Source organism: Flagellimonas pelagia (assembly GCF_003584135.1).
Classification (GTDB): Bacteria; Bacteroidota; Bacteroidia; order Flavobacteriales; family Flavobacteriaceae; genus Flagellimonas; species Flagellimonas pelagia.
This window is the reverse complement of record NZ_QXFI01000018.1, coordinates 230,687-288,357: the sequence shown is the minus strand read 5'-3', so window position 1 is coordinate 288,357 and position 57,671 is coordinate 230,687. Positions and strand designations below refer to the sequence as shown.

General features: G+C 42.7%; 52 protein-coding genes, 1 tRNA gene and 1 pseudogene (2 of these 54 running past the window's edge). 38 read left to right on the top strand and 16 right to left on the bottom strand.

Translation table 11 applies throughout. The features are described from left to right. The 4 genes from D2V05_RS07780 to D2V05_RS07765 all read left to right on the top strand — a co-directional run. Positions 1-1,083 carry the 3' portion of a RagB/SusD family nutrient uptake outer membrane protein gene (locus D2V05_RS07780; protein ID WP_036379417.1) on the top strand. The gene continues 345 nt to the left of window position 1, outside the view, so the window shows 1,083 of its 1,428 coding nt (coding positions 346-1,428); its start codon lies off the left edge, out of view; the stop codon is at positions 1,081-1,083. A 184-nt stretch (positions 1,084-1,267) separates the two neighbouring features. Next, a complete protein-coding gene (locus tag D2V05_RS07775) occupies positions 1,268-2,722 on the top strand; it encodes a sulfatase family protein (RefSeq protein WP_036379415.1) in 1,455 nt (484 codons plus the stop codon). A 59-nt stretch (positions 2,723-2,781) separates the two neighbouring features. After that, complete coding sequence (locus tag D2V05_RS07770; RefSeq protein ID WP_051947140.1) at positions 2,782-3,888, top strand: alpha/beta hydrolase; 1,107 nt, start codon at positions 2,782-2,784, stop codon at positions 3,886-3,888. Between the two features lie 123 nt (positions 3,889-4,011). Then, a complete protein-coding gene (locus tag D2V05_RS07765) occupies positions 4,012-5,013 on the top strand; it encodes an aldose epimerase family protein (protein WP_147378248.1) in 1,002 nt (333 codons plus the stop codon). Between the two features lie 357 nt (positions 5,014-5,370). Here D2V05_RS07765 and D2V05_RS07760 read toward each other — a convergent pair. The 5 genes and pseudogenes from D2V05_RS07760 to D2V05_RS07740 form a co-directional block, all read right to left on the bottom strand. After that, positions 5,371-6,472, bottom strand: a pseudogene (locus tag D2V05_RS07760) (IS3 family transposase). A 389-nt stretch (positions 6,473-6,861) separates the two neighbouring features. Next, a complete protein-coding gene (locus D2V05_RS07755; RefSeq protein ID WP_036379408.1) occupies positions 6,862-7,458 on the bottom strand; it encodes a TetR/AcrR family transcriptional regulator in 597 nt (198 codons plus the stop codon). 137 nt (positions 7,459-7,595) lie between these two features. Next, positions 7,596-7,808: a lysophospholipid acyltransferase family protein gene (locus D2V05_RS07750; protein WP_036379405.1), complete on the bottom strand. Its 213-nt coding sequence runs from the start codon at positions 7,806-7,808 to the stop codon at positions 7,596-7,598. Between the two features lie 161 nt (positions 7,809-7,969). Beyond that, the gene (locus D2V05_RS07745) at positions 7,970-8,527 is read right to left on the bottom strand and encodes a lysophospholipid acyltransferase family protein (RefSeq protein ID WP_036379403.1); all 558 of its coding nucleotides are present in this window, start codon (positions 8,525-8,527) and stop codon (positions 7,970-7,972) included. A gap of 69 nt (positions 8,528-8,596) precedes the next feature. Continuing rightward, a complete protein-coding gene (locus D2V05_RS07740) occupies positions 8,597-9,205 on the bottom strand; it encodes a TetR/AcrR family transcriptional regulator (RefSeq protein WP_051947139.1) in 609 nt (202 codons plus the stop codon). A 79-nt stretch (positions 9,206-9,284) separates the two neighbouring features. On the opposite strand from D2V05_RS07740, the gene D2V05_RS07735 reads away from it, so the two are divergent. From D2V05_RS07735 to D2V05_RS07650, 18 genes are all read left to right on the top strand, one after another. Then, the gene (locus D2V05_RS07735; protein WP_036379402.1) at positions 9,285-9,725 is read left to right on the top strand and encodes a PaaI family thioesterase; all 441 of its coding nucleotides are present in this window, start codon (positions 9,285-9,287) and stop codon (positions 9,723-9,725) included. 100 nt (positions 9,726-9,825) lie between these two features. Next, entirely contained in the window at positions 9,826-11,163 is a 1,338-nt protein-coding gene (locus tag D2V05_RS07730; protein WP_036386003.1) for a TolC family protein, read from the top strand. 8 nt (positions 11,164-11,171) lie between these two features. Beyond that, on the top strand, positions 11,172-12,236 hold the full coding sequence (locus D2V05_RS07725) for an efflux RND transporter periplasmic adaptor subunit (protein ID WP_036379401.1): 1,065 nt from the start codon (positions 11,172-11,174) through the stop codon (positions 12,234-12,236). 36 nt (positions 12,237-12,272) lie between these two features. Continuing rightward, entirely contained in the window at positions 12,273-15,443 is a 3,171-nt protein-coding gene (locus D2V05_RS07720; RefSeq protein ID WP_036379400.1) for an efflux RND transporter permease subunit, read from the top strand. Between the two features lie 392 nt (positions 15,444-15,835). Next, a complete protein-coding gene (locus D2V05_RS07715; RefSeq protein ID WP_036379398.1) occupies positions 15,836-17,680 on the top strand; it encodes an ABC transporter permease in 1,845 nt (614 codons plus the stop codon). Between the two features lie 66 nt (positions 17,681-17,746). Next, the gene (locus D2V05_RS07710) at positions 17,747-18,844 is read left to right on the top strand and encodes a hypothetical protein (RefSeq protein WP_141673284.1); all 1,098 of its coding nucleotides are present in this window, start codon (positions 17,747-17,749) and stop codon (positions 18,842-18,844) included. Next, positions 18,816-19,127, top strand: coding sequence for a hypothetical protein (locus D2V05_RS07705; protein WP_036379395.1), 312 nt, complete (start codon positions 18,816-18,818; stop codon positions 19,125-19,127). The genes D2V05_RS07710 and D2V05_RS07705 overlap by 29 nt, the downstream gene beginning before the upstream one ends. Before the next feature lie 569 nt (positions 19,128-19,696). After that, complete coding sequence (locus D2V05_RS07700; protein WP_051947138.1) at positions 19,697-20,137, top strand: helix-turn-helix domain-containing protein; 441 nt, start codon at positions 19,697-19,699, stop codon at positions 20,135-20,137. After that, positions 20,061-21,014, top strand: coding sequence for an IS3 family transposase (locus tag D2V05_RS07695; protein ID WP_067032276.1), 954 nt, complete (start codon positions 20,061-20,063; stop codon positions 21,012-21,014). Before D2V05_RS07700 ends, D2V05_RS07695 begins: the two co-directional genes overlap by 77 nt. A 691-nt stretch (positions 21,015-21,705) precedes the next feature. Further along, complete coding sequence (locus D2V05_RS07690; protein ID WP_072878816.1) at positions 21,706-22,053, top strand: plasmid mobilization protein; 348 nt, start codon at positions 21,706-21,708, stop codon at positions 22,051-22,053. After that, entirely contained in the window at positions 22,043-23,092 is a 1,050-nt protein-coding gene (locus D2V05_RS07685; RefSeq protein WP_119647124.1) for a relaxase/mobilization nuclease domain-containing protein, read from the top strand. Before D2V05_RS07690 ends, D2V05_RS07685 begins: the two co-directional genes overlap by 11 nt. 11 nt (positions 23,093-23,103) lie before the next feature. After that, on the top strand, positions 23,104-23,394 hold the full coding sequence (locus tag D2V05_RS07680) for a hypothetical protein (RefSeq protein WP_072878821.1): 291 nt from the start codon (positions 23,104-23,106) through the stop codon (positions 23,392-23,394). 134 nt (positions 23,395-23,528) lie between these two features. Continuing rightward, the gene (locus D2V05_RS07675) at positions 23,529-23,744 is read left to right on the top strand and encodes a hypothetical protein (RefSeq protein WP_072878823.1); all 216 of its coding nucleotides are present in this window, start codon (positions 23,529-23,531) and stop codon (positions 23,742-23,744) included. A gap of 23 nt (positions 23,745-23,767) precedes the next feature. Next, complete coding sequence (locus tag D2V05_RS07670; protein WP_072878825.1) at positions 23,768-24,025, top strand: type II toxin-antitoxin system HicA family toxin; 258 nt, start codon at positions 23,768-23,770, stop codon at positions 24,023-24,025. Beyond that, a complete protein-coding gene (locus D2V05_RS07665) occupies positions 24,010-24,363 on the top strand; it encodes a type II toxin-antitoxin system HicB family antitoxin (protein WP_072878827.1) in 354 nt (117 codons plus the stop codon). The genes D2V05_RS07670 and D2V05_RS07665 overlap by 16 nt, the downstream gene beginning before the upstream one ends. A 132-nt stretch (positions 24,364-24,495) precedes the next feature. Beyond that, the gene (locus tag D2V05_RS07660) at positions 24,496-24,768 is read left to right on the top strand and encodes a hypothetical protein (RefSeq protein WP_072878829.1); all 273 of its coding nucleotides are present in this window, start codon (positions 24,496-24,498) and stop codon (positions 24,766-24,768) included. Positions 24,769-24,795: 27 nt separating this feature from the next. After that, on the top strand, positions 24,796-25,626 hold the full coding sequence (locus tag D2V05_RS07655; RefSeq protein WP_119647137.1) for a Fic family protein: 831 nt from the start codon (positions 24,796-24,798) through the stop codon (positions 25,624-25,626). A 109-nt stretch (positions 25,627-25,735) separates the two neighbouring features. Then, positions 25,736-27,340 carry a recombinase family protein gene (locus D2V05_RS07650; protein ID WP_119647123.1) on the top strand — a complete coding sequence of 535 codons (1,605 nt, stop codon included), beginning with the start codon at positions 25,736-25,738 and terminating at the stop codon, positions 27,338-27,340. On the opposite strand, the gene D2V05_RS07645 is transcribed toward D2V05_RS07650, so the two are convergent. Then, positions 27,306-27,379 (bottom strand) — tRNA-Arg (locus tag D2V05_RS07645). The two genes, D2V05_RS07650 and D2V05_RS07645, sit on opposite strands and share 35 nt — an antisense overlap. A 64-nt stretch (positions 27,380-27,443) precedes the next feature. On the opposite strand from D2V05_RS07645, the gene D2V05_RS07640 reads away from it, so the two are divergent. Continuing rightward, positions 27,444-27,956 (top strand): adenine phosphoribosyltransferase, encoded by a 513-nt coding sequence (locus tag D2V05_RS07640; RefSeq protein WP_119647122.1) that lies wholly within the window; start codon positions 27,444-27,446, stop codon positions 27,954-27,956. Here D2V05_RS07640 and D2V05_RS07635 read toward each other — a convergent pair. The 3 genes from D2V05_RS07635 to D2V05_RS07625 all read right to left on the bottom strand — a co-directional run bounded on the left by D2V05_RS07635 (position 27,953) and on the right by D2V05_RS07625 (position 30,707). Beyond that, positions 27,953-28,102 carry an SsrA-binding protein gene (locus D2V05_RS07635; protein WP_119640900.1) on the bottom strand — a complete coding sequence of 50 codons (150 nt, stop codon included), beginning with the start codon at positions 28,100-28,102 and terminating at the stop codon, positions 27,953-27,955. The genes D2V05_RS07640 and D2V05_RS07635 overlap by 4 nt on opposite strands. A 557-nt stretch (positions 28,103-28,659) precedes the next feature. Next, positions 28,660-30,348: a M56 family metallopeptidase gene (locus D2V05_RS07630; protein ID WP_119647121.1), complete on the bottom strand. Its 1,689-nt coding sequence runs from the start codon at positions 30,346-30,348 to the stop codon at positions 28,660-28,662. Further along, a complete protein-coding gene (locus D2V05_RS07625; protein ID WP_119640898.1) occupies positions 30,348-30,707 on the bottom strand; it encodes a BlaI/MecI/CopY family transcriptional regulator in 360 nt (119 codons plus the stop codon). Before D2V05_RS07625 ends, D2V05_RS07630 begins: the two co-directional genes overlap by 1 nt. A 152-nt stretch (positions 30,708-30,859) precedes the next feature. Between D2V05_RS07625 and D2V05_RS07620 the strand changes: the two genes are divergently transcribed. Then, on the top strand, positions 30,860-31,798 hold the full coding sequence (locus D2V05_RS07620; RefSeq protein ID WP_119647120.1) for a calcium/sodium antiporter: 939 nt from the start codon (positions 30,860-30,862) through the stop codon (positions 31,796-31,798). A 60-nt stretch (positions 31,799-31,858) separates the two neighbouring features. Here D2V05_RS07620 and D2V05_RS07615 read toward each other — a convergent pair whose 3' ends face one another. Then, entirely contained in the window at positions 31,859-32,869 is a 1,011-nt protein-coding gene (locus D2V05_RS07615) for a glutamine synthetase beta-grasp domain-containing protein (RefSeq protein WP_119647119.1), read from the bottom strand. A 210-nt stretch (positions 32,870-33,079) separates the two neighbouring features. On the opposite strand from D2V05_RS07615, the gene D2V05_RS07610 reads away from it, so the two are divergent. From D2V05_RS07610 to D2V05_RS07580, 7 genes are all read left to right on the top strand, one after another. Continuing rightward, a complete protein-coding gene (locus tag D2V05_RS07610) occupies positions 33,080-35,266 on the top strand; it encodes a glutamine synthetase III family protein (protein WP_119647118.1) in 2,187 nt (728 codons plus the stop codon). A gap of 76 nt (positions 35,267-35,342) precedes the next feature. Then, the gene (locus tag D2V05_RS07605) at positions 35,343-36,521 is read left to right on the top strand and encodes an AIR synthase related protein (protein ID WP_119647117.1); all 1,179 of its coding nucleotides are present in this window, start codon (positions 35,343-35,345) and stop codon (positions 36,519-36,521) included. A 47-nt stretch (positions 36,522-36,568) separates the two neighbouring features. After that, positions 36,569-37,009, top strand: a complete 441-nt coding sequence (locus D2V05_RS07600) for a QcrA and Rieske domain-containing protein (protein WP_119647116.1) — start codon at positions 36,569-36,571, stop codon at positions 37,007-37,009. A 19-nt stretch (positions 37,010-37,028) separates the two neighbouring features. Beyond that, on the top strand, positions 37,029-37,466 hold the full coding sequence (locus tag D2V05_RS07595) for a thioredoxin family protein (RefSeq protein ID WP_119647136.1): 438 nt from the start codon (positions 37,029-37,031) through the stop codon (positions 37,464-37,466). Continuing rightward, entirely contained in the window at positions 37,463-38,461 is a 999-nt protein-coding gene (locus D2V05_RS07590) for an FAD:protein FMN transferase (protein WP_119647115.1), read from the top strand. The genes D2V05_RS07595 and D2V05_RS07590 overlap by 4 nt, the downstream gene beginning before the upstream one ends. A gap of 9 nt (positions 38,462-38,470) precedes the next feature. Continuing rightward, entirely contained in the window at positions 38,471-38,680 is a 210-nt protein-coding gene (locus D2V05_RS07585) for a DUF4266 domain-containing protein (RefSeq protein ID WP_119647114.1), read from the top strand. A 79-nt stretch (positions 38,681-38,759) separates the two neighbouring features. Then, positions 38,760-40,004 (top strand): DUF3570 domain-containing protein, encoded by a 1,245-nt coding sequence (locus tag D2V05_RS07580; RefSeq protein ID WP_119647113.1) that lies wholly within the window; start codon positions 38,760-38,762, stop codon positions 40,002-40,004. Here the strand turns inward: D2V05_RS07580 and D2V05_RS07575 are convergent. After that, positions 39,973-40,650, bottom strand: a complete 678-nt coding sequence (locus D2V05_RS07575) for an ATP-binding cassette domain-containing protein (protein WP_119647112.1) — start codon at positions 40,648-40,650, stop codon at positions 39,973-39,975. The genes D2V05_RS07580 and D2V05_RS07575 overlap by 32 nt on opposite strands. A gap of 354 nt (positions 40,651-41,004) precedes the next feature. Between D2V05_RS07575 and prfA the strand changes: the two genes are divergently transcribed. Then, positions 41,005-42,081, top strand: a complete 1,077-nt coding sequence (prfA, locus tag D2V05_RS07565) for a peptide chain release factor 1 (protein WP_119647110.1) — start codon at positions 41,005-41,007, stop codon at positions 42,079-42,081. Positions 42,082-42,132: 51 nt separating this feature from the next. Next, on the top strand, positions 42,133-42,960 hold the full coding sequence (pyrF, locus tag D2V05_RS07560; RefSeq protein WP_119647109.1) for an orotidine-5'-phosphate decarboxylase: 828 nt from the start codon (positions 42,133-42,135) through the stop codon (positions 42,958-42,960). Here the strand turns inward: pyrF and D2V05_RS07555 are convergent. Then, on the bottom strand, positions 42,957-43,151 hold the full coding sequence (locus D2V05_RS07555; RefSeq protein WP_119647108.1) for a hypothetical protein: 195 nt from the start codon (positions 43,149-43,151) through the stop codon (positions 42,957-42,959). The genes pyrF and D2V05_RS07555 overlap by 4 nt on opposite strands. A gap of 199 nt (positions 43,152-43,350) precedes the next feature. Between D2V05_RS07555 and D2V05_RS07550 the strand changes: the two genes are divergently transcribed. Next, positions 43,351-43,857, top strand: coding sequence for a hypothetical protein (locus D2V05_RS07550; protein ID WP_119647107.1), 507 nt, complete (start codon positions 43,351-43,353; stop codon positions 43,855-43,857). 202 nt (positions 43,858-44,059) lie between these two features. Here the strand turns inward: D2V05_RS07550 and D2V05_RS07545 are convergent, their stop codons facing one another. From D2V05_RS07545 to D2V05_RS07530, 4 genes are all read right to left on the bottom strand, one after another. Continuing rightward, positions 44,060-44,764 (bottom strand): DUF4197 domain-containing protein, encoded by a 705-nt coding sequence (locus D2V05_RS07545; RefSeq protein WP_119647106.1) that lies wholly within the window; start codon positions 44,762-44,764, stop codon positions 44,060-44,062. Positions 44,765-44,890: 126 nt separating this feature from the next. Continuing rightward, complete coding sequence (locus D2V05_RS07540) at positions 44,891-46,750, bottom strand: glycoside hydrolase family 13 protein (protein WP_119647105.1); 1,860 nt, start codon at positions 46,748-46,750, stop codon at positions 44,891-44,893. Positions 46,751-46,841: 91 nt separating this feature from the next. Continuing rightward, a complete protein-coding gene (locus D2V05_RS07535; protein ID WP_119647104.1) occupies positions 46,842-48,194 on the bottom strand; it encodes an MFS transporter in 1,353 nt (450 codons plus the stop codon). A gap of 165 nt (positions 48,195-48,359) precedes the next feature. Further along, the gene (locus D2V05_RS07530; RefSeq protein WP_119647103.1) at positions 48,360-49,418 is read right to left on the bottom strand and encodes a LacI family DNA-binding transcriptional regulator; all 1,059 of its coding nucleotides are present in this window, start codon (positions 49,416-49,418) and stop codon (positions 48,360-48,362) included. A gap of 218 nt (positions 49,419-49,636) precedes the next feature. Between D2V05_RS07530 and D2V05_RS07525 the strand changes: the two genes are divergently transcribed. The 4 genes from D2V05_RS07525 to D2V05_RS07510 all read left to right on the top strand — a co-directional run. Continuing rightward, the gene (locus D2V05_RS07525; RefSeq protein ID WP_119647102.1) at positions 49,637-52,717 is read left to right on the top strand and encodes a SusC/RagA family TonB-linked outer membrane protein; all 3,081 of its coding nucleotides are present in this window, start codon (positions 49,637-49,639) and stop codon (positions 52,715-52,717) included. Between the two features lie 10 nt (positions 52,718-52,727). Beyond that, positions 52,728-54,278, top strand: coding sequence for a RagB/SusD family nutrient uptake outer membrane protein (locus D2V05_RS07520; protein ID WP_119647135.1), 1,551 nt, complete (start codon positions 52,728-52,730; stop codon positions 54,276-54,278). Positions 54,279-54,292: 14 nt separating this feature from the next. Then, a complete protein-coding gene (locus D2V05_RS07515) occupies positions 54,293-55,693 on the top strand; it encodes a SusF/SusE family carbohydrate-binding protein (protein ID WP_119647101.1) in 1,401 nt (466 codons plus the stop codon). A gap of 75 nt (positions 55,694-55,768) precedes the next feature. After that, positions 55,769-57,671 carry the 5' portion of an alpha-amylase family glycosyl hydrolase gene (locus D2V05_RS07510; RefSeq protein WP_119647100.1) on the top strand. The gene runs 1,460 nt beyond the window's last position, so 1,903 of the gene's 3,363 nt are visible here — the first part of the coding sequence; its start codon is at positions 55,769-55,771; its stop codon lies off the right edge, out of view.

Here is a 57,671-nt window from a genome sequence, read left to right as displayed (position 1 = left end):
GATGCGAATCTGGTCCTGGACAACCTGGACAATGATTCTTTTTCGAATGATTTTAAGCAGAGAACGGAAGCCGAGGCCCATTTTATAAGGGGATGGGCCTATTCGGAGCTTTACAAGCTTTTTGGTAGGGTGCCGATTTATCGGTCTTCTACTGATGATCCTTTGCTGCCCCGATCAACTGACGAAGAGACTCAGGCCTTTATAGAGCAGGAACTGTTGGGGGCAATAGCCACTTTACCCAACCAACCTCCGGCCTTTGGAAAAGCATCCAAAGGCGTGGCCATGTCGGTCTTGGCAAAGTTTTACCTGAACACCAAGCAATGGCAAAAAGCGGCCGACATGTCCTCGGGCGTTATCGATTTGGGACTGTACAGTCTTTTACCCAATTACTCAGACGTGTTTGAAATATCGAACGAGGGCAATGCCGAGGTCATTTGGGCACTTCCCAAAGATGCTGCTGGGGCGGGCCAGTTTATGAATGCGCTGATTTTCCCACCGGATTATCCAAGACCTTTCCCGAACAATTCTGTATTTGCTGCACGCACTTACTTATTTGATGATTTTGTAAACTCCTTTGAGGCGACAGATACTAGAACCAGCCGTATAATAACCGAATGGCAGAGTACGGCAACCGGTGAACTGGTAATGGGGTTGGGCAACGATCAATCACACCCCTATAAATTACCTTTTGACCCAAATGCCGTGGGAGCGTCAGCTGGCAATGATATTATTGTCATCAGGTATGCGGACATATTGTTGACAAGGGCAGAAGCACTCAATGAACTCAATGGTCCCACCCAAGAGGCCATCGACCTGATCAACGAGGTCAGGAACCGGGCCGGTGCCACCCCCTTGAATCTGGGAAGTTTTGGCAAAGATTCCTTAAGAGATGCCATATTGAGTGAAAGGGAGTGGGAATTTTACTTTGAAGGAAATGCGAGGGAAGACCAAATAAGACACGGGGTCATGATTTCTAGGGCCCAAGCAAGGGGGAAAAATGCCCAGGATTTTCATGTGCTCTATCCGATTCCCCAAAGAGAACTGGATGCCAATTCAAATTTGGAACAAAATCCTGGATATTAAAAACATCAGTGTTCTTTTTGGGAGTCGAGAATATAATATATAATGAAAAGAAAAGTATTCCAGATTAATTTAATGGTCGGCCTACCTCAAGGTTTCTTCCAACCTTTTCGCTTTACTGAAGTCTATCTTGGTAGACTTCTGTGGATTTACCAGGCCTTGCTTGAATATTAAAAATTAAATTTAGATGAAAGTAAATACGATTAGATTCATGAACATAAAGCTGTTTTTGACACTTGCCTTCTTGTCATGGGTTGGCACCTGCACGGGACAACAAGCCAATGTCGACCAAGTTACACAGAGAGAAGACGTACCTCCGAACTTTGTTGTCATTTTTGCCGATGACCTTGGGTATGGTGATTTAAGCTCATATGGGCACCCTACAATACACACCAAAAACCTGGACCAAATGGCGGTCGAAGGCCAAAAATGGACGAACTTCTATGTTGGGTCGAGCGTATGCACACCCAGCAGGGCAGCATTGATGACCGGGAGATTGCCCATCAGAAATGGAATGACCAGTAAGGTGAACCGTGTTCTTTTTCCCGATTCCCATAAAGGATTGCCGCAAAGTGAGATAACCTTGGCCGAACAATTAAAAAAAGTCGATTATGTGACGGCTTGCATTGGCAAATGGCATTTGGGACATAAAGAGGAGTATTTGCCAACGAGCCAAGGGTTCGACTATTATTTTGGTATTCCTTACAGCAATGACATGGACAACATTATTCCATTCAGGTCAACTCAAGGGTATATTGATTTTTGGAAATCGGAAGAGAGGAAAGATATAAATACTTTCAATGTTCCACTGATGCGCAATACGGAGATAGTGGAGCGCCCAGCTGATCAGAACACATTGACAAAACGTTATAATGAAGAGGCGGTACAGTTCATAAGGAAGAACAAGGAAAAACCTTTTTTCCTTTATTTGGCCCATAATCTTCCACATGTGCCCCTTTTCGCATCAAAGGACTTTCTGGGCACCAGCGATAGGGGGCTCTATGGCGATGTTGTTGAAGAAATTGACCATGGGGTGGGACAAATATTGGCCGAATTAAAAAATAGTGGCCTAGATAAGAATACAATTGTAGTCTTCACCTCAGACAACGGACCATGGCTCATCATGAACCAAGAAGGTGGAAGTGCAGGGTTATTGAGGGAAGGAAAAGGATCTACATGGGAAGGGGGTATGCGTGAGCCATGTATTTTTTGGGGACCAGGCCGAATCCAACCTGGTTTGGTCACCCAAATTGGCACCACCATGGATTTGTTTACCACTTTCAGCAAATTGGCAAACGTGCCATTGCCCGAAGATCGACAGATGGATGGAAATGACCTTGGGCCAACACTCTTTGAAAAAAAACCAAGTGAGAGAAAAGAAGTGTTTTATTACAGGGGAGATGAGCTTTATGCGGTTAGGCTGGGAGCCTTCAAAGCCCATTTCATAACGGAAGGTGCCTATGGCCCACCGATGCGTGAAGAACATGACCCCCCACTCCTATACAATCTTGAAGTGGACCCATCTGAAAAATATAATGTTGCCGAAAGTAACCCTGATGTCATTGAGCAAATCAAAGCCTTGGTCAAAATCCATAATTTAAATTTGGTCAAAGGGGAAGATCAGTTGAAAGACAGGGGTTGACCTTTGAATTATCAATTAAATTTCAAACTAGTTTTAATTTATCAATATACAATATATATATGAAAAAACGAGGTCAAATTCAATGTGTGGTTATTTTATTGCTTCTATTAGGCGGGGGCATAGTAGCACAGGACCAAAAAAGCAACTATTCGCTGGTGGAGATTCCGGCTCCATCACTTAAGGATAATTTAATAGGCACGAAAGATGTGCAAAAGATTGGGGTTTATTTACCACCGTCTTACTTAGACTCAGATCAATTGTTTCCAGTTGTCTATTTTTTGAACGGTTATACCGTTGAGGCTGGCGAATATCCCAAAACGGAGGCTTTTGACAGTTATATGAAGAATAGTAAAGAACACGAGTTCATCTTAATAGAACTCAACGGCCATAATCTGTTTGAAGGGTCGATGTATGCCAATTCACCTGTTTCGGGAAATTGGGAAGATTTTATTGTAAGAGATGTCATTACTTATGTTGACAGCCATTACAAAACTTTGGCGAAACGGGAATCTCGTGGAATAAGTGGACATTCAATGGGCGGAGGTGGAACAATCAATATCAGCTTAAGGCATCCCGAGGTATTTTCTGTGGCCTATGCCATGAGTCCTGCCGTTTTGGCAAATGATAATTTATTGAATGGTATGTTTAAGAACGATTCGACCTTGGTGCAGGTTCAGAATTTATCCGAAAAAATGGTAAATGTGAGGGATGAGGATTTTTCTGAAACCTTGCAACAAGAATTAAAATCGTATGACCGAAAGATAACGAGCATATTTGGTATTCTTGCCTTTGGATCTGCATTCTCTCCCGATCTTTCACAACCCTTAAAGATTGCATTCCCGTTTACGATGAATGCCGATGGCACCTTTTCCAAGAAAGAAGAAGTCCTAGAGAAATGGGTAGCTGGTTTTGGGAATTTGGAAGAAAAAGTGAAAAATTACAAGAACAATTTAACCCAGTACAAAAAAATTGCATTGAGTTGTGGCTATCAGGACGAAACTCCCGGATTGCTCGAAGGTTCAGTTTATTTCTCTACATTGTTGAAAGAGGAAAAAATACCACATAGCACCTGCTGGTACACCGGCAAACATAGTGACAAGGTCAGTGAGCAACTCATCGGTGAGGTATTTCCGACTATGTCCGCTTACCTACATGGTGAAAAGTAATATGATAGGTTGATTTTGAGTTAGTTTTTTTAAGGGAGCGCAGCTTGTCTGCGCTTTTTTACTTTTGCTTCCAGTTCCTGTCCTTATGCTGATTTTCTTATTATGAACTAATACATTCACACCGTGAAACCAACAGATTCGAAAAAGACTTTTAAGTGGGATTGTAAAATGCCACACCTGAAAGTATTGGCTTTTTTATTTATTTTTTTGACATTTTTCTTTACAGTCCATGGCCAAGGTTCTGAGTTACTTTGGCTCGAAAATGATTCCATTAGGGTATCAATAAGCAAAAAAGGGGCTGAACTTCAAAGCATAAAAGGCAAAATCAGTGAGTTTGAGTACCTATGGCAGGGCAATGGTGAATATTGGGCGGACAGGGCTCCCATAATGTTTCCAGTAAATGTCAGATTCAGGGACAACGAATTTTATTTTCGGAACGTCAAATACGATATGCCGAAAATGGGAATTTTAAAAGAGCGCTTTATGACAGTAAAACATAAATCAAATGATGAGGTTACATTAAGTTTTGTTCCCAACAAAGAAATATTGCATGAAAACTATCCCTTTTTGTTCAAAATTTCAGTTCGATATAAATTGACCGATAATACCATCTTGAACGAATACGTCATCAGAAATGACGATACCCATAGCATGTATTTTGCACTTGGGGGGCATCCTGGGTTTAATCTGTCACTTGGTCAACCAAATGATAGAAAAAAGCATGAGTTGTTTTTTTATAAATCCCTTTCTGCCCAAAGAGAACTAATTAAAAATAGTCTTCTGAAAGATTCGGTAGCCCCCTTTTTACAAAATGAGACAACTCTTGGATTTGATGATGACAGGATACCTAATACTGGGATTTTCATCAAAGATTCAGTTATCACTAAAATTGGTCTGGCCAAATCTGGCCAAAAACCATACATAAGTTTGATTCTGGGTAATTTTCCGAATGTCAATATTTGGAGCCCTCCAGGATATCCGTTTGTGTGCATTGAGCCTATGGCCTCACATCATGATTTTGAGGATTCTCCAAAAGATATTGAAAAAAAGTCACACCTCGTCACATTGAAACCGGGCGAAACCGTTAAGTATTATTTTTTAATACAAATAGACCAAAGCCTTTAAACAACAATCTACATATTATCAAAACATGGTTTTGCATTTGCTTCTAATGCCTAATTATGTAACGAATTTATGGTGTTTTGTGTTTCGTTTCTGCTTTTCTAAAGAAGGTAATTACTGGCAGTGCCTGTTGTCTTTGGCGTTACTTTAAAACATGAAATATTACATTTGAGGTTTATTGAGAAAATTTGATAAGTTTTGGAATAACCATTTTTCAATATAAGTCATAAACACGACCTTGCTTCAGTAGGTTATTTTGCATATGAAGTGATTTAAACTTTTTTTGGACGAGAGATAGTGTAAGGTTCCCCTAAAGCAAAGCGTCCATAAATATACTTTCTTTTGTGAAATGGCTGTCCATTAGCAATTAGGGAAAGCTGGATTTCCCTCGGCTTTCCAAAATTTTTTCGGTGGCCTGTTGCCCAATGATTCATGTGGTCGGACATTGTTGTATTCCCGGAACCATCTCTGGGTCTGGTCCCTGACCAGATCAAGCTCCGTGAACAGATAAGCATCCAAAACCTCTTTACGGTAGATGCCGTTGAACCTCTCGACCAAAGTGTTCTGGGTCGGTTTTCCCGGTTGGAAATACCGGATCTCGACACCGTTCTTTGTGGCCCATGTATTGAAAATGGCCGAAGTGAACTCAGGGCCATTGTCCACGCGGATGGTCTCCGGTGAACCCCTCCATTCGATGAGCCTGTCCAGTTCTCTTGTTATCCTCCTCGCACTGAGCGAAGTGTCGACGGTGGACACCAGGGGTTCCCTGTTTAGGTCGTCGATTACGTTGAAGACCCTGAACGATTTTCCGTTGGTCAAGGTATCCTGCATGAAATCGGCACTCCATGTGATGTTACAGTCCACGGGGTGTATATGTGGGCTCTTTACCCTTTCGGGCAACCTTCTCTTTCGCTTTCTTCGAATGTTCAGCCCCATCAACACATAGACCCTGTAGACTTTTTTGTGGTTCCAGCCGTGGCCCATTGCCCTGAGCATATGGAACATCTTTCTGAACCCGTAGGTCGGGTGACCTTCGGCCAGCTTTTCCAAAGAATCCATAATCACTTCGTCTTCGGGCTTCCTCTTGAAACGGTAATAATAGACCGACAGACTAAGGCTCACCGCCCCACAGGCCGCCTGATACTCAACCCTACCTCTTTGGCCAGGTATCCGACAGCTTCTCGCTTCTCGGCGGGCTTAGCTTTTTTCGATAAGGTTCTTCAGGGCGTTGTTCTCAAAGGCAAGATCGGCTTACATGCGCTTGAACTCGGCAAGTTCCGACTCCATCTCCTTCATCTTCTTGAGTTGGTCTACTCCCATGCCCCCCTTATTTTGCCTTCCAGTTGTAAAAGGTCGGTTGGCTGATACCGTGCTCGCGGCATATCTCGGCAACGGTCTTTCCCTTTTCTTGTGCCGTTAGGACCTTGATGATCTGTGTCTCGGTGAATCTGCTTTTTTTCATTGCCTCAAATTTAAACGTTGAACTCTAATTTCCAACGCTTCGTTTTTCAGGGAACCTTACAGACTTCTGAGATCAGTGTTACCATACTTAAATTCCATAGTCCATGCACAAAGTACACGATAAAGATACTATTGAAATGGAGATAGTTCCGCAGATTTTTCTTTCCCAAAGTGGTTTTCCACCGACAGCCCCGATTTCTGAAATTATCAATGCCATCCTAGTCTAGTTGAAGAGCGGTGCGTAAGGAAAGGAAGAGGCGCAAAAATGACCAATGCACTTTATCTGATCGCTAGGCGAGTTTATGGGCTAGCTCGTCAAGTTTTTGTTTGTAATTGTCCCTGTCCCTGTCCTAAGGATGGGGGCAATTATAATACATGACGGTTGTCAGTCTATTTTTGGATAAACCTGTTGGTGTAATCTTCGGTTACAATACCTTTTATGGTGTTGATTATGAGATGTTGTAGAATCTCGTGCTGGGTATATTTATCAAACAGACTGGTTTTACCAAAAGCGATAGTGTTCAAATTCAAAAAGTACAGTTCACAAACCAATCTCAAGTTCACCTCATTTTGAATAAAGCCCAATTTTTGTGCATCGACAAAGAGTTCGTAAATAGTTTTATTTACCAAATCATTTCGAAAGCTATAATAGAGATCATAGGCCTTAGGGTAATATTTCTTTAGTCCGAAAAGGAACGTGGGACTGAAAAATTTTAAATGTTCGAAACCCTTTTTGTATATCAGTATTATCTTTTCCAGAGGATCTTTACAGAAAGCAATCTCCGATTCTTGGATCTCCCTTGAATATCTTTGCAGTAGATAGACCGTACTCTCTTGAACCAATTCTTCTTTTTTCCTAAAATAATTGTAGATGGTCTTCTTTGATATGCCAAGCTGATTTGCCAACTCATCGAGTGTGAACCGTTTACTCCCAAATTGAGCGAAGTTTAAGGCGGAGCATGCAACAAGTTCGGATTTACAGATCATTGGGTTAAATTATTAAGGCAACATAAAGTTACGTATTTATAACGATAGCGAAATATGATAAAGATCACCAAAATGATAAATAATATTAGGTCGTTAAACCTTTTGTTTCGGTTCTTTCTAGTCAAATATAACTGGTCTTAAATTTCAATAGCATTTTGGATAGACCAAATAATGCCGGGTACTTTAAAATCCCAAATTGAGGCACTTAACTTCCATCTTCTTTGGCTCCATAGCCAAAGTTCCGGCGATTTAAAGATCACGTTTTCCAATGCCTCTGCATAGTCTTCTATAATCCCATTGATTCTCACGGAAACGGGACTTTCCGTTATCAAACTAAAAATGTAGTCCATAGTACCCTCTTTTTATTTTTTTGTAAGAAGGGAACAAAACAACTTCACTGGTTTTTTTGGCAAGCTTTTCGGCCCCTAGAAAAAAGCTGTTTCCCTGTTCAAAAAATGGCAGCAATGTTTGGTACTGATTCTGACAGGGCTTTGATCGCCGATGATGCAGTTCAACATAATGACATTCTTTCGTTCAAGGTCGATAATGGTCCTATATCCCTTGGTGGATTCAATGCAATGGACACCAAATCGTTCTCTGATAATTTTAAATAGGCTATTGAAATAGTGGTTTTTAATTGGTTTGTATAAAGTGTCTGATCGGTAAGGAAAAAAAGTGGTAGGAATATCAACCATTCCCAATTTCCCTGATGGGCAGTGTAAAGCAAAATATTTTTATTCTCGCTTAAATAATGTTCTACCAAATCCGGATTCTCTATACGCAAACGTTTCATTGCCGACCTTTTACTGATGGTCAATGTCTTAATCGATTCGACAAGTATATCACAGAAATGCCGATAGAAGTTCTTTTCAATTTTTCTCAGTGTAATTTGTGGTTTTTGAGGAAAGGATTTTTTGATATTGTCCGAGACTAAGTTCCTTCTATACTTCATGAGGTAATAGACCACTACAAACAATATGTCCGATAACAGGTACAGAACAGGCATCGGCAGGGTCGAGATGGCATAAAAAGGCAAATATCTAATCTTGGGCAGCATCTTGTTTTTCATTACAAAAAAATTATAATGGCACAGGCAACAAATAATTAGTTTCCTTTTTTCTAAAGGCCGGCCTACGATTTATTTTTTGATTCCTTTCACGAACATTTTTAATGCGCTTTCATATTGTCTCTGCAATAGAGAATACTCAATTTCCGTGATATTTATTGTGTCTTTTTTAATAAGTACATTGTGCCGCAACCCTTGGAAAATGGCAATGAACAATTGCGAATAATAAGCAATATCAAGATTTTCAAAATCTTGGGCGGCAATACCTTTTTCCAATATTTTACTCACAAGTCGTATTTCTTCTTTGCGAAGGTTTTCGAATAGGCGGGCGTAAACGGGTTTTAAACTGTTTATAGATTCCAGGCTCAAAGAACTGAGGTGTGCAAAATCGCGAAAGTAGATCAGTCGCCTTTCTAGGTAAATATGGAATAACTCTTCTGCAGGGACAACCGAAGAAAGAAGACCTTCAATCTCGTTTAAAAATGTTTTATGTTCTTGCTTTACTACTTCCTTGAAAAGTTCTTCTTTAGTGGAGAAGTAGTAGTATAGGGATGCTTTTGATAGACCTATATCCCCGGCAATCTCCGTCATTGTTGTTTTTTTAAGGCCATAACGGCAAAATCTTTTTTTGGCGGAATCAAGTATTAACGAAAAATTATCGGTACTTTCAATATTGAACATTTGACTTTTTTAGTTAGAAAGTCTAAAATAATATTTATTTTAGCAAAAAAAAAATCTTTTAATTTTTAAAATCTGACCAATGCAGGAAATAGGGCAAGACGACTATTTGTTTTTAAAGCATGCTATTGAAAACATGATGCCGGCCAATAAAATATTCGGGTTAGAAATTATGGAAATCAGACTTGGGTACGTGTGCATCAAAGTCCCTTTTAAGAAAGAATTCATAGGCGACTATCTGCAAAAACGATGGCATGGAGGAATTTTGGCCGCTATGGCCGATACGGCTGGAGGAGCTGCCGGAGCGACGACCCTCGATTCCTTACAGGACAGGATAAATACCTTGGATATGCGGATCGATTATCTCCATCCTACCGTTGAAGGGGATATTTTGGCCAAGGCAAAGATTGTTAAAAGTGGTAAATCCATCAACGTGGTGGACGTGGAACTTTTCCAAAGTGGACAAAAAGATTTAGTGGCTTTGGCAAGATGTATATATAGCATCCATAGAAACGGCTCCTAAACTTTAGGTAATAAAGAATTATACATAAAACAAGAGGATCTTAAAAAACCCTATAGGACATCCTAAAATTTCTCCCCCATTAAATACGTATCCGTTTATGATCAAAAAAATTTTAAGCATTTCCCTTTTATGCCTTGTTTGCGTAGCCAATGCCCAGGAAATAAAGCAGCTTAGCCTAAAGGATGCCGTTTCCTATGCTCTTGAATACAAGGCCGATGCACAAAAATCGAAGCTGGCCATTGAAAATAGTGAGTACCAAATCCAGGAAGTTCGTTCGCGAGCATTGCCACAGATCACAGGAAATGGTAGTTTGGTCTATAATCCCATCCTACAGACCAATGTGATCGATGGAAGTTCCTTTGGGCAACCGGGCACCGTTATACAGGCAACTTTGGGGCAAAAATGGAATTCGGTCTTTGGTGTTTCGTTGAACCAGAACTTATTTGACCAATCGGTTTACACAGGTTTAAAAGCAGCAAAAACTACCCGTGAGTTTTATCAGATCAATAATCGATTAACTCAAGAGCAGGTAATAGAAAAGGTAGCCAATAGTTACTATCAAGTATATCTACAGCGTTTAAACCTTCAGGTACTTGATAGTACGTTGGCAAATACGATCAAGGCGAAAAATATCATTGAGGGCCAGTTTCAAAATGGGCTAGCGAAGAAAATCGATTTGGACAGGATTATTGTTAAAATTTCAAATCTAGAGACCCAACGGCTCCAGATAAACAATGCGCTACAACTTCAAGAAAATACCCTGAAATTTTTTATGGGAATGCCCATAACCGCCCAAATCGAAATTCCGGAAATCGAGTTCGAATTCAGACCAAGCGAGGTAGTTTCATCCCCGGATACCGAGAATCGATCGGAGTATCTGCTTCTCAAAAAGCAGGAACAATTGTTGACTTACCAGAAAATGGCGGTCAAGGCGGAATATTATCCAACGCTTTCCCTAACAGTTGGGTACAACTATCTTGGCCAAGGCCCGGACCTTCCCTGGTTCAAAAAGCCTGAGGACAAGGTATATTGGTCCGATTTTTCATCGATAGGATTGAATTTGAAAATTCCCATTTTCGCAGGTTTTGGTACACGTTCCAAAGTAATGCAGGCCGATATAGATCTGCGGATCTTACAAGAGGATATCAAGGATACCGAATTGGCCTTAGATCTTGATTACGAAAATGCCCGAACCCAAATAAACAATAGTATTGCGACCGTCAACAATCAAAACGAAAATGTCAGGTTGGCACAGGCAGTTTTGGACAATACCAGAAACAATTACGTCCAAGGTTTGGCTCCGCTAACGGATCTATTGGATGCGGAAAACGCCTTGACCGAGGCTAGGAACAACTTTAACTCCGCAATTTTACAATACAAACTGGCAGAAATCCTGTTGTTGAAGTCTAAAGGGGAATTAAAGTCACTAACAAACTAATAAGCACGATGAAAAAGAACATAATATACATACTTACAATTTTAGTGGTATTGGCCCTGATTGCCTTCATCTTAATGAACAACAAACAAGAAAATCAAGCAAAAACGGATATAGTTGCACAGAAAAATGCTAGTGTCACTGTAAAGGTTGATACGGTAAAGATGGAAACTATTCCCCTCAATTTTACCGCCAATGGAAACTTCGAGCCCTTTAAAGAACTGGATTTTTCTGCGGAAAAGCCAGGTAGAGTCGTTAGGGTATTGGTAGAAGAAGGTGATCATGTCAGAGTGGGCAAGACTTTGGCAGTTGTGAGAAGTGAGCAGGTATCGGCAGAACTGCACGCGGCCGAAGCGGCCTATCAGAATGCGTCCAAAAATTTCAACCGTTTTGAAAATGCCTTAAAAACCGGTGGAGTGACCGAACAACAAATGGATCAGGCCAAGTTGACCTTGGTTACTGCACAATCGAGACTGGAACAAGCGAGGGTAAATGCGAGTGATGTCAGCATAAAAGCTACGATAAAAGGAGTTGTAAATAAGCGTTTTATCGAACCAGGTTCTGTTCTGGCAACAGCAACACCAATGTTCGAAATTGTCGATGTCTCCAAACTTAAACTTAGGGTTACGGTCAACGAGTCCCAAGTGGCCAGTTTAAAAACGGGTGCCCCGGTAAATGTAAAAGCCAGTGTCTTACCAGACAGGACATTTGCAGGGAAAATCACGTTTATAGCACCGAAATCGGATAGCAGTTTGAATTTTCCTGTGGAAATCGAGATATCGAACAATCCGGACAACGCCTTGAAGGCGGGCATGTACGGGACGGCATCCTTCACCTCGTCAGACCGGGAAAGCGAAAAGATACTGGTGGCCCCTAGAAATGCGTTCCTGGGAAGTGTAAGCAGTAACCAGGTTTTTGTCGCTGAGGATGGAGTTGCAAAACTGACCGGTGTAACGGCTGGAAGAATATTCGGTGATAAGGTCGAAATATTAGATGGTCTGGACAGCAATGAACTCGTAATAGTTACCGGGCAGATCAATCTACAGAACGGTTCCAAGATAGACATCATCGACTAGAACCGGACAATAACCTGAAACATTTTATTCCATACTATGAAATTAGCGGAAATTTCCATAAAAAGGCCTTCATTGGTCATTGTGCTATTCACCATACTTACCCTTGGGGGCCTGTTCAGTTATAACCAACTGGGGTATGAATTGATACCCAAATTCGACCGAAATGTCATAACCGTCGCCACTATCTACCCCGGTGCCTCGCCCAGCGAGATCGAAAATACCGTGACAAAAAAAATAGAGGATGCGGTTGCCTCTCTGGAGAACATCAAAAAAATAGAATCCCGTTCTTATGAAAGCCTTTCCACGGTTGCGATTACCTTGACGGATGATGCCAATGTTGATATTTCCCTAAACGATGCACAACGGAAAATCAATGCCATTATCAGTGATCTGCCCGATGATGCCAAAACACCCTCCTTAAGCAAATTTTCATTGAGCGACCTTCCGATTATGACAATTGGTGCTAATGGCACTATGGATGAAATTAAGTTTTATGACCTGATTGATAAAAAAATTGCCCCTTTGCTTTCCCGGGTCAATGGTGTGGCACAGATAAATTTGATCGGGGGGCAAGAAAGGGAAATCCAGGTAAATTTAGACGCCGACCGACTTCATGGATATAACCTTTCCATACCCCAGGTCCAACAGACCATCCTGGCCTCGAATTTGGATTTCCCCACAGGAAATATTCAGACCAGGCAGCAAAAAATATTGATCCGGTTGGCCGGAAAATATAAAAATGTTGAAGAGCTGCGCAATCTGGTAGTCGCTGATAAAGATGGCATCCAAGTGAGGCTCAGTGATATTGCGGATGTTCAGGACAGTCAAAAAATACCTGAAAAAATTGCACGGGTAAAGCAAAAAAGTGCCATCCTACTGCAGGTGATCAAGCAGTCCGATGCCAATGCCGTAGCTGTAAGTGAAGATATATTAAAACGGATAGCACAGCTCGAGACCGATTATAAAACCATAGACCTCAGTCTCAATGTCGCCAATGACAGTAGTGTTTTTACCCTAGAGGCGGCCGATTCCGTAATCCATGACCTATTGATCGCCGTGTTATTGGTGGCGATCGTAATGCTGTTCTTCTTGCACAGTGTAAGAAACTCGCTAATTGTAATGGTGTCCATACCCGCATCGTTGGTTGCGACATTTATAGGCTTTTTGTTGTTGGATTATACCTTGAACTTAATGAGTTTATTAGGATTGTCTTTGGTCGTAGGCATCTTGGTGGACGATGCCATCGTTGTACTCGAAAACATTTACCGGCATATGGAAATGGGCAAAAACCGTGTCCGTGCGGCCTATGACGGTACCGCTGAAATCGGGGGCACGGTAACATCCATAACGCTGGTAATCGTGGTCGTCTTTTTTCCCATTGCCATGAGCAGCGGTCTGGTGTCCAAAATCATTACCCAATTTTGTGTGACCATAATTATTTCGACCTTGTTGTCCCTATTGGCATCGTTTACCATTATTCCTTGGTTATCGTCCCGTTTCGGAAAATTGGAGCATATCACAGGTAAAAACCTGTTCGGTAGGCTTATCATCAAATTCGAAACACAATTAAAACGTTTCACGAATTGGATCTCCGGCTTATTGACCTGGTGCCTGGATCATTATAAAACCACGCTGTCCATCGTTTTGGTTATCTTCTTTGCTTCGATCGCCTTGGTAGCGGCAGGATTTATTGGAGGCGAATTCTTTGCCACATCGGATAGGGGCGAGTTTTTGGTGCAGATAGAACTACCAAAAGATGCCTCATTGGAAGAAAGTAATTTTATGGCCCAAAAAGCAGAGGCCTTTTTGAATACACAGGAAGAAGTCAAGAGCCTTATCACCACTGTAGGCCAGACCAGCGAAGGCTTAGGAGCTTCACAGGCTACAGCTTACAAGGCGGAAATAAACGTCCAAATGGTTGATGAAAATGAAAGGCAGGACGATTCTTATGTATTTGCCGCCAAAACAAAACGTCGTTTAGAGAAAATTTTGGTCGGAGCCAAGGTGAAAACCGTCCCTATAAGTCTTTTGGGAGTGGCGGAGGAAGCCCCGTTGGCCTTGGTAGTGACCGGACCTAGTTTGGATAGTGCCATGGTCTTTGCCAGAAAGGCGGAGGCGGAACTGCATAAGATTCCTGGGGCCACGGAAATTGAATTGTCCGTAGAAACGGGAAATCCTGAAATCAATGTTCAAGTAGATCGGGATAAAATGGCCTCCCTGGGATTATCGTTACAAACGGTGGGGTTGACAATGCAAACAGCATTTAACGGGAATACCGATGGCAAATTCAGGGCAGGGGAATATGAATATGATATTAACATTCGCTACAATAGTTTTGATAGAAAAAGCATTGTCGATGTAGGGGATTTGATCCTTACTAATGACCAAGGGCAAGAGGTAAAACTCTCACAGTTCGCCGACATCACCGAAACGTTGGGCCCGAGCCAATTGGAACGCCGGGATAAGACCGCGTCGGTTACCGTAAAAGGGCAGTCCGTTGGCAGACCAGCTGGTACGGTCGCGGATGAATGGGAAGCTGCCTTCCAGGATGTCGAACGGCCCACGGGGGTCGATTACGTATGGGGTGGGGATAAAGAAAGGCAATCGGAAGGGTTCGGAACACTGGGAATTGCTATGTTGGCAGCTATTATATTGGTCTATTTGGTAATGGTTTCCCTGTACGACAGTTTTGTGCACCCGTTCGTAGTTCTTTTTTCCATTCCCTTATCGTTCATCGGAGCTTTGCTGGCATTGGCGTTAACGAACAATTCCCTGAACATCTTTACCATTCTTGGTATAATTATGTTGATCGGGCTAGTGTGTAAAAACGCCATTATCCTGGTTGACTTTGCCAACGAAAGGGTCCGGTCAGGGGAAACGGTCAGGAACGCCTTGATACAGGCCAACCACGCACGTCTCCGCCCAATTCTAATGACTACCATTGCCATGGTTTTCGGGATGCTTCCCATTGCGTTGGCCTCAGGCCCGGGATCGGGATGGAAAAATGGTCTTGCCTGGGTTATCATCGGGGGATTGATAAGTTCGCTTTTCTTGACCTTGATAATAGTACCGGTAATATACAATTTAATGGAAAAATTGGTACATAAGTTTACCAAGGGAACAAAAACTGATTATGAGGAGCTTATGGTGGCCGATTACGAGCATAAAAAATTGGTAGATGGCTTTAACCCAGACCACACGCTGTGATATGCTGGCCGTGTTCCGGTTGTTGAGCTTTATCGACATCTAAAATGCTATCCCCATGGCGGTCCTTGGCGACCTTTTTGTTAGATTTGAATCGATGTTCATCATTATAATGTACAATGATACACCAAGTGAAATCTTGGATAAGTAACTAACTACTGACCTCTAAAAATTAATACTTAATTACTTTCAGACAGAGTTTAATTTGCAGACCCGTTTTTTCTTTGGTTTTATCATGGAAATCGTGCCTCAAAAAATACAATTAAATCGATTTTGGTGATTGTTCCATTTTTAAAAAATTCTTACCCAATATAATGATTTACCCAATGGTGATTTTGATGCTAAAAAACCTTCTTTAGAAGATGCCTATTTTAAAATTTTAAGCGAACACTAAAATGAAAACAATATTTTCCATAGTAAAAAACGAGCTAAGACAGCGTGTATTTAGTTGGGTTACCCTTGTTTTCTTTCTCATGCTTGCCTTTCAGATGATATGGTATACCAAGGGATCGTTTGATTTCTTTTCCAACGAAGGGGTGCTTATGAACGCTTCGAGCATTTTGTATAGAAACTATGCGGCCATGGGTATGCTTATGATCATCATCATTGCCATAGCTACCGGAGGTGTGCTTTACAAAGAGATCAGGTATAAATCCGCGGAGTGGACCTATGCACTGCCCATCAATGAAAAACAATTTTTTATAGGCCGCTTTTTGGCCGCTTTCCTATACCTTGTCATTCTAAGTACGGGTATGATTGTTGGGCATTTGTTGGTGCCGTTTTCCGGCATTGGCGAGGCTGGTCGTTTTGGTCCGGTTCAATGGGGCCCTTTGTTTCACGGTTGGATCATGTTTACCGTACCCAACCTCTTTTTTTATGTATCCGTTGTATTTTTTGCCATTGTGTTTACCCGTAGAATGACCACAAGTTATTTGGCCGTATTCTTGGTGGTCATTCTATTTTTAATCGCCCAAACTTCCTACGAAACCGGGGGTGGGGATAATCTAATGGCTTACATCTTGGCGGATTCGGGAGGCTATGTAGCGGCACAGCACTATACCGAACTGTTGAGTCCCACACAAAAAAATACCGAACTGTTCAAACTGACCGGCTATGTTTTAAAGAACCGATTGCTTTGGATGGGACTTGCCATGGTGTTTGCCATAGCGGCATATCTACGCTTCTCTTTCAAGTACGTCATACAGGCCGGTACCGATAAATCCAAAAAAATCAAAGAAGGCAAGAAAGTGTCATTTTCTACGGCATCCATAAAATTGCCAGAGGTCGTGAAACAATACAAAGTACCTAATTTTCTCACTAAACTATGGTCACTCTCAAAATTGGAGTTCCTGAACATTGTTCGCCCTACTTCCTTCAAAATAATCCTCGGTATTATCTTATTGATGGTGTTTTTGCAAAATGTTACTTGGAATGCGGCTTATTATATTGGTAATGAATATCCCATCAGTAGCAATATGACCTATTTTAGGTTGCAATGGGGCGTTTTTATAACCATGTTGATCATGATTTGGGCCGGCGAGTTGTTTTTTAAGGACAAGACGGTCAATATTTGGCAAATAACAGATTCGTTGCCCGTTCCTGTCTGGGTTACCCAACTTTCCAGATTGGCAGCGATTATTGGACTGTCTTTTATATTAAGTGTGAGCTTTATTGTAGTATCCGTGTTTACCCAAGTGTTGTTGGGTGGAGCTTCTTATATAGATTTAGGACAATTTGCAGAGGACCTTTTGCTCTATCGTTGGGCCTTTTTGAACTTTGTACTTTGGGCGTCTTTGGTGTTTTTTGTGGGAGCTTTGACCAGCCATCGAATTTTCACACACCTTCTTTGTGTGGCCATTTTCATCTTCTTGATTGTTTCCTTTGATATGGGCATCATTGAAGATTTAAGGCTAGGATATGGTTTTACTCCTGGAGTTGAAGATTATTCGGAAATGAGCGGTTATGGTATATTTCAAGAATCGGCCAATTGGTTCTTCCTATTGTGGTTGGCTTTGGCCATTACCTTGGTCATGACCGGTGTTTGGCTATGGAAGCGGGGCTCGGATAAAAAATGGAAAAACAGACTTTCGTTGAAGAATATGCAACTTAGCATGGTTTCCAAAGGTGTGATGGTGTTGTTTTTTGGGGCATTCTTGTTTTTGATGTCGTTCATCACCAAAAATGTGTATGATAATGGCAACTTTATCCCAGATGCCGAAGAGGAACGATTGGATGCCTAGTACGAGATAAAATACAAGTATCTGGAAACCAAACCACAGCCCAAATATGAAACAATCGATGTAAAATTGGATCTATTTCCTTCAAAAAGAAGGGCAGAATTTACTGCTGATATCACATTGAACAACGAAAAGGGGGCAGATACCTTGTTTTTCAATACCAAGGATTTTGTCCAATTATCCAATGTGAAGCTGAACGGACAAGAATTGACCATGGGAAAAGGGGATGTCGAGCAAAACCTGACCGCCTATCCAATCCCGTCTACCTTACAAAAAGATAGCGTGTTGCAGCTTTCCTTGGTAGGGAGCAAACAATATGTCGGTTTTGTGCAGAGCGATTTTCAGGCAGATTTGACCAAAAAGGGAAGTTTTGGTAGTCTTCAGGATTTTTTACCTGTGAAAGGATATGATAGCGACAAGGAGTTATTGGAAAACCGGAAACGCCAAGAACAGGGATTGGAACGTCTGGATTCCAGAATGGCCACTGTTGATAATGCCTTTGCCCTTACCCAAAATGTGTTTGCTACGGATGCCGATTGGGTTACAGGTAAAATTATTATTAGTACCGAAGAAGGCCAAATTCCGTTTACGGCCGGAGCCTTACAAAAAATGGAAACTGAAGATGGTAGAACCACTTCCATCTATACCATTAAGAAACCCCAAGTGTTCAATTGGCAGGTAGGATCATCAGACTATAGCGTTGGCAAGGGCAAGGCCGGGAATATAGACTATTCCATTCTGCATAAACCCACCCATTCGTTCAATGTGGACCTCTATCAAGAAGCATTAAAAAAAGGGGTTGCTTTTATGCAAACCAACTTTGGGGCCAATTCGGTCGACAATCAACTTCAATTGGTAGAAATACACCGTTGGCAAGACGATCGGTATACCTTTGCCAATACCATTGCACTTTCTGAAAAAGAAGGTTGGGTGGCCGATACCGAAGGTTTACAGGAAAAAGCCTATCTCTATCAAACCATCGGTAGTGGATTGGCCAAACTGTGGCTGCAAAAAAACTTGACCATTGCCAATGTGCAAGGGGCGGATATGCTTACAATAGGGTTGCCAGAGGCGTTGGGACTCTTGTATGTGAAAAATGAAATAGGTGGGGAAGCGGTAATCAGCTTATCAAGAAAAGTTGGAAAAGTATGGCAAGGACAAAAATAACGAGCCCAACCAAGAACCACCATTGCTCTATGCCGATGGAGCGGAATATCTTGAAATCAATAAAGGGGCCGTGGCATTTTATAAGCTGATCCAAACCATGGGTTTTGAAGGATTCAATGGATATTTGGCAGAATGGGTCAACGGTAACCTGGACAATCCTACATTGTTCAATGACTTTTGCCAAAAAGCAGTAACTCATATAAAATCATCCGAAAAAAGGGAGATAAGGGCACTTTTTGAAACCAACGAACCGTATACAAACAATACTACAAACAGTAACTAGGACAGATTGATTTTTGGGTGATAACTTATATGCATGTGCATTACACTTATTGGAAAATTTAAGTAATGTCGATTGGGTTTCTGTTATTTCTTCTTTTTGACAGGAAAGCCAGATAAAGAATATGTCAAAGCAGAATGCAATAACAGTCCCTTATAGAATTCAGTGGGAATGTCACAGTATAGGAATATGACAAAACAGTGAGTTTGTTCCCAATTTGATATCAACATCCTCTGGATCACTCATAAAAACAAGAGGACGCTTTATCGCCCTCTTGCATTTATTCTCTCACCGCTACCAAAAAGATTTCTCCATTCCGTTAAATTGGTTGTTTCCCTACAAGAAACCATTGTGTTTTGGTCATGGAAGGTGGCGCCCTGTCGGGCGCTCTTTTGTGGAAAGGGAGAAAGAAGAAAGGATTGGAAATCTCTTTGGATTTCCTATGTTCCTAATCGTATAATCCAAATCACTTAATATTGAATTACATGTAGGTATCATGTTCTTGGGCCATTTAACCCTTGTCTTGTCCTAGAATAGGTTGTCATGATAGAAGCAATAATTTAAATTTAATCATGAAAAGTGTAAACTCCTATTCGGACGATTTTAAACGAAAGGTTGCCTCCCACTATCTGGGATCGGATCTCAGCATGGCGGCAACGGCAAAACTGTATGGTCTCAAAACACCTTCATCCGTGCAACAATGGGTGAAAAGGTTCTGTCCGGACCAGGCCCTGCCGAACGACGGTACCACCAAGGAACCGGCCTCAACTGTCCTACCGGACTCCCCGGAGGGGATGCTGGCCAGGATCAGGGAACTTGAGTCCGATCTGGCAAGCGAGAAGCTCAAAAATCTGGCCGCCAACAAAATGATAGACATTGCGGAAAGGGACCTTAAGATCAACATCAGAAAAAGTCTGGTGCCAAACAGTCCAAGAAATGAAAGAGACCATGCCCAAAACAAGTGTTGGGACGCTGTGCGGACTGTTTGGCAAAACGAGACAGGCCTATTATAAGTTTTTGAGATACGAGTACAGGACACTTGCCGAAAAGCAGTTGGTGCTCGAGATGGTTCAGAATGAACGCGCCATACTTCCCGGCGTGGGCGTGCGCAAGCTCCACAGCATCATCTTCGGGCCATCCTGCCCACAACAGGTTTCAATGGGCATGGATGCGCTCTTCGCCCTCCTGCGGGAAAACTCGATGCTGCTGCGACGCTCCAGAGGCAGGGCAAGGACCACCAATTCACACCATTCGTTTCGGCGGTACCCCAACCTGGCAAGGGAGATGACGGTCGATGCCCCACACCAGCTCTGGGTCAGTGACATAACCTATATCGACACGATGGAGGGATTCATGTACCTTTCGCTCGTCACGGACGCATATTCCAGGAAGATAATAGGATGGGACATATCCCCAAAACTAACGGCCTCCGGTGCGATCGGCGCCCTGAACATGGCCATATCACAGTTGCCGCATGGGACCGGTCCCAAACCGGTGCACCATTCGGACAGGGGCATCCAGTACTGCTGCGACAGGTACATAAGCATCCTTAAGGGTGCCGGCATCGGGATCAGTATGACAGAAAAGGTGGATCCCTTGGAAAATGCAATAGCCGAAAGGGTGAACGGCATACTGAAGACCGAATGGCTCAAGAACAATAGACCAAGGCTCAAAGTGGAGGCAATAGATATGTTCGGGGACATCGTCTCCTCTTACAATGGCCGTAGGCCCCATCTAAGTCTCAATATGCAGACCCCCGATTCGGCCCACATGTCCCACGGACCGATACCAAGGGCATGGAAAAATTATTGGAAGGAAAGACATAAATATGATCAGGGAACAAACCCCTGCATGATAACAAAGGGAACCTTGGGTGTAAACCTGACCTAAGATTATTGAAAAATGTGTAAACTCGTTATAGTATCAACCGCTTTAAGTGACAACTTTTTTCAGGACGAGACACATTTTTTGTACGATCGTACAAATGTATGATCATTTAAATGATCATGTGCTCCAAGGAAAATAAAGGAGGATTAAAGTAAAATATACAGGAAGGAAACTGGACAAAAGAACACTGGTAATCATCGTATAGAGGTAAGGATTTTTCAAAACGCTAATAAATTTGTCTTGATGATTTGCTATGTTAAGGCTGTTTGCGGATAAGGTGCCAAGCCTCATTATTGAACAATCACCATTTTTAAGTTCCCTTTCCTCAATGTCATACCCTTTCTGTTTTTTCCCTTTCCACTATTGGCCCAAACGGGCTTTAAAAATCAGTTTGGAAAATGACAATTGGACAACTGGTAAAGAGATTAAAATTAAGGGTATATTCATACATTGACCATTTTTCTCCCTTTCCATAGAAACTCACCCCTGTGATTTCGTCCAATTCCTTATTTCCAACACTGGATAAATTTACCGTACATATAACTCTGTACGGCAAATCCCTTGTAAACAATCAATAGACAATAGGTTTGTGGTATAGTTGATCGGAGGTCACGGAGCAAGTTGTGTTTTTGTAAACAAAAACTGCGCACTTCGTTTACAAATGACCTTTAGAACAATACCAAAACCATAGAAAATGGCAAGACCTAAAAAGGATATCTCAAAGCAAAGGACGATTGTCATCGCCTTTAGGGTTTCACAAAGTGAATACATGATCATTACCAATAATGCGGAGACCATTGGGCTGTCCGTTGCTGAGTATATCCGAAGAAAATGTACGGGAAAATCCCTGCCGACCAAAAAGGTAAATCCAATGGACCGGAAACTTTTTGTCGAACTGAGCCGGGTGGGAAACAACCTGAACCAACTTGCCAGGGTCTCGAACTCAGGTATCCGTGATGAGTTCAGTATCACCAAACAATTGGAGGAGGTAAAAATGTTGTTGCAACAGCTCAAATCAAATATCACCAACAATGATAGGTAAGGTAACCATAGGAAAAGACTTCTACGGAGTTCTGGCCTACAATGAAAAGAAGGTGGAAGAAGGGGTCGGATATGTGATCGATTCCAATATCGGACAATCCACAACGGTAAACATGACACAGGAATTCAATTTGGTCAGGCAATTGCGTCCGGGGCTTGGGAATGCGGTATTCCATGTTTCCTTGAACCTGCCATACTCGGATCGATTGAACGATAAGGAGTTTGCTTCATTGGGATGTGACTATTTGATGAAAATGGGTTTTGATAACAACCAGTTCATCATGTACCGTCATACGGACACGAAGCACGAGCACATCCATATCGTGGCCAACAGGGTCAGGTATTCGGGCAGGATAACAAATGATAGCAACATTAAAAGAAGAAGCCGGGAAGTGCTCAATAATCTGGAAAAGAAATATGGACTGACCCAAATTTCGACAAATGTTAGTTCAATAAAATCACTTGACCAAAGAGAAATCGAGAAAACCCTGAGAACTGGCGATTTACCGATCAAACTGGTACTTCAGAAGAAAATCGGTTCGGCAATTTCAAGGGCATCGGATACAACGGAATTCATCAAGTTGCTACAAGAGCAAAATATCTCGCCAAGATTCAACACAAGCACGACCACGGGCAGGGTCTCGGGCATATCGTTCAACTATCAGGGCATAGTGTACAAAGGCAGTACGCTCGGCAAAAAATATTCATGGAACAGTATCGTAAAACAAATCGATTATGGGCAAGACAGAGACCGTTCAATTATACTATCGGCTAATGGAAAAGAACGGGGAACTGATAGAGTTGGCGAAGGAAACCTTAGAACGGCAATCAAACCTGAGCCAAGAAGTGAGGGAGTTGCAAAAGGCACTGAAGATCCTGCTCAACAATCAAAAGGTCATGTGGGAAAAATTGAGGGAAATGGAATGACCTGGCCTTTGGCAAATGAAACGGACTGGACCCCTTTCAAACTGGAACTCAATGGCCATGGTGCGAGGAAAAAGTCCAAAAGAAAGAAGAAAAGGAAAGGGCTGGGCCTGTAGAACATGAACTTATGAAAGATAACAACAAGCAGGAACATTCAGGATTGTCCCCTTCCGAGATCCAGGTATTGGAGATGGTACGCAGCAAAAGGTTCCTGTCCATCAAAGTGATCATCAAGAACGGGGAGGTCGATACCATTGAAGGTCTGGAACGATTGGACACAGGGGAGCGTATCATCGATATGTTGAAACAACATGATTTTCAAAATCTGGAGATCAAACAAAGTAATGGTAAGATCGTCTGTGTGAACAGGATCTTTAGAAAAAAGATCGACCCTGTTGCAAAAACCAAAAGTTGTTGACCGACAACTCATAAGTATGGAATAAAACAATGATCCCATAAGGGATCAGATCGATTAAAAAAGGTAAATTAAAGCCTGCTTTACAAATACGGTAGTGACCTTCAAGATTCAGGAGCTATTGCTATTTATAGGAAATGTCAAACCCGATAATCGAGCTAAAGCGGAAAAACAGAACATTCAACAGTACATGGCTCAAGACTTATAATGGTTTTGAAGACTGCGAGGAGGAAGAAGCGAAAAAGATTGTGGAACAACTCCGGGAACTCGCCGACATAGTCTGTGGCCATGTCCAAAAAGGGAACATAAAAGAACGCTCCGTGTTAAAAAAACATAATGTAACTGAAAAATAGTTGCGTTTTCAGTATTTTTGATAATGAGTAGAATAGAAAAGCTTCTTGTCAAGTTCATGGGCAATCCCAAGGATTTGACTTGGGAGGAACTGATGAAGATATTGGCCCATTACGGTTTTCATGAAATTACCAAGAAGGGCAAGACGGGTGGATCTAGGGTCAGGTTTGTGAACGACCGAAACAATATGATAAACCTGCCCGGACCACATCCCGGCAATATTGTAAAACAATATGTAACAAAGCAGATCAAGGAAAAATTGAAGCTATGGCAGATAATTTAGAACATAAAGGTTATTTCGGTTCCGTGGAGTATAGTTCAGGGGACGGTGTGCTGCACGGAAAGATCATCGGGATAAGCGATCTGGTGACCTATCAGGGCTGTTCGGTAAAAGAGCTGAAAGAGGCCTTTGAAGGGTCTGTCGACGATTATCTTGAGACTTGCAGGGAACTGGGCAAAGAGCCCGATAAGTTTTTCAAGGGAGTGTTCAATGTCCGTACATCCACCGAGATACACCGTGAGCTTTCGATCATGGCCGAAAAGAAAAAAATGAAATTGAACGAACTGGTCAACAAGGCCTTTGATTTTTTGGTAAAGAACGAGGACAAGGTCTTGAACTGAATCATGACAGGGCAATGGGGAGGGAAACAAGAAGAATGCTGACCATAAAGCCATTTCGAAAATGAATGTTCTGGAAGGGAAAAAGACATAACCAAGAGAAAAAAAGGAATTGATTCAAAATCCGGATAAAGGATGAACCCAAACCAAAAATATAAGATAGAGTACCAAAAACTGCTCAAAGAGGTGAGAACAAAGTCCTACGAAGTGGTCCGGTTGACCCGGATAAAATATTTTGGAAACGATTACAATTTTGTGGACATCAGATTTTACCAACGTGGCTTTGATGATTCTGGCGATGAAATTTATTTCCCGACGAAAAAGGGAGTCCAAATCAAAGAGGAATTGTTCATGCAGATTTTTGACCAATACTTTATTGATAACATCGAGAGCATTTTAAACAACTAAGTGATAACAACAAAGTCTGAACAAACAATGGGAAATACAGATCCATTCATAGATATTCGGAAAAAATATGAATCCCTAAGGGGCAAGTACTCCGATATAATCGTTTCCTCTTTCAACGAGACCGATTTTAAAAGGTACAATGAGATACTTTTTTCCGCACATAGCTGTGGCATAGAGGGCAATAGCTTTAGTGTCGATGATACAAGGGAGCTAAGGGAAAAGGGCTATGCCCTTAACCTGGTGAACAAGACCCTATTGGAAGCTTTTGAGATCCTGGATCATTTCAAGGCCTATGATTATGTCCTGAAGCACCCCGGAGCGGAACTTGATGAAAGACTTGTAAAGCATCTGCACGTTCTTTTGACCAAGAACACCATTTCCTACAAGGGATATAGGCCCGGGGAATACTCGAAGACCCAGATGGCCGCCGGCGACACTATTTTCAGGGACACCAAAAAGGCCGTGGCCAATATGCCCAAAATGTTGGAAAGTTTCAATAGGGCCATCAAGGAGGACAGGACGCACCCCTTGGAGCTGAGCGCGATCTTCCACCAAATGTTCATTTACTCACATCCCTTTCCAGATGGCAATGGCAGGTTGGGGCGTTTATTGTCCAATTTCATATTGGGAAGGTTCGGCCACCCCCATATAATCATTTTGAAGGAGGAAAGGCAAAACTATATCGATGCTCTCAAAGCTTCGGATAAGCACAACAATATGTTGCCGATAATCAACTTTTTCTATGATACCTCCATCAAGAGGATGCAAAGGGAAATAGGTCAAAAAAAAAACCTTTCGAAGAATTTCAACCTTGGTATTGAAAAAGGGGGAAAAAGAAATGGGGGCATTTCATATTGAAGAATGGAAAATGAACAGATTTGGCTTGTTAAGTTGCCCATGGCAAGGGACAATATGAGGAAATCATGGAACAACATAAAACTGATAACATAGCTCAAAAAGGAAGCACATGAACTTAGAGATATTCGGTCAATTTGCGAAAAAGGAAAAGGGAAGAGTCATCGGAAAGAACAATACGGCGGTCATCTATACCCGTGTTTCCAGTAAGGAGCAGTTTGACAACAATGCCAGCTTGACGACACAACTCAAATATTGCCAAGAATATGCAATTCGAAAAGAATTGGACGTGATTGAATATTTCGGGGGAACCTATGAATCCGCAAAGAGCGATGAACGCAGGGAGTTCCAAAGAATGCTCAGCTATGTCAAAAGGAGAAAGAACATCGGTTATATCATCGTCTATTCCTATGACAGGTTTTCCAGAACGGGCGCGAACGGAGCCTATATCAGCGAACAGTTAAAAAAGCAGGGGGTTGCCGTTATCTCGGCCACCCAGGAAATCGATGTGACCACAAGTGCGGGTACGTTCCAGGAAAACCTGTACCATATGTTCTCCCACTTCGACAACCAGGTCCGTAGGGACAAATCCATTACTGGAATGCAGGAGAAGCTGCGAAGGGGCCATTGGACAGGAGCCTACCCATTTGGATACACCAATTCAAATCCCGGGAAAGGGAAGATCCCGAATTTTGTGATCTCAGGGGAAGGAAGATTGCTCAAACAGGCCTTTTTATGGAAGGCAAATTCCAATATGTCACATGTCGAGATTGCAAAGCGACTTAAAGACAAGGGGCTGGACATACATGCAAAAAGATTGACGGACCTTTTCAGGAACCCGTTCTATTGTGGGCTTATCGTAAACAGCCTTATTCCCGGTGAAGTGATCCAAGGAAAACATGAGGCCCTCATATCGAAAGAAATGTTCCTTAAGATCCACAATCTCCTCCATGCAGGTGAACCACCGAAGAAATATTCGTTCGATGACGAAAACCTGCCATTGAAGATGTTTGTCAGATCTTCGATCTGTGGAACGCCCTACACTGGATATATCGTGAAGAAAAAAGGCCTGTACTATTACAAGAACAGGCGTAAGGGCAGCAAGGAGAACAGAAGTGCCAATAAGCTCCATAAAGAGTTTCTGAATGTATTGGGCAGGTATGCACTGGCCAACAAAAAGTATATCGAGCCTTTGACCGATATCATACACGATACCTTGATCGATAAAAACCAAGAGGCACTTGAAGACCAAAAGCGGTTGGGCAAAGAACTCGGCCAACTCAAAGAACGGATGGACACATTGGAGAGAAGATTCGTCGTGCTGAACGAGATCACAAAGTCCCAGTACGACCTTTTCATGCCGGAACTGAAAGCCGAACAAAGGGAACTGGAAGTGAAAATGGAAAATGGGGGAATAAATAGTTCGAACCTCAAAAAGTCCGTAAAATTGGCACTTGGTTATGCCTGTAACCTTCCTGAATTGTGGAAGTTAGGGGATTTGGAAACCAAAAGGGCCATACAATATATGGTGTTCCCCGACGGGATTGGGTATGACTTCAAAAACAAAGCAGTTCGAACTTTTCGGGTCAATGAGATTTTTGGCGCAATCTCTTTATTGGCGGGGAGTTTGAAGGGTAAAGAAAAAGGGGACTTCCACTCGATTTGCAGAAAATCCCCTTTAGTGACCGCGGCAGGATTCAAACCTGCAACCTTCTGAGCCGTAATCAGATGCGCTATTCAGTTGCGCCACGCGGCCTTGTTTTAAGGGCTGCAAATATATTTCTTTTTAACTTTATCACAAAACCTTAGTACACAAAATAATGGATTTTACCACCTACATTCGTGATATAGAAGACTTTCCAAAGCCAGGAGTTGTTTTTAAGGATATTACACCGCTCCTTAAAGATCCAAAAGTGTTCCAAAAAGCTAGCGATGCCTTGCTGGGTTTTACATCGAACATGCAAATTGATAAAGTGGTCGGTGTGGATAGCAGAGGGTTCATTTTCGCACCTCTTTTGGCTTCAAGATTGGGCGCGGGTTTTGTGCCTGTGCGCAAGTCGGGCAAACTTCCTTTTAAGACCTTATCGGAATCCTATGCCCTGGAATATGGCGAAGATACCCTCGAGATGCATACCGATGCCATTCTAAAAGGGGAAAAGGTACTTGTCCATGACGATGTCTTGGCTACCGGTGGTACGGCAAGCGCCGTATGTAAATTGGTGGAAAAATTGGGTGGTGAAGTCGTCCAGTGTAATTTTTTGATAGAACTTACCTTTTTGAACGGGGCCGATAAGCTGAACGGTTATCCCATCAAGGCCCTACTTCAGTATTAATTTTCATCCAAGGCCTTTGTGGTCACAAAATAGCGCCATCCAATGATGGCCAATTGGAATTTGGTCGCTTTGGAAAGGTCCAACCCCTTTTTGGAATAGGAGGGCAGTATTGCCTTATTGATCTTGGCCAGTGTTTTGTACAGCATGGAATCTAAACTAGACTACAAATATAGTTAGGATGATCAGAATGGTTTCAAACACCGTCCGCCGGTTCCGATAATCCAAAAAAAAGTTGGCCCAAAGCTTGAAATATATAGGGAGGTTTAAATGAATAGGATCGCTATGATTTGGATAAGGATCATAACAAAAAACTTGACAATTGCGATCATGGTTTGATTGATTTAAAGGTTAAAAAAACAACTATAAACCGGTTATATTTTTTGAAGATATAATGATAAAAGTCATGCCTCCAAACATTTAGGGTAGAATCTATACAATTGCATACAAGATTGTAGTTAAAAAAATGCTTGACTCCTACGATAGTAATACAGTGTCTTAAAAAAAGTTATAAAATGTAATATTAAGTAACATTTTATATTATAAAATGACACATTTGTAGGGGTGTTTTAGGGGTCGTTTCAAAAACCTAGGGGCGTTTCGTTTAAAAATGGGCCCTTTTTGGTATTTTCGTTTTTTTGAGAACCAAAAAAACCGTCAGATTTCTGACGGTTCTTCCTCAAATTTTGGGTTGTTTAAATCGAGTTTAGTTACCTTTTTTGGTCGTGATAACCACAACACCATCTTTGGCTTTTTTGCCATATTTCTCAATAGCTTCATCTCCTTTGAAAACTTCCATACTTTCAATGGAACTCGGTGCCAATTTTTTTATGTCTTCCGATTTTACCTTTTTTCCATCAATATAATAAAGAGGTTCTTCCCCACCATCATTATCAATAAAAAAGAAACTGGACGCACCACCAATGACCTCAATATCCTCATCGTCATCAGAATCTTTCATGATCATAATATGGCCCCCGTCTTTCTTCATGCGCTTTACCTTGATTTTTTTGGATACTTCATTGTCATCATCGGAAGTGATGAATATCGATGTCCCATTTTCAATTTCCATTTCTTCCATTTCATCATCGGAAAGTTCCTTGCCATTAACAATCACCTTTTTTTTGGCATTGTCTTTTCGGATGATGACTTCAGTCTTGTCGTCTGAGCTCCAATGGATTTTGTCTCCATCCATTTTATGGATTTTGATGGTTTTAAGTGCAGTGTTGCCAAAGGATACCAAATTGGCTTCGTCATCATATAGAACCATTATAGGATCTATGGGGCCATCGGAATTAGAGCTGTAGTTGCCACTAAATTTGGCACCCTTGGAATTTTTTCCACTTAGGTTTAGGGAAATATCAATAATCTCTTTAGCATCATTTCGCACTGTGGTATAGCTAAAGTCGATACCGTCTTTGGCAAGGTCTTTTTTGATTTTGTCCAACTCGTCGTTAGAGGTGTCCTTGTTTATGGTGAGTTCTACGGATTTATCGTCCATGATACTATCGATACTGTCCTCATTGGTATACCGATATACATTTTCGACACTGAAACTGACCAAGAACAGTCCCAATAAAGGAATTGCCAATAAGGTCTTAAAGACACTGATTCTTTTGGATTGATTTTGATTTAACATGACTATTCGTTTTTTGATTAATGAATTATAGAATGAATTTGTAAGTCTGAAGTTTTGATTTTCGACGGCTTGTTTGAGCATGAGGTATTGATAATCTTTCTTGTCCTCCGCAATTTGTATGGCACTTCTGTCCGCCAAGAACTCCAAGTTCTGTTTGATGGCCGGTTTGTACAACCACAGTACAGGGTTGAACCAGAATAGGATCCTCAGGATTTCAAGTAAAAGAATATCCAAGGTATGGTACTGTCTGGCATGTACCTTCTCATGGGCCAGAACGGTGTTCAGTTCCGTTGGGCTAAAAAGACTCGGATTGTAAAAAATGTAATTGAAAAAGGAGAAGGGGGTAATTTTTTTCTCGGTCTCCACATAAAAAAAAGGGCGTTCTTTCCAGGTTTTGGCATTTGCGGCCAATTTTTTCAAAGAACCCAATTGAACAATAAGTCGTATAAACATGACGACACAAACCAAAACATAAATGGTCAACAATATGTTTTCCAGAGTATACCAAGAGTCTAGATCGGTGATGGTATGGACTGTGGTTGAGGTGCCCGCGGTATTGATCAAAATAGGTTTGGACGTAACAATGGTCCTTTGGATCTTGATCAGGGGAAATGTCAATGAGAGGACCAAACCGGACAATAGGAATACCCTGTTTTCCGTGAAGAAGGTATCACGTTTCAGGAACAGATGATAAATGGCAAGGAAACCACCAGATATTAAGGTCGATTGTGCAAAATAAGATACTATGGATTCCATTATTTTTTCTTTTCGATTAGGTCGATTATTTCCTTGAGTTCATCCACCGAAATTTTTTCCTCATTGGCAAAGTAGGATACCAGACTTTTATAGGAATCGTCATAGTAATCGGCAATGGCAGCGTTCACGTATTTTTTCCTATAGTTCTCCTTGCTTACGGTGGGAAAGTAGCGATGGGTGTTCCCAAAGGCTTCATGGTCCACAAAACCTTTTTCTTGAAGGTTCCTTACAATGGTGGACAAGGTATTGTAGTGGGGCTTGTCTCCCTCTATTTCTTCGAGGATTTCTTTGACGAAGGCCTTTTTCAGCTTCCAAAGAATTTTCATGACTTCCTCCTCCTTATTGGTCAATTTCTGCATGATGGATAAATTGTTGATCCAAACATAATACTAATTGAATAGTTAAACAACTATATTTATAGTTTATTAACTATTTTTTTAGTTTTTTTGAATTTTGAAGAACCTTCTTTCAGGAGTGAATCTTCTGTTATCTTTACACGAAATTCTACTCTTTGGGAAATCTGCTTTTTATTGTTCTTGGTCTTGCTCTTCTCATTTTTGGGGGTAACTGGTTGTTGAAGGCCGCTGTTGCGCTATCACTTCGACTGTCAATACCAAAAATTGTGATTGGGATGACGGTGGTTTCCTTTGCTACTTCAGCTCCCGAGCTTATTGTGAGTGTACAGGCGGCCTTGGATGGTTTTCCTGATTTGGCACTGGGCAATGTGGTAGGTTCCAATATTGCCAATTTGGGACTTGTACTGGCGATAACGGTCATCATGGGTAGTATCGATGTCCGGAAGAGTTTCTATACCACAGACTGGCCTGTAATGATGATTGCTTCGTTGCTTTTCTGTGGTTTTATCTATTTTGATGGGGTCCTGCAACGCTATGAAGGGATGATCCTGGTCGCTTTCCTTTTTATCTTCTTAGTATATCTGCTCAGGTTTCAAAAAACGGCCGTTGTTGATGAAATGCCGGAAGATGACGTACTCCTGCCCTTATATAAAATAGTATTGTTTTTGGGAGTTGGCGGTACTGCGCTATGGGGAGGTTCCGAATTACTTATCAATGGGGCGGTTGGCATGGCCAGCACTTTTGGGGTAAGTGATCGTGTGATCGGTATCACGGTGGTTTCTGTGGGCACGAGCATCCCGGAGTTGGCCGCATCGGTCATTGCGGTACTTAAAAAGGAAAAGGCCATTTCGTTGGGTAACTTGATTGGGTCGAACATCTTCAACCTGTTGGCGGTTTTGGGAATAACCTCCATCATAACACCCATAACCGTAATGGATCATGGCCTGCTTTCCAGCGATATTTTTTGGATGCTCGGCATATCCTTCCTGATCTTGCCCTTGGTATTCTTTCCAAAAGGTTTGCGATTGGGTTGGCGGGATGGACTGGTGCTTTTGGCCTTTTATGCCATCTTCGTCTATATGACCCTAAAATAAAAACCGCCCCATTGAGCGGGACGGTTTCCATCTATAATCAACAACTAATTTATAAACTTCTTATACCTTGGCGGATTTTACCGTTTTAATAATACGGGCCGCAACTTTGTATGGATCTGCATTGGAAGCAGGTCTTCTATCTTCCAACCATCCTTTCCATCCTTTCTCCACGGTCATGATAGGAATCCTGATGGAAGCACCTCTATCAGAAACCCCATAGCTGAAGTCGTGAATGGATGCCGTTTCGTGCTTACCGGTCAAACGTTGATCGTTATAGGCGCCATAAACGGCAATGTGCTCGGCGGTCACAGGTCTGAAAGCTTCACAAATTTTCTCATAGGTTTCCTTGGAACCACAAGTCCTCAAAGTACTGTTGGAGAAGTTGGCGTGCATGCCGGAACCATTCCAATCCCCTTTGATGGGTTTTGGGTGGTATTCAATATAGTAACCATAATCTTCGGTCAATCGGTCCAATAGGTAACGGGCGGCCCAAACTTGGTCACCGGCAGTTTTGCCTCCTTTGGCAAAAATCTGGAATTCCCATTGTCCACATGCAACCTCTTGGTTGATACCTTCAAAATTGATACCAGCCTCAAGGCACATATCGGCATGGCGCTCCACCAATTCCCTGCCATGGGTGTTTTTACCACCAACAGAGCAATAGTACAATCCTTGGGGACCTGGATATCCGTTCATTGGGAAACCAAGTGGCAACTGGGTTCTGGTGTCCATGATGAAGTATTCCTGCTCAAATCCGAACCAGAAATCATCATTCTCATCATCGATAGTAGCTCTTGAATTGGTTTCGTGTGGGGTACCATCTGGGTTCAACACCTCTGCAATCACCAAGTAACCATTGATCCTTCCCGGATCTGGGAAAATGGCAACAGGCTTAAGCAAGCAATCTGAAGAGCCTCCTTCGGCTTGTTCAGTGGAACTTCCGTCGAAAGACCATACAGGACAGTCCTCCAACTTTCCGCTGAAATTATCTTCAATCTTTGTTTTGCTCCTCATGTTGGCGGTGGGTGTATAACCGTCCAACCAGATATACTCTAATTTTGATTTGCTCATAATTCTGGTAGTTAATTGTTCTCAAAGTAATGAAGCACAAAAATAAATTTTTCATTTAATTATCAATGTTTTAAGGGGGTAAAATCACAAACTTCTCTTTATTATTTATATTACCCCTGTTTTAAGCGGGGATGAGTGAAAAAAAAGTAAATTTTACCTCTAATATTATTAAATTGTTAATTGTAGATTTGAAGTTTAAATAATTTAAAAATGCCGAAGATCAGATTTCAAGCTTTGGAAGAGAGCCGAAAGAGGGAGCATACCTCCATTAGCGAAACGGGTAAAAGATCCGAGTTGTTTGGGAAGAATGTTTTTAATGAAGAGAAAATGCTCCAGTTTTTAACGCGAGATGCTTTCGAGAACGTAAAATCCGCCATTTTCCAAGGAAATAAGATAGATAGAAAAATTGCTGACCAAGTGGCCGAGGGAATGAAGGCATGGGCCTTGTCCATGGGAGCTACCCACTATACCCACTGGTTTCAACCATTAACAGGGGCCACGGCCGAAAAACATGATGCTTTCTTTGATATTCTGCCCAATGGACGAGCCATGGAAAAGTTTGGTGGGGCCCAATTGGTGCAGCAGGAACCTGATGCTTCCAGTTTTCCCAGTGGTGGTATCCGAAACACTTTTGAGGCCCGCGGCTATACCGCTTGGGACCCAACATCACCGGCATTCATATATAAGACAACCCTCTGTATCCCCACTATTTTTGTGGCCTACACCGGGGAAGCATTGGACAACAAGGCCCCATTATTAAGGGCATTGCATGCCATTGATCAGGCGGCGACGGGTGTGGCACAATATTTTGACAAGAATGTAAGAAAGGTACATGCTACCCTAGGGTGGGAACAGGAATATTTTTTGATAGACAAGGCCTTGGCCAAATCCCGTTTGGACCTTGCTACAACGGGTAGGACTTTGGTGGGAAGTTTTTCTGCCAAGGGGCAACAATTGGACGATCACTATTTTGGTGTGATCCCCCCAAGGGTTTTGAGCTTTATGAGCGATTTGGAAAAGGAATGCACCAAATTGGGCATACCTGTTAAAACCAGGCATAACGAAGTGGCTCCCAATCAGTTTGAGTTGGCGCCGGTGTTCGAGGAGGCCAACCTTTCCGTGGACCATAATTTATTGTTGATGGATGTGATGGAAGAAATTGCGGACCGCCATAATTTCTCCGTGCTTTTCCACGAAAAACCCTTTGCAGGCATCAACGGGTCGGGCAAGCATAACAACTGGTCGTTGGCTACTGATACTGGGGTGAACTTGCTCAGTCCTGGGACCACACCCATGAAAAATCTTCAGTTTTTGACCTTTTTCGTCAATACTATCAAGGCCGTGGACACTTATGAAGAATTGCTCCGTGCCTCCATAGCTTCTGCGAGTAACGACCACCGTTTGGGGGCCAATGAGGCACCTCCTCCCATCATTTCCATCTTTATTGGAAAGCAACTCAACGATGTGCTCGATGAGTTGGAGGGGGTTTCCAAAGGAAAACTGTCCCCAGAGGAAAAAACGGAGCTCAAGTTGAATGTGGTGGGCAAGATTCCCGAAATCTTGTTGGACAATACGGATAGAAACCGTACCTCACCTTTTGCCTTCACTGGGAATAAATTTGAGATGAGAGGGGTGGGTTCCAAGATGAACTGCGCCAAACCCATGACCATTCTCAACACCATCGTGGCCAAACAGTTGACCGACTTTAAAAAGGAGGTTGATGCATTGATCGACAAGAAAAAGTTGAAGAAGGATGAGGCCGTTTTCAATGTACTTCGTGAATACATCAAAACCTCTAAGCGTATCAGGTTTGAAGGGGATGGTTATGGTATTGAGTGGCAGGAAGAAGCAAGGCGTCGCAAGTTAAGTTTCAATAAAAACACTCCAGAAGCGCTGCAGGTGATCACCGAAAAGGAAAGCATAGCCCTTTTTAAGGAGATGGACGTGATGAGCGAGGTGGAGCTTACCGCACATCAAGATGTGGAACTTGGAGCTTATATTTTTCATATTCAAATTGAGGGCCGTGTCCTGGGAGAAATGGTCTACAACCACATTATTCCCGCTGCGGTAAAGTACCAGAACATTTTGCTGGAAAACATCAACGGACTCAGGGAGGTTTATGGGGCGGCACACAAAAAGGTGGCGGAGACCCAATTGAACATACTGGAACAGGTTGGAGAGCACATTGTCGAGATCAAGAAACTCACCGATGAAATGACGGATGCCAGACGACGCGCCAATGGCATGTCCATGCGGAATAAGAAGGCCCAGGCCTATTGCAACAATGTAAAACCCTATTTTGATTCGATACGGGAACAATCCGATGCTCTGGAAAAATTGATTGCGGATGAGTTTTGGCCGTTTACCAAGTACAGGGAGATGCTCTTTTCAAAATAAAGGTTTTTGCTTGAAAAGAAGTAGTTCCGTACCCATAATTTGAAGGCTTTCCGTTATTTTTGCCCAAACCTAATTTATGTCGTCCGACTCCAGTAAGAGATATGCGCAACGAGGCGTTTCCGCCTCCAAGGAAGATGTGCACAATGCCATCAAGAACATTGATAAGGGGCTTTTTCCCAAGGCTTTCTGCAAAATAGTGCCCGATTATCTCACAGGAAGTAAAGACCATTGTTTGGTCATGCATGCCGACGGGGCAGGAACAAAATCCTCCTTGGCCTATATGTACTGGAAAGAGACTGGAGATATATCGGTATGGAAAGGGATTGCCCAGGATGCCCTCATCATGAATGTGGATGACCTGATCTGTGTGGGCGCTACAAACAATATTATGTTGTCCTCTACCATAGGTCGGAATAAAAATTTGGTTCCTGGGGAAGTGATTTCTGCCATCATCAATGGTACGGAAGAATTGATTTCCGACTTGGCCGAACACGGGATTACCATTCATTCCACAGGAGGTGAAACAGCCGATGTGGGGGATTTGGTACGAACCATCATCGTGGATTCTACCGTCACGGCACGCATGAAACGCAGCGAGGTCATCGATAATGCCAATATTAAGGCAGGAGATGTAATCGTCGGATTGGAATCGTACGGCCAGGCAACCTATGAAAGTGGGTACAATGGCGGTATGGGAAGCAATGGTCTAACGTCGGCTCGCCATGATGTTTTCGGAAAATATCTGGCCAAAAAATACCCCGAAAGTTACGATGCTTCGGTTCCTGAGGAATTGGTGTATTCTGGCAATACGAAATTGACGGATTCCGTTCCCGGCGCTCCTTTGGATGCGGGAAAATTAGTGTTGTCACCAACCCGGACCTATGCTCCGATTATAAAAAAGATCCTATCAAAATATACCTCGGATGATATCCATGGAATGGTGCATTGTAGTGGTGGTGCCCAGACGAAGATTTTACACTTTGTTGAGCAGTTCCATATCATCAAGGACAACATGTTCCCGATACCTCCTTTGTTTCAATTGATACAGGAACAATCCGGTACCGATTGGAAGGAAATGTACCAAGTTTTCAACTGCGGGCATCGTATGGAAATCTATGTAAATGAACAAGTTGCTGAGGATATTATCTCTATCTCAAAAAGTTTTGGTGTGGATGCGCAGATCATTGGTAGGGTGGAAGCTTCCGAAAGCAAAAAATTGACCATCCAAAGCGAGTACGGCAAGTTTGAATATTAGCATACGAATCTTCCTTAAATAGCGTTTTATATTATAAACCTCACGCTATGGAAAGAAAGGAATTTTTGAGAAGTTTAGGCGCTGGTGCTGCATTCGCCCTAACTTTTCCCTGTTTGCAAGGATGCTCCAAGGACGAAGTCAACGGGAATATTGTGGAAGAACCTACGGGTGTTGATTTTACGGTAGACCTTGGTTCCGCCGAAGCAGCCAACCTTGCGAATAATGGAGGGTTTATCCTGAAAAATTTAGTGGTGATTGCCAAAAACCTGGAAGGTGAGTTCATTGCCGCAAGCCAGGTCTGTAGTCATGAATCCTATGATCAAGTTCGGTTTGTGAACCAAAGCGGCGGTATTTTTTATTGTGATGTGCATGGTTCTCGTTTTGATCAAGATGGTACACCCTTGAACCAAGTGGACAGCGCGCCCGCCAAGGCCATAAAAGTGTACAACACCGAGTTGAACGGTTCCATACTTCGGATTTATGAGTAAACCTTTTAGTCCCAAATCCATGAAAAAGATATTGATCCTACTTTCACTTGTTTTTGCATCTGCACTTCAGGCCCAAGAATGGCAGCCAAGCTTCAATGATGCCGTTTCCAAGGCCAAAGAGGAGAATAAACCCATTGTTTTGGTGTTCTCTGGATCGGATTGGTGCGCTCCCTGTATCCGTTTGAAGAAGCATATTTTTGATAGCGATGAGTTTAAAGCATATGCTTCGGAACATTATGTGCTCTACAATGCTGACTTTCCTAGAAAGAAGCAAAACCAACTTCCAGAACCTTTGATGGCCACAAATAAATCCCTGATCGAGAGGTATAACCCGAAGGGTTATTTTCCCTTGGTGGTGGTTTTGGATAAAAATGAAAAAGTATTGGGAGAAACAGGTTTTGTGGCCCGTTCTACCCCGGAAAAATATATTGCGACCCTTAATAAGTTCATAAAATGAAAAAGCGATTTGCTCTTTTGTTCAGCCTCTTCTGTATGCTGTCCCAAGGGCAGATGCTGCATAAGGATGTGACCGTTAGGAAGGTCTTGAAGTTGATGGGCACCCGGTTCGAGATCACCGTGGTGGCCCCCAACGAGGAAATAGGGTATATCAATATTGATCTGGCCGTTTCGGAAATTGAACGTATTGAAAAAATCATTTCTTCATGGGACAAGGATTCGGAAACAACCCTGATCAATCAAAATGCAGGCATAAAACCCGTCAAGGTAAGTCCTGAGCTTTTTGGATTGATAGAACGCGCTATAAAGATTTCGGATATTACCGACGGCGCTTTCGATATCACTTATGCTTCCATGGACAACATTTGGAAGTTTGATGGGACCATGACAAGCCTTCCATCCAAAGAGGATGTCCAAAAGTCCATTACCAAGATCGGATATCAAAAAATTGTTCTCGACCCTGAAAAGGAAACGGTGTTTTTGCCCGAACCCGGCATGCGGATTGGCTTTGGTGCCATTGGAAAAGGATATGCGGCAGACCGTGCCAAAGAACTTTTGGTTTCCAAGGATGTGAAGGGTGGCATCATCAACGCATCCGGGGATTTGACCACTTGGGGAACCAAGGTTACCGGGGAAAAATGGCTGGTGGGTATTGCCAATCCTTTGAGTAAGGATAAAGTGTTCAGTTGGTTGCCGATTATAGAATCATCCGTGGCCACGTCTGGCAATTATGAAAAGTTCGTGACCTTGAATGGTAAAAAATATTCCCATATCATCGATCCAAGAACGGGCTATCCTACTACGGGAATCAGCAGTGTTTCCATTTTTGCTAAACAAGCGGAACTTTGTGATGCGTTAGCTACTGCCGTTTTCATCATGGGAAAGGATGTTGGTCTGCACATGATCAACCAAATCGATGGGGTAGAGGCCGTAGTGGTGGACTCGGATAACAAAATCCATAAGAGTTCTGGTATCATGTTCGATGTGAATCCGTAAATTTACCACATGCGAAAACCTCTATTTTTACTGCTTCTCTTGATTTTTTCAAGCTCTTGCGTTGCCGTTCGTGAATATGACAAGGTCTATCTGAACGATGTGGAAATGCAATTGGGGGCACGGGCCAATGAACGTTTCGAAACCAATTTTCATATTTACAGGGAGGCGTCGTCCGGTGCCAATGGCGGTAAGACAGGCGGTGGTTGTGGCTGTAATTAACTCAAAAAATATGAGCAGTAAATCTCACGTAACCCAAAATAAAACCATCTTAGGAGCCATTCTTTTTGGGGTTTTCGTGATGATGGGTTCCTTGGTTTTTGCTCAACAGCCCGATACTTCTTATAAAAAGAGGGTTTTGGAAACCAGCGAGGTCGATGTATTGTTCAGCTATTACAATCAAGATGGTAAACATGCGGCTGTCACGGGTGGTGAGGGTACGGAAGAATTGACGGATGCCACTTCTACCATTGTCTTGCGCATGCCCATGAACGAGAACGATGTGCTGACCGTGGATGTGGGGCTTTCTGCTTATACTTCTGCTTCCTCCAGTAACATCAATCCGTTGGATGGCGGAATCAATGTGACCCCCTTCGATGCTTCTTCGGGGGAATCCAGAAAGGATTTGTTGGCCTACATCAACCCAAGTTATGCGCATAGTTCAGAAGACCGGAACTCCATTTGGAGCGCCAATGCCTACCTGTCTTCCGAATACGATTATTTTTCCATCGGTTTTGGCGGTAGCTACACCAAATTGTTCAACGAAAAGAATACTGAAATCACCTTGAGTGGCAAGGTGTTTTTGGACAAATGGAATCCCGTTTATCCCATTGAACTGCGTGAAGAGTTTTTTGATAACCGTATCACGGGAAATGGAACATATAGCCCCATTTTTTCCGAGTTTGATAAGGAAACGAGAAACTCCTATTCCCTGTCTTTAAGCTTTTCCCAAATATTGACGGAGAAACTACAAGGGGCACTGTTTTTGGACTTGGTGTCCCAGAACGGTTTGCTCAGTACGCCTTTCCAAAGGGTTTATTTTGCTGATTTTGAGGATTTTTATATTGATGATTTTCAGCTGGCGGACAACATAGAGCAATTGCCGGATAGCCGATTGAAGGTTCCTTTTGGGGGAAGATTGAACTATTACCTGAACGATTTGATTGTGTTGCGTTCCTATTATCGGTTTTATTGGGATGATTGGGGGATTACCTCCCATACCGCAAGTTTGGAGGTGCCATTCAAAATGACCGATAAGTTTACGTTATACCCAACCTATCGCTATTATACCCAAACAGCGGCCGATTATTTTTATCCCAAGGAAGTTGCACTTTCTTCCTATTCCTTCTACACCTCGGATTATGACCTTTCCGATTACAGTGCCCATCAATACGGCATGGGAGTACAATACCGGGATATTTTTACCTCGGCACGCGTGTTCAATTTTGGCCTAAAGACCATCGACCTGCGTTTTAGCCAGTACGATCGTAGTGATGGCCTCAATGCCTTCATCATTACCTTGGGGACCACTTTTGTAGGGAATTAACAGTTAAATACCCTTCGTTGATTAATTCCTTGGTGTTGCCAATCAGCTTGGAGCAGCCATTCTTAAGTAAGTAAATGTTATCGCTGATATCTAGAATGTGTTCGTAAGAATGATCGGTAATCAAGATGATTTTATTTGACTTTTGTTCATGAATCAAAGCTTTGATTCTTTCAACATAAACAGGTGCTATAAAAGAAAAAGGCTCGTCCAATAAAATGACATCATGGTGGCTCTTCAAAATCAAATAGGTTTCAATGAGTCTGAGTTCACCACTTGATATCTGATGTGCACGGTACTCTTTGTAGATTTTGAAACTCTCAAAATACCCAATGAATTCATCCCATTCAATATTAAATAGTTTGAATGCCGTTTTAAGTTTAATTTTCTTTGTTAGTAACCTGTGTTGGGGTAGATAAGCGATTTTGTTTGTTGAGAATAATGGTTTTTTAATGTTTTTACCATCAATTCGAATCGACTTGTATTTGGATGATAAACTACCGAAGATAATATTGAGAAGCGAAGTTTTGCCTGATCCATTTCTCCCCATTATACCTGTAACCGTGCCTAACTTTGAATGGAGGTATATACCGGATAATACTTTCTTTGTTCCGTAGTTCAACTCTATGTTATCTACTTCTAAGACCATAGAAAGAAGAGCCAACGGATTAAAAAGGTTAGGATGACATCAAAAACAAAGGATAGAAAAAAAAGATGAACTATGGATAGACCAAAGTTTTGATAAAATATCAATTCCCTTTTTGATTGGATGTCCAAAAATCTTAGAAAATAAAATCCCAAAAGAATCAACTTTATTGTCAAAACTGTCGAAAAAGAAAATCCAATGAAAAATAGAACTATATTCAGAATTGCAGATACGAGTAGCAAGGACTTGTAATACAAGAAAGCCAGCATGTAGATTTTAAGGCGGAACAATGAGAGCATGGTATTTACTAAATGTACAAATTAATCGTAAATTCGCAGTCTTAAGGAGGACAGGTTTATGCTAGACAAACTGAATATCGTAAAGCAACGTTTTGACGAGGTTTCCGATTTGATCATTCAGCCCGACGTAATTGCTGATCAGCAACGATACATCAAGTTGAACAAGGAATATAAGGATCTTAAGGTCCTTGCCGATAAACGTGATGAATATATAGCTCTCACCAACAACTTACAGGAAGCGGAAGAAATTATTGCCGATGGCAGTGATGCGGAAATGGTGGAGATGGCCAAAATGCAAATGGACGAGGCCAAAAGTGCCTTGCCCAAATTGGAGGATGAAATCAAATTCTTATTGATCCCCAAAGATCCAGAAGATGCCAAGGATGTAGTGATGGAGATACGTGCCGGAACCGGCGGGGACGAGGCCAGTATTTTTGCCGGGGACCTTTTCCGTATGTACACCAAATATTGTGAATCCAAGGGATGGCGAACCAATGTCATCGACCTGAATGAAGGTACGAGTGGCGGGTATAAGGAAATCCATTTTGAAGTTTCTGGAGAGGATGTGTACGGTACCTTGAAATTTGAAGCAGGGGTGCACCGTGTACAGCGTGTTCCCCAAACGGAGACCCAAGGTAGGGTGCATACCAGTGCTGCGACCGTAATGGTGATTCCGGAAGCGGAGGAATTTGACGTACAGATAGACCCCAAGGATGTACGAATCGATTATTTCTGTTCTTCGGGACCTGGTGGCCAGTCAGTGAACACCACCTATTCCGCCGTGCGATTGACCCACGTTCCCACGGGGATTGTGGCACAGTGTCAGGACGAAAAATCACAACACAAGAACAAGGATAAGGCCTTTAGGGTATTACGGGCCAGGTTGTACGATATGGAGTTGGCCAAAAAACAGGCTGAGGATGCCGCAAAGCGAAATTCTCAAGTGAGCAGTGGTGACCGTTCGGCCAAGATCCGTACCTATAACTATCCCCAGGGAAGGGTAACCGACCATAGGATCGGATTGACCCTGTATGATTTGCAGAATATCATGAACGGGGATATCCAGAAAATCATCGACGAACTGATGTTGGTCGACAATACCGAAAAGCTAAAAGAAGCTTCGGAAATTTTCTAAGCTTCGTGTGATTACAATGGTCCGTTAGAGTACAGTAGAGAACCACTTTAAATGAAAATAGAACATCTCATCTCACAGATTCGTAAAAAGAAATCCTTTCTCTGTGTTGGCCTTGATACGGATTTGGAAAAAATTCCAGAGCATCTCCTTAAAGAAGAGGATCCCATTTTTGAGTTCAATAAGGCGATTATTGATGCTACCCATCAATATAGTGTGGCCTACAAACCCAATATCGCTTTTTATGAGGCGTATGGCTTGCCAGGTTGGAAATCGTTGGAGCGTACCATGGAGTATTTGAATGCCAATTATCCTGAACTGTTCACTATTGCAGATGCCAAGCGGGGCGATATCGGGAACACTTCCACACGATATGCCAAGGCCTTTTTTGAAACCATGGATTTTGATTCCATTACCATTGCACCTTATATGGGGAAGGACTCGGTGGAACCTTTTTTGGAATTTGAGGATAGGCATACCATTTTGCTGGCATTGACATCGAATGAAGGTGCTTTTGACTTTCAAACCAAAAAATTGGAAGGGGAAGAACTGTACAAGCAGGTTTTGAAAACCTCTAAAACCTATAAGGGTTCTGAACGGTTGATGTATGTGGTAGGAGCAACCAAGGCCACCTATTTACAGGAAATCAGGGAAATCGTGCCCGAAAGTTTTTTATTGGTGCCTGGTGTAGGGGCACAAGGAGGTAGTTTGCAGGACGTGTGCAAATATGGCATGACCAAAAACATTGGATTGTTGGTCAATTCTTCGCGTGGCATATTGTACGCTTCCAAGGAAAGCGATTTTGCGGAAATAGCTGCTGCTAAGGCTGAAGAAATCCAAAAGGAAATGGAACACGAGCTTGAAATTTATATCCAATCTTAGGATAGGCTTTCCAATACTTTTTTAATCCCTTGGGCTTTTCTCTTGAAGAATTCACCCAAACGTGTATCTACGTGTGCAACATCCGAAGCTTTCTCGATAAAGTTATTGTACATGACCTCCAAAACGGAAATTGCCTCACTTCCACTGGTAATCGGGGTCACTGTTCCGACTCTGCAATATTGATTGTTCATGATTTTCAAGATTTGTTAATATCAAAGATACGTTGAAATGCTGCCTATGGATTATGGTCTAGTGGGGTATACGTCTAGAAATCAGGTCTTTTATCTAAAATTTAACGAATCAGGGCCAAAACAAGACTAATTCTTACAATGGCTTAGGATAAAATTAACTTACCTTTAATAACAACCAGAATATCGGAAAATTGAAAACATGAAAAAGCTAGTACTACCGATTCTACTCTTTATGTCGATACTAGTGAACGCCCAAAATAATGGTTCTTGTAATTGCTGTTCGGAAAACCATAAGGCTTTTGACTTTTGGATTGGGGAATGGGAGGTTACCAATTACAATAACGGCAAACCTGCAGGCAGCAGTGTGATCAGCAGGGAGGAGGATGGTTGTGTGATTCGTGAGAATTGGACCAGTGCCCAAGCCGGATATACAGGGACAAGCATGAATTTTTACAATGCAGGTACAGGGCTATGGGAGCAATTATGGGTGGACAATGCGGGGGCTATCCTGAAACTGAAAGGAAACAGGGTTGAAAATCAAATGATTTTGACCTCGGATGAATTTATCAAGGAAGATGGTAAAAAGTACAGAAACCGCATTACTTGGACAAAACTTGAGGATGGGAGTGTGCGACAATTATGGGAGGTGTTCCAAGGAGAAACAGTGGTTTCAACAGCTTTTGATGGCCTTTACAAAAGGAAATAAACAAAAAAGCCAGTGCGAGAACACTGGCTTTTAAACTAACTAACTCAAAAAAATGCTAACTCAGATAACTTGTTACAAAATTCTCTTTAAACCTTCACGTCAAGGTTAACTTAACTTTAGGATTTTGTTATAATTATTTCATTTTATTGAGTTTATAACGTAGATATTTTTGACTTATTGCGTTATTCAAAAAAAATTATAATTAATCTTGCAAAGCAAACACCTTTTTTAACAAATCTGTTGTCCTGGACGAAACCTTTGTCCTAATTTCCTTCTCTTCCACGGCTATCATGGTATAGACTCCGGCCAAGGCTTCGTTGGTGGTATAATCGGTTAGATCGGGGTTCACGTCGTTGGTGAGGGGCAGGTTATTGTACTTGGTGATGATATTGCTCCAAATTTTGTCCGCACCTACTTTTTGGAAAGAATTCTTGATGATTGGGTTGAATTTATTGTACAACTGGGTCTTGGTGGCCTGTTGCAGGTATTGCGTGGCGGCATTGTCATTCCCCAACAAAATTTGTTTGGCATCTTTAAAGGTGATGCCCTTCACCGCTTCGACAAATATGGGGGTGGCTTCTCCTACGGCATCTTCGGCGGCCCTATTGATGATTTTTAGACCTTCGTCAGCAAGGCTGGACAATCCAATGTCCCTCAAGGTCTTATCAACCTTTTGAAGTTCTTCCGGCAACAGGATCTTGACCAGTTCGTTTTTGAAAAATCCGTTTTCAAGGGCCAGTTTGTTCACCTGTTTTTCAATACCCATGTTCAAGGCTTCACGTAATCCTTGGGCAATTTCTGCGTTGCCAATTCCTGTTGTTCCTTGGGGTAATTGATTCACAACCTGTTGGAGTTCGGTACATGCTACAAGTTGAAATAGTAGGATGCAAAGTAGTGCTCGTTTCATGATATATTTTTTATAGTTAGGGTGAAATTACAGCGAAACCTCTAAAAGATGGTCCTGTTCCCTTGCTTTTTAGATAAAATCACCGTGTTATTTTTTAAGGAAACACCTAAAACAAACGGGATTGCATTAATTCAGATCAAGGACTAAGCTAGATTTTGCCTTGATTTCCAATGACTTGTCCAGTCCAACATTCTGTCCCGTTATCACATCTGTACCACTTTGATGGTTTTGGATGCCTTCGGCGAACCTTGCCAGGTCGATTTGTTGGTCTTTTAGGGAATTGTTCAAAACCACCATGACCGCATCGTTCGGATTTTCGGGAAAATACCTAAAGTAGACATACACATTGTCCATTGGGGAAAAGTGCAAGGTCTTTCCTTTGTGGATCACCGATTTGGTTTTTCGCCAGTTCAATAGTTTTTTGGTATAATCGAAATACGCCTTTTGCCCATCGGTTCTTCCAGATTCCAAGAATGCATTTTGTGGGTCGCCCGGCCATCCGCCAGGAAAATCTCTTCGGATATCCCCATCGCCCTTACTTTTTTCACCTAGCATCCCAATTTCGTCTCCATAATAGATTTGGGGAATGCCCCTTAAAGTGGCTAACAAAGTAATCGCTAACTTGTATTTGTTCACATCCCCATCAAATGCCTGGTTGATGCGGTTCACATCATGGTTGCCCATCATGATCAATAGGTTGTTGATGTTGGGATAGAGAAAATCCTGCGTCAAGTGATCATAAACCTTGAAGAGGCCATCGCCCCAGTTTTGTTCCGATTGGTTAAAGACTTGGGGAAAAATGTCGTGGAGGGGAAAATCCATCACCGAAGGTAAGTTGGAATTGAACCCTTGGATGGCACCGATCTTACTGTCTTTTTGCCAAAACGCGATATGGGCCGTTTCGTGCATAAAAACCTCGCCCACAATGTTCAGATTGGGATACTCCTCCATCACCCGGGTCACCCATTCGGTAATCCCTACTTTGTCGTTGTAGGGATAGGTGTCTACCCGCATGCCGTCCAAGTTGGCACTTTCGATCCACCAAATGGTATTCTGCACCAAATAATTGATGACCATAGGATTGCTTTCGTTCATATCGGGCATGGTGTAGTCGAACCATCCATCCATACACCCTTTGGCATCATATTTTGAGGCATTGGGATCCAGTTGGGTGGTTTGGATGTAATTACTCCTCTTGAAACCGTTTTCACCGCCTTCCCAATAATGTAACCAATCTTGGGCGGGCAAGTCTTGTATCAACCAATTGTTCAGGCCCCAATGATTGGGCACGTAGTCCATAATGTGTTTCATGCCCCGTTGGTGCAATGCCTCGGTCAACCGAGAAAAATCCTCGTTGCTGCCATAACGGGGGTCCATTTGGTAGAGGTCACTACAGGCATATCCGTGATAGGAATAGGTCTTTTCATTGTCGAGGGTCAAAGGAGTACTCCATAAGGTTGTGGCTCCAAGCTCATCAATGTAATCCAGATGGTCAATAATTCCTTGGATATCTCCTCCGTGCCTACCACCTTGTTGGCTCCGATCGGCCATTTCAATGGTTTTGGGATGACTGTCATTTGACGTGTCGCCATTGGCAAACCGATCGGGCATCAAAAGATAGATTACATCCGAGGAGTCAAAACCTTTTCGGTCGGCCGAGCCTTCCCTTCGCTCCAAGAATTGGTAATCTACCGAAGAAATGGTTCGTCGTCCTTTTTTAAATTTTATTTTGATGGTACCCGGTTGTACGCTCTTGGTGTCCACCGTAATGAACAGGTAGTTTGGGTTCTCCGTGTTCTCAATTTTTTTGATGGTGATATTGGGCGAGAATTCAGGTTGGAGTTCACTGATTTGGTTTCCATGTACCAATAATTGGAGTTCGGAGTTCTTCATGCCGGTCCACCAATAAGGAGGTTCCACGCGTTGCACTTGGCCAATGCCGAAGGCAAAAGTCATCAGAATGAATAACGAAATGATATTTTTCATCTATGTTGATTTTTTTTTGGACCATTTTCAAAGTTGAAAAATGGAATGGTTTTCTTTGGATTATAAGTAAAAAGTAGAGTCTGTGTTTCCGTTAAATGGATACGACTTGGTCATCCTTGTCATCCACCCGTGAGACTAACAAAGCAGCTATCAGAAAGGAAATTCCGCTCGTCATCAGTGCATAAATGGGTTGTTCATTGTATAGATATCGCACCATGGGACCTCCAATCAATGCATTGACAATCTGTGGAATCACAATGAAAAAATTGAAAATACCCATGTAAACGCCCATTTTTTGGGGCGGAATGGATCCCGCGAGAATGGCATAGGGCATGGCAAGAATACTGGCCCAGGCCACTCCGATTCCGATCATGGATAGGATGAGCCAATTTTCATCGGGCATGATATAAATGGATAAAAACCCGAGCGCTCCTATTATAAGGGAAATAGCATGTGTTTTCTTTCGTCCCACTTTTTTGGCGATGGCAGGCAGGAAGAAGGCAAAAATGGCAGAAATTCCATTATAGATTCCGAACAGGATGCCTAACCAATCCCCGGCATTTTGAAATGCTGTACTCTGGTTGTCGTTGGGGTCCAGACCATAAATATGTTGAGCAATGGCAGGAAGTGCAAAGACCCATAGTCCAAAAAGCCCAAACCAGGAAAAAAACTGCACCCAGCTTAATTGCCGCATGGTACGGGGCATTTTCCTGAAATCTGTAAAAATATCACTTAGTTTTCCCGGAGCTTCGTCAATGGTGCCTGACCCTTCCGATTGAAGTAACTGGGCCATTTCTTCAGGGGTGTACTCTTTGGTGGTGAACACCGTCACCAATACGCTGGTAATGAGCACCACGGCACCTATGATAAATGATAGTAAAAGGTTAAAAGGTACTTCCCCAGCTCCTGCGGTATTGTCCAGTCCGACCCAATTGGTCAACACATAGGGCAACCAAGAACCCACAACGGCCCCAATCCCGATGAGCACGGTCTGTAGGCTATAACCCAAGGTACGTTGGTCCGCGGGTAAAATATCCGCGATCAAGGCCCTAAAGGGTTCCATGGCCACATTGAACGATGCATCCATGACCATGAGCATTCCGGCACCCACCCAAAGAGCGGGCATAAAGGCAGTGAACATATCGGCATTGGGCATCAGAACAAGCCCCAATGATGCCAAAAGGGCGCCGGTAAGAAAATAGGGGCGACGTCGCCCTAAACGGTTCCAAGTCCTGTCACTATAATGACCAATAATGGGTTGTACGATGAGTCCGGTGAGGGGTGCCACAATCCAGAACCAAGAAAGTTCATGGACATCAGCCCCAAAAATTTGAAGAATTCTGCTGGCATTGGCATTTTGAAGGGCAAAACCCATCTGAATGCCCAAGAAACCAAAACTGAGGTTCCATATTTGCCAAAAACTTAATCGACGCTTTTGAAACATTGTGATTTTTGTATTGGATCAACAATTAATGCAGCTATGAGACTGCTTTTAATACTTTTTAGGGAAAGTAAAATATAAGCGCTGATAAAATCAAAGATATGTTTTTTTTGAAACACACCCCTTTCTTTTTGATTTTACTGAGGAATTTAGGCAGTATTCGGCCTTTCACTTTGACAGGATAGGAGTACTTCGAGTGGAATCCCTGATGATGAGTTCCGTTTTTATCAGTTGGGTGGTAAAGGGCAGTTCCTCTTCTTTTTCCAAGCGGTCGATCAAGGTTTGGGCGGCAAGTTCCCCAATCTGAAATCCATGTTGGCTAACAGTGGTCAAATGGGGTCTGGCGTATTTGGAAAGGATGCCGTCCGAGAACCCAATTACCGACAGGGCATCCGGTACGTTCAACCCACGCATACGGGCCACATTGAGTGCGGTAACGGCATAAATTTCATTTACACCGAAAATTCCGTCAATGTCGGGGTGCTTATCAAAAACCTTGTTTATCCTATCCTCCAAGCTTCGTTGCTCCTCATCGGAATCGCCCAGTTCCCCGATTTTGATTACAAGGTCTTCATTATACTCTATGCCATTTATGTCCAGCGCGTCTTTGTATCCTTCGGTTCGCAACCGACCAATGTTCAGGTAATCCATGGTGGTCAATAACAGGATTTTTTTACAGCCTATATCGACGAGCTTTTGAACGGCCATTTGACCAGCTTCCCGATCGTCAACAATGATCTTGTCGCAAACAATATCGTCCACAACGCGATCGAACATGACTATTGGGATGTTCCTGTTCTGTATCTCTTGAAGATGGATATAGTTTTGTTTCAACAAGGTCTCTTTGGATAATGAGATGATAAAACCATCAATGCTGCCATCAATCAACATTTCCATGTTTATGGCCTCTTTGTCCAAGGATTCGTTGGTAACCCCAATGATTACGTTATACTCTTTGGAATTCGCCACTTCTTCGATTCCTGAAATCACTTTCGCAAAAAAATGGTGTACGATCTCGGGTATGATGACCCCGATGGTCTTGGTCTTCTTGTTCTTTAAGCTTAGGGCGATACTGTTGGGGCGATAGTTATAAAATTTGGCAAAAGCCTGGACCTTATCGCGATTTTCCTGACTGATATCCTTGTCATCTTTTAAGGCCTTGGATACAGTTGAAATGGAAAGCCCCAGTTCGGAAGCAATCTTTTTAAGTGTCATTTTCGGCTTCATGCTGCAATGGATTTCTGGTGGGGTGGCCAGTTATTCGTCAATTAAGAGCTAAATATACTTTGATCGGGACAGTTCACTAAAAATTTGTCAACCTGAAAACGTTATAAGTGCCCAAACATGACAAATGTCAAAAAAAAGCAGGTCTCAATTTACATATTTTAGCAAAAGGGAAGTGAAATATAACAAAATCTTAAAAATTAACTCTAACAAACTTTAATATGAAAATTAGACGGATGCACCTTTTTTGGTGCATGTTTCTGGTTCCTTTCCTGCAGTTTGCACAAATAACTGTTCAGGGTGTCGTGACAGACGCGACGACCCAGGAGCCATTGCCCGGTGTAAGTATTCTTCTTAAGGGAACAACGCAGGGGACCGCAACGGATTTTGATGGAAATTATGTTCTTCAAGCAAATCTGGGCGATACCTTGGTTTTTTCGTACATCGGATTTCAAAGTAAGGAAGTCGTAGTTTCGGGTAGTTCTTTGAGTGTTGTGCTATTGGAAGATACTACGACACTGGATGAAGTGGTCATCATAGGGTATGGTACCACAACGGTGAAGGATGCCACAGGTTCGGTTTCCTCGGTAACAACGGAAGACTTTAACAAAGGTGCCATTGTGAGTACCGATCAATTGTTGACAGGTAAAACGGCAGGTGTCCGTATTACCAACAATGGTGGACAACCCGATTCGGCTCCGAACATTCGTATTCGGGGTGGGTCATCATTAACGGCGAACAACAGCCCTTTGATCGTTATCGACGGTATTCCTGTGGACAATACGAACCCTGCTGGGGTGAGCAACCCATTGACATTAGTCAATCCAAACGATGTGGAAAGCTTTTCCATTTTGAAGGATGCCTCGGCCACCGCCATTTATGGTTCCAGGGCCTCCAACGGGGTTATCATCATTACCACCAAAAAAGGCCTTTCCGGAGAATTCAAATTTAACTTCTCTACAAACACCACGGTCAGTAAGGTGGGCAAGAAGATTGATATGATGGACGGAGATACTTTTGCAAGATTTATCAAGGAATATCATCCTGACTATACCAATTATCTCGGTGTGGATGACCCATCCACGGATGCAGTGGACGATTCTAGTACCGATGCCATTGAAGGTAGAATCTTGTACAACACCGATTGGCAGGATGCCATCTACAGGACTGCCATTTCCTTCGACCATAACTTGAGCGCAAGGGGAAGTATCTTAAAAACGGTACCCATCCGTATGTCTTTGGGATATACGGAAAGTCAGGGTTTAGTTAAAACAAGTGATTACGAACGTATTACGGGGTCTTTAAAATTGACTCCACGATTGCTGGATGACCATTTGAAAGTGGATGTCAACGCTAAGGGAATCATGTCCAAAAAGAACGCCATTGATGAAGGTGGTGCCTTGGGTGGTGCCGTTAATATGGATCCCACAAAACCTGTTTATGACAATTCTTATGGAAATCTTTTTGGAGGGTACTATCAGAATGTGAAAATCGAAGAGGATGATGAATACAATATAACAAGATTGGATGGGCAATGGAACCCTGTAGCCCTTTTGATGCAGCGGTATCGCCCTGAAAGGGTACAGAAGTTGCTTGCCAATGTAGAGTTGGATTATAAGATGCATTTCTTGCCCGAATTGCGCGCGGTGGCCAATGTGGGTATCGAAGCCTCAAAGTCCAAGATCAAGGAAGTGTATGTGGACAATTCCATAGCCACATATCAGATCAACGACACTGAACACGAAAGTGTCTTCAACGAAGGGGTCAATTATAGGGAAAACCAAGATATTGTGAACCGTACTTTTGAAGGGTATTTGGCCTATGCCAAGGATTTGGGCGGAGCCATTAACAATTTTGATGTACAGGCAGGGTATTCGTACCAAAACTTTAAGAACGATGGTAATAAGGAAATATACAGGTACAATCTGGACACTGGAGTTAGGGAAGTGCAACCGAACGAGCAAAATCCTACCAATCGATATTTCAATGAACTCAACCTACAATCCTTTTTTGGACGTGCCAACATTAATTTCTACGACAGATATTTGCTGACCCTTTCTTTTAGAGCGGATGGGTCATCACTTTTTGTAAAGGACAATCGTTGGGGTTATTTCCCGGCAGCTGCTTTGGCATGGAAGGTAAAAGAGGAAAGCTTCTTGAAAGATGTTGATGTTGTGAACAACCTTAAGTTGAGACTGGGTTGGGGTAGAACAGGTCAACAGGATATAACAGGTCAAGTTGGGTTTTATCCTTCCGTTCCCCTATTTGAGGCTGGGAGTGCTACCAGCCAGTATTTGAGCGGTTATGCCCTATACTCTGCCATTAATTTCAATCCCGACCTTACTTGGGAAAAGGCCGAGACGTATAATGCGGGGCTTGATTTTGGTCTTTTCAAAGGAAATATTCTGAGCGGGTCTTTTGATGTATATTATCGCACCACTAAGGATTTGTTGGCCTTTGTGCCTACAGCACCGGGCCAATCATTAGGGTCTTCGTTTGCCAAGAATGTGGGGGAGACCGAGAGTAAAGGTTTTGAAATCAATTTCAATGTAAAGGCATTGAGCCAAGAGAAAATGGCATTGGAATTCTATGGAAACACCTCCTACAATCGTGCTGAAGTGACCAATTTGAAGGATGCTACCTATATTTCAGCTATTGAGTCCGACATTCCTACAGGTACCGGGGTTAAACTTGCACGCCATGCTGTAGGCTATCAACCTTATTCGGCTTGGGTGTTCAAACAATTGTATGATGCGCAGGGTAATCCAATTCACGGAGCATTTGCCGATTTCAATGGGGATGGGGTAGTGGATAACGACGATCGTTACTATAAAGCGCTTCGCCCCAATTGGACCTTCGGCTTTGGTTTTAACTTTAACTACGGAAAATTAGATTTGAGTTCCAGTTTTAGGGGGCAGATTGGTGGACAGGTGTACAACTCCAGAAGATTGAGTTTAGGTTGGGTGGACAAGGCCATTCCGAACAACTCCAACAGTTTGTCCAACGTGCTGGATTTCTATAATGGGGCAGCGGATTTCAACTTTGTTAATGTACAGGGCAATGTACCGTTCTCCGATTATTTTTTGGAAGATGCTTCTTTCCTTCGATGTGAGAACATTGTATTGGGCTATCGATTGGATGATGCAGTACCCAATGTATCCATGCGTTTTTATGGGGCATTGAACAACCCGTTCATCATCACCAAATACGATGGGCAGGATCCCGAAAATTTCAACGCTATTGACAATAATTTCTATCCAAGACCCCGATCATTCACCATTGGGGTAAATGTGGACTTTTAAAATAATTGACATGAAAAAGTATATATCAATATTCTTTATAATTGTTCCCTTGGCCATTCTAATGCAAGGTTGTACCAGTGATTTGGATACACAACCCGAAGTAGAACTGTCCTTGGATGAACTTTTGGACCAAGACCCCAATGCGGTTGCCGGTATTTTATCGAGATTGTATGCATCTTTTGCCCTGTCGGGTCCAGATGGAGCAGGTAGTTCGGATATAGATGATAATGCAGGGGAATCCCCATTCCTACGTGGAATTATAAACCTTCAGGATTTTACGGCGGATGCCATAAAAAACCGTTGGGGCGATGATGGTCTCGACCAGTTGACCACAACTTCCAACTGGGATGAGAATAATAAATTCTTCCGTTATCTATACAACCGTATTTACTATACTATTCCACAGGCGAACAACCTGCTTTTGGTATTGGGAGCAGTGGATTTGGACAATAAAGATCAGATAGAGGGAGAAGTTCGGTTCATCAGGGCTTTGGCCTATTACTATTTGATCGATTGTTTTGGTAAAGGGGTTTTGGCAACCGAGGAAAATTATGGCACATCGGAACCTTTACCGGAAGTGGACAGACAGGAGCTTTTTACATATGTGGAGAACGAATTGCTGGCAGCCGAGGAGTTGCTCCCCGATACCAACGAATATGGTAGGGCCAATAAAAGTGTGGCACGCATGCTCCTTGCCAAGCTTTACATGAATGCAGGAGTTTACACCGGTACCGAACGATTTGATGATGCAGCTACCTATATTTCAAAGATAATTGATGAAGGTGGCTATTCATTGGATGCAGATTTCGTAAGTATTTTTTCGGGGGACAATTTTATGTCCAATGAAATCATCTTCCCTTTAATAGCCGATTCCCAAAATAGTCAGAGTTATGGTAATACTACCTACATCATAAATGGCAGTCTGGGAACTGAAACCATGACGTTGAGTCAATTTGGGGCCGAGGAAGGCTGGAGCGGCCATAGGGCCACTAAGGCTTGGTACGGTCTGTTCAACAATGGGGATTTGGCAAACAGTACTGATGATAGGGCCGCATTGTTCTGGACAGAAGGGCATAGTTACGAAATGACGGATTATAAGAAATGGACCGATGGCTATCCTTCTATCAAGTTTAGGAACACATTTTATTATAGTGCTTCAAACCCAACAAGTTTTTCCAGTACGGACTTTCCACTGTTCCGGTTGGCGGATGCCTACCTAATGTATGCAGAATGCGCGGTGCGTGGAGCGGCAGGTGCCAGCATGTCCACGGCACTGGGTTATGTGAATGCAGTGAGAAACCGCTCCAACGCAGGTTCCGTTGCCCAATCAGACCTTACCCTGAATTTCATTATGGATGAAAGGGGGAGGGAACTCAATTTCGAGGGGCACAGAAGGAGCGATTTGATACGCTTTGGCAAGTTCACCGGAAATAGTTATCTGTGGCCTTGGAAAGGAAATACTGTGAACGGTACTTCCATTCCGGATACCTATAAATTGTTCCCAATCCCATTGACCGCTTTGGAGGCTAACATTAACCTAACTCAAAATCCAGGATACTAATTAAAACGACTCTCATGAAAAATATAAAATCTTTTATTGCACAGGTCTTAGGGGTGGTAACGGCCCTGGCATTTTTCACAGCTTGTGAAAATGATGATCACGTTCCAGAATTTACATTACAAGCCGCCTCGGAGAATGTGGCCTTTCAGAATACCTTTTTGGCGGAGTACCTACTATCGACAGAAACGGCAAACAACATTGCAGAACGTTTTGTATGGAATCAGGTTGATTTTGGGGTGCAGACCCAAATTTCGTATCAATTGGAGGGTTCCATATCGGAAAATTTTGATGCTGAACCAGATTATCAATACGATTCCGGGACCCTTTCCGAGACCAATGCATCCGTAACCATTAAAAATCTTCTGGCCATGGCTGCCGGTTTGGGGTTGGATGATGATCCGGCAACGACCGACGGGGATGGCAATCCAAATAACACGGGTACGGTTTACTTCAAGGTAACAGCTTTCGTAGGAAGTGGAGAGGGAACGGATGCTGTGTCCACAACTTCTGATGTTGAACAGTTAACCATCACATTAGTGGAAAAATCAGATGAAGGCGGTTCCGGAATACAGATTTCAAGTTGGGGAGTTGTTGGTTCCGGATATAACGATTGGGGAGCCTTTGAGGATGCGCCTTTCTATACAACAGGTACAGATGGAGTTTATGTGGCCTATGTGAACCTTTTGGATGGCGAGATCAAGTTCCGTGAGAATAATGATTGGACCAATAACTTTGGTGATACCGGAGCAGATGGAACGTTGGATGCCGGTGGAGATAATATTGTTGTAACGGCAGGAGACTACAAAATCACAATGGACCTAAATGACAGTACCTATGCTATTGAGGCATATTCTTGGGGTGTAGTGGGTTCTGGTTACAATGATTGGGGAGGAGCAGGACCTGATGCGAAGTTCTTCTACGACTACACTACCGATACCTTCAAAGTAGGCGTAAAACTGATAGATGGAGAGATCAAGTTTAGGTTGAACAACGATTGGGGCACCAATTATGGTGACAGTGGTGCTGATGGAACTCTTGACAATGGTGGAGATAATATCGCAGTAACAGCAGGTTTTTATGCAATTACCCTAGACTTTAATACAGGAACTTATACCATGGAAGAAGCCAGTATATGGGGTGTTGTAGGTTCTGGATATAATGATTGGGGCGCTACACCTGATTTCTTGTTCACCGAGGTCAATCCAGGTATTTGGATTGCCGAGAATGTGGAATTGATTGATGGCGAAATCAAGTTTAGGATCAATGAGGATTGGACCGTGAATTATGGTGATACCGGTGTTGATGGCACTTTGGATGATGGTGGGGATAATATCGTTGTTACCGCTGGAACCTATATCATCACATTGAATTTGACGGAAGGAGAAACCCCGACCTATTCGCTTGACGCAAGATAAGTAAGATGTAAAGAATTTTAAATTCAGATAAAGGGGAACGGCTTAGCCGTTTCCCTCTATTTGTAAAAATATACTATGAGGAAATTCTACTTGATATTTGGGCTGTTCATTTGGACTTTTGCCGCGTGGTCCCAAGTAACCATTTCACCTTATCCCTTTTCTGTAAACGAAGAAATTACCATCACCGTGGATGCCAATAGTGCCGACACGGATTGCAATGGCTTCTCTAACCCTTCAAAGGTTTACATCCATTCAGGTATCGGAACGGATTCCGATGCTTGGGGATTGGCCGTAGTAGGAAATTGGGGGCAGGATGATGGTGTGGGCCAAATGACGGATAATGGCGACGGAACTTGGAGCATCACCTTTGTGCCCCAGGATTATTATGGGTTGTCTACGACCGAAGCTGAACAGGCCACTAAAATGGGAATGGTATTCCGCAATGAATCAGGGACACAGGAATTCAAGGACAACAGTTGTGCCGATTTCTTTTTTGATGTGGGCAGTTTTCAGTTACAGCTCAACAGTCCAACAGATAACTTGACGCTTTTGTCGCCTGGGGAAAGCCTATCCATTTCGGCAACTTCATCATTGGCTGCGGATTTTACCTTGACTGCAAATGGCAGTTTGTTAGACAGTGCCAATGGGGTTGCATCCTATTCCTTCAACCATACCAATATTACCGAAAATACCCAATATACCTTGGAGGCTACTAATGGAACGGATGTCATTACCCGGAATTTTATGGTGGTGGTCAATGTGGTGGAAGAAACGGTACCGACAGGAATGCTGGATGGTATCAACCTTGACCCCTTGGATGATACCCATGCCACATTGGTTTTGTATGCCCCTGGCAAAGAAGTGGTGCATCTGATCGGGGATTTCAACAATTGGACCTTGGATGACAATTATCTTTTGAAAAAAGATAGTGCCCAAGATAGGTTTTGGATCGAGCTCACAGGATTGACTCCTCAATACAACCATATGTATCAATATGTTGTTGATGGAGCGATTACCGTAGCAGACCCATACTCGACCCTTATTTTGGATGAGAACAACGACACTTATATCGATAATGTCACATTTCCGGATTTACCTGCCTACCCAAGTGGCGATACCAGCCATGCCGTTACAGTTTTACGAACAGGAGACCCCGAATATGCATGGACAAATACTGGTTTTGTGTCCCCGGCCAAAACGGACTTGGTCATCTATGAGCTATTGGTACGTGATTTTGATGTGCTACATAGTTTTGATGCCATTCGTGCCCGATTGGATTACCTACAGACCTTGGGCATAAATGCCATCGAACTGATGCCGGTTTCAGAATTTGATGGCAATGAAAGTTGGGGCTACAACCCATCCTTCCATATGGCTTTGGACAAATATTATGGGACTCCCGATGCTTTAAAACAATTGATAGACGAATGCCATGGTAGGGGTATGGCCGTTTTCTTGGACGTGGTGTACAACCATGCCACAGGGCAAAACCCATACTATCGCCTTTGGAATACGGATAACGGGGGGTATGGTGGACAAGCCGCCGATGATAGCCCATTCTTCAATCCAGTGGCTACACATACCTATAGTGTTTTCAACGATTTTGACCATAGCCAACAGGCCACCCGCGACTATGTGAAACGCACTTCTCAATATTGGATAGATGAGTTCCATGTGGATGGGTTCAGATGGGACCTTACCAAAGGGTTTACCCAAAACTGTACCTCTTCCGATGAGAGTTGTACAGGAAGTTATCAGGCGGATCGTGTGGAAGTGTTGAAACTTTATGCCGATTACCAATGGGAGGCCGACCCCGATTTTTATGTGATTTTTGAACATTTGGGCACCAATGAGGAAGAGACCGAATGGGCGGAATATCGTTTGGATGAAGGAAAGGGCATCATGCTCTGGAACAATCTGAACGGTGTCTACAACGAGGCGACCATGGGTTGGAACGACAGTTCCGATTTTTCCCAAG

Coding starts and splice junctions, on each gene's coding strand:
- D2V05_RS07775 (WP_036379415.1), top strand. CDS start 1,268: ATGAAAGTAAATACGATTAGATTCATGAACATAAAGCTGTTTTTGACA.
- D2V05_RS07770 (WP_051947140.1), top strand. CDS start 2,782: ATGAAAAAACGAGGTCAAATTCAATGTGTGGTTATTTTATTGCTTCTA.
- D2V05_RS07755 (WP_036379408.1), bottom strand. CDS start 7,458: ATGATCTGTAAATCCGAACTTGTTGCATGCTCCGCCTTAAACTTCGCT.
- D2V05_RS07750 (WP_036379405.1), bottom strand. CDS start 7,808: ATGGACTACATTTTTAGTTTGATAACGGAAAGTCCCGTTTCCGTGAGA.
- D2V05_RS07745 (WP_036379403.1), bottom strand. CDS start 8,527: ATGAAAAACAAGATGCTGCCCAAGATTAGATATTTGCCTTTTTATGCC.
- D2V05_RS07740 (WP_051947139.1), bottom strand. CDS start 9,205: ATGTTCAATATTGAAAGTACCGATAATTTTTCGTTAATACTTGATTCC.
- D2V05_RS07735 (WP_036379402.1), top strand. CDS start 9,285: ATGCAGGAAATAGGGCAAGACGACTATTTGTTTTTAAAGCATGCTATT.
- D2V05_RS07725 (WP_036379401.1), top strand. CDS start 11,172: ATGAAAAAGAACATAATATACATACTTACAATTTTAGTGGTATTGGCC.
- D2V05_RS07720 (WP_036379400.1), top strand. CDS start 12,273: ATGAAATTAGCGGAAATTTCCATAAAAAGGCCTTCATTGGTCATTGTG.
- D2V05_RS07715 (WP_036379398.1), top strand. CDS start 15,836: ATGAAAACAATATTTTCCATAGTAAAAAACGAGCTAAGACAGCGTGTA.
- D2V05_RS07700 (WP_051947138.1), top strand. CDS start 19,697: ATGAAAAGTGTAAACTCCTATTCGGACGATTTTAAACGAAAGGTTGCC.
- D2V05_RS07695 (WP_067032276.1), top strand. CDS start 20,061: ATGAAAGAGACCATGCCCAAAACAAGTGTTGGGACGCTGTGCGGACTG.
- D2V05_RS07690 (WP_072878816.1), top strand. CDS start 21,706: ATGGCAAGACCTAAAAAGGATATCTCAAAGCAAAGGACGATTGTCATC.
- D2V05_RS07685 (WP_119647124.1), top strand. CDS start 22,043: ATGATAGGTAAGGTAACCATAGGAAAAGACTTCTACGGAGTTCTGGCC.
- D2V05_RS07680 (WP_072878821.1), top strand. CDS start 23,104: ATGAAAGATAACAACAAGCAGGAACATTCAGGATTGTCCCCTTCCGAG.
- D2V05_RS07675 (WP_072878823.1), top strand. CDS start 23,529: ATGTCAAACCCGATAATCGAGCTAAAGCGGAAAAACAGAACATTCAAC.
- D2V05_RS07670 (WP_072878825.1), top strand. CDS start 23,768: ATGAGTAGAATAGAAAAGCTTCTTGTCAAGTTCATGGGCAATCCCAAG.
- D2V05_RS07665 (WP_072878827.1), top strand. CDS start 24,010: ATGGCAGATAATTTAGAACATAAAGGTTATTTCGGTTCCGTGGAGTAT.
- D2V05_RS07660 (WP_072878829.1), top strand. CDS start 24,496: ATGAACCCAAACCAAAAATATAAGATAGAGTACCAAAAACTGCTCAAA.
- D2V05_RS07655 (WP_119647137.1), top strand. CDS start 24,796: ATGGGAAATACAGATCCATTCATAGATATTCGGAAAAAATATGAATCC.
- D2V05_RS07650 (WP_119647123.1), top strand. CDS start 25,736: ATGAACTTAGAGATATTCGGTCAATTTGCGAAAAAGGAAAAGGGAAGA.
- D2V05_RS07640 (WP_119647122.1), top strand. CDS start 27,444: ATGGATTTTACCACCTACATTCGTGATATAGAAGACTTTCCAAAGCCA.
- D2V05_RS07635 (WP_119640900.1), bottom strand. CDS start 28,102: ATGCTGTACAAAACACTGGCCAAGATCAATAAGGCAATACTGCCCTCC.
- D2V05_RS07630 (WP_119647121.1), bottom strand. CDS start 30,348: ATGGAATCCATAGTATCTTATTTTGCACAATCGACCTTAATATCTGGT.
- D2V05_RS07625 (WP_119640898.1), bottom strand. CDS start 30,707: ATGCAGAAATTGACCAATAAGGAGGAGGAAGTCATGAAAATTCTTTGG.
- D2V05_RS07615 (WP_119647119.1), bottom strand. CDS start 32,869: ATGAGCAAATCAAAATTAGAGTATATCTGGTTGGACGGTTATACACCC.
- D2V05_RS07610 (WP_119647118.1), top strand. CDS start 33,080: ATGCCGAAGATCAGATTTCAAGCTTTGGAAGAGAGCCGAAAGAGGGAG.
- D2V05_RS07605 (WP_119647117.1), top strand. CDS start 35,343: ATGTCGTCCGACTCCAGTAAGAGATATGCGCAACGAGGCGTTTCCGCC.
- D2V05_RS07600 (WP_119647116.1), top strand. CDS start 36,569: ATGGAAAGAAAGGAATTTTTGAGAAGTTTAGGCGCTGGTGCTGCATTC.
- D2V05_RS07595 (WP_119647136.1), top strand. CDS start 37,029: ATGAAAAAGATATTGATCCTACTTTCACTTGTTTTTGCATCTGCACTT.
- D2V05_RS07590 (WP_119647115.1), top strand. CDS start 37,463: ATGAAAAAGCGATTTGCTCTTTTGTTCAGCCTCTTCTGTATGCTGTCC.
- D2V05_RS07585 (WP_119647114.1), top strand. CDS start 38,471: ATGCGAAAACCTCTATTTTTACTGCTTCTCTTGATTTTTTCAAGCTCT.
- D2V05_RS07580 (WP_119647113.1), top strand. CDS start 38,760: ATGATGGGTTCCTTGGTTTTTGCTCAACAGCCCGATACTTCTTATAAA.
- D2V05_RS07575 (WP_119647112.1), bottom strand. CDS start 40,650: ATGGTCTTAGAAGTAGATAACATAGAGTTGAACTACGGAACAAAGAAA.
- prfA (WP_119647110.1), top strand. CDS start 41,005: ATGCTAGACAAACTGAATATCGTAAAGCAACGTTTTGACGAGGTTTCC.
- pyrF (WP_119647109.1), top strand. CDS start 42,133: ATGAAAATAGAACATCTCATCTCACAGATTCGTAAAAAGAAATCCTTT.
- D2V05_RS07555 (WP_119647108.1), bottom strand. CDS start 43,151: ATGAACAATCAATATTGCAGAGTCGGAACAGTGACCCCGATTACCAGT.
- D2V05_RS07550 (WP_119647107.1), top strand. CDS start 43,351: ATGAAAAAGCTAGTACTACCGATTCTACTCTTTATGTCGATACTAGTG.
- D2V05_RS07545 (WP_119647106.1), bottom strand. CDS start 44,764: ATGAAACGAGCACTACTTTGCATCCTACTATTTCAACTTGTAGCATGT.
- D2V05_RS07540 (WP_119647105.1), bottom strand. CDS start 46,750: ATGAAAAATATCATTTCGTTATTCATTCTGATGACTTTTGCCTTCGGC.
- D2V05_RS07535 (WP_119647104.1), bottom strand. CDS start 48,194: ATGTTTCAAAAGCGTCGATTAAGTTTTTGGCAAATATGGAACCTCAGT.
- D2V05_RS07530 (WP_119647103.1), bottom strand. CDS start 49,418: ATGAAGCCGAAAATGACACTTAAAAAGATTGCTTCCGAACTGGGGCTT.
- D2V05_RS07525 (WP_119647102.1), top strand. CDS start 49,637: ATGAAAATTAGACGGATGCACCTTTTTTGGTGCATGTTTCTGGTTCCT.
- D2V05_RS07520 (WP_119647135.1), top strand. CDS start 52,728: ATGAAAAAGTATATATCAATATTCTTTATAATTGTTCCCTTGGCCATT.
- D2V05_RS07515 (WP_119647101.1), top strand. CDS start 54,293: ATGAAAAATATAAAATCTTTTATTGCACAGGTCTTAGGGGTGGTAACG.